This window comes from Streptomyces caelestis (genome assembly GCF_001279005.1).
In the GTDB taxonomy this organism is placed as follows: Bacteria; Actinomycetota; Actinomycetes; order Streptomycetales; family Streptomycetaceae; genus Streptomyces; species Streptomyces heliomycini.
Window position 1 is genome coordinate 1 of the sequence record NZ_LGCN01000222.1, and the last position, 57671, is coordinate 57671.

Below are 57671 nucleotides of genomic sequence, written 5' to 3' on the forward strand. Positions count from 1 at the left end.
TCCACGCGCACCTTCCGGTCCGCGCCGCTGCGCACCCGCGCCGACGACCCGTACACCCCGCGGAAATCCATCCCCGCCGAGTACGTCGGCACCCCGACCGTCCGGGCCTTCGCCGCGTTGTTCACCGCGACGACGTACTCGACCTGCTTCCTCAGGTCGGTGCGCGAGAACGCGTACACACCCGGACCGTCGTCGGCGTACCGCTCCTCCTGCACACCGTCACGCAACGCCGGATGACGCTTCGTCAGCTGTGAAAGGGAAGCGATCGCCTTGTACAGCGGATGTCTCGGGTCGTACGCGTCCGAGGCATGCGTACGCTCCGTGCCGATCTGGTCGTCGTCCAGGTACTCCGGGACCTTCGACGCGAACAGCGTCTGCCGGGCGTACACGTCGTCCGCCGATCCGGTGAAGCCCTGCTCGTCACCCGCGTAGATCACCGGATTGCCGCGCGACAGGAACATCAGCTCGTGCGCGAACCGGTCACGGCGCAGCAGCTCGGCATCGTCCGCGCCCGGGTTGTCCTGACTGATGAAGCTCCCGATGCGCCCCATGTCGTGACTGCCCAGGAAGGTCACCTCGCCGTAGGCGTTGGCCTTGTCCGTGGTGTAGCGGTGGTCCTGGGCCAGGACGTGCACGAGGTCGCGTGTGGGGCCGCCGCGCGACGCGTAGTTGCGGAGCGCGGCCTGCATCGGGAAGTCGAGGGTGGCGTCGAGTCTGCCCTCGGTCAGGTAGGGCGCCATGACGACGGGGTCGGCCGAGAAGGCCTCCGCGAAGATGAAGAAGTCCCGCTTCCCCTGCCGGGCCGCGTAGGCGTCCAGCGCCGTGGCCCACTGGGTCCAGAAGGCCATGTTGACGTTCTTCGCCGTGTCGACGCGGAAGCCGTCGATGCCGAAGTCCTTGACCCACGCCTCGTAGATCCGCCGCATGCCCTCGACGACCTCGGGCCGTTCGGTCCACAGGTCGTCGTTGCCCTTGAAGTCGCCGTACAGGGCGCTCTCGCCGGCGAAGGTGGAGTCTCCCCGGTTGTGGTACATCGTGGGGTCGTTGAGCCACGCCGGCACCTTGGTGTCGTGCTCGCCGGGGCGGGGGCGCGGCGTGTACGGGAAGCCGTCCTCGTCGACCTCGCGCATGCCGGAGCTGTCGTCGAAGGGGCGGCCCTCGGCGTCCAGGTAGGGGAACGCGCCCTTGGAGCGGTAGCCGTACGTCTTCTCCGCGTAGTCGACGGTGTCGGCGGTGTGGTTGGTGATGACGTCGAAGAAGACCTTCATGCCCTTGGCGTGGGCCTTGTCGACGAGTTCCGCCAGTTCGGCGTTGGTGCCGAAGTGCGGGTCGACCCGGGTGAAGTCGGTGATGGAGTAGCCGTGGTAGCTGGCCATCTCGGTGCCGCTCATGGTCTGCACGGGCCGGTTCTTGAAGACCGGGGCCATCCAGAGGGCGGTGGTGCCCAGGCCCTTGATGTAGTCGAGCTTCTCGATCAGGCCCCTCAGGTCACCGCCCTGGTAGAAGTGCTTGTCGGTCGGGTCGTGGCCGGTCCGCGAGCGGCCGCCGGTCAGGCCTCCCTCGTCGTTGGAGGTGGTCCCGTTGGCGAAGCGGTCGGGCAGCACCAGGTAGAACTGCTCGCGCGACGGGGCGGGGCGTGCCGGTGTGCGGGCGAGCGCGTGATCGGACGGCGGTCGCGGGGTCGCGGCGTCCGCGGACGGGGTGGTGGACGGGAGGGCCGGCAGCACGGACAGGATCAGTGCGACGGCCGACAATCGGGCGGTTCTGCGCCGGGACGGTAAACCGGTCATGGGGCCTTTCTTCTCCTCACCGGTCGAACGGGACGGGCCGCCCGGTACGCGGCGGCGAAAGCCGGCGCGGACAAGGCGGGCCGCCCGGTGCGCCTTGGGGGAGGCGGACCGGGCGGTCCTTCGGCGGCGAGACGGAGCGTTTGCCTGGTTCAGCTGCGCCAGGAGTCGCTCAGCAGCGTCTTGCCGCTGGTCGGGACGGTGGCGGTGCGGTTGCCGCCGCTCTCCCAGGTGACCTTGCCGGAGGCGTCCTTGCGCAGGTACTTGTACGCGAAGGAGGTGCCGGCCGGGAGGGCGACGTCGAGCTTCCACACGGGGTAGCTCGCCGGGTCGAGCTTGAGGGCGGCGGCGGGGTTCCAGCTGCCGAGCGCGGCGTTGTCGCCGGTGACGTAGATGTTCTCGCCCCAGGCGGTGGTGGCGTCGACGCTGAACGAGGCGCCGGCCTTGGCCTCGGGGTCCGGGTTCGGGCCGGGGCCGGTGTCGGAGCAGCTGGTCGCCCCCGTGTGCAGGGCGAGCGCCGTGTTGCCGCCGAGGGTCGCGGTGAACTGCCCGGAGCCGTTCACGGTGACGGGCTTGCCGCTCTGGACGTCGCAGTAGGTGCCGGCGGGCAGCGACGTCTGGAAGGTGCGGTTGAGCGAGCCGGACTCGTGGTTGATCGCGACGTAGGCCTTGTCGCCGCGGCCGAAGGCGATGGCGTTGTTGCCGTTGTCCCACCAGTTGGTGACGCCCGCGCTGCCGGCGGTGTTGCGGAACTTGACCATGCTCGCGATCTCGCGCCAGGCGTGCTGGCACTTCCACCCGTCGGTGTAACAGGCTTTGACCTGGCCGTTGTTGGGGCCGCCCGCGTCGTTGCTGAACTCGTAGCCGGAGTGGACGTCCGGTGAGCCGTACGGCCAGGCCAGCATGAAGACGTGGGCGAGGGTGTAGTTGGCCCCGTCCTTGTAGGTCAGCGTCGTGTTGTGGCGCTCGGTGTCGTGGTTGGTCACGAAGGTGGCGGCCTTGCCGCTGGGGACGTAGCCCCAGGCCTCCCCGAAGTTCTTCAGGTACGCCAGCTTCTCGCCGGAGAAGATGCGCTTCAGGTCCTTGGCGAAGGAGAACTCCTGGACGTCACCGATGCCGGTGTACTGGCCGGGCTGCACGGCCTCGCCGGGCGCCCCGATGGTCTCCTGCTTCCAGTAGACACCCGGGTTGCTGAGCCGGCCCTTGATGTTGGCGAGGTCACCCGGTGGAATGTGCTTGGCCGCGTCGACGCGGAAGCCGTCCGCCCCGAGGGACAGCAGGTCGTTCAGGTATCCGGCGATCGTCTTGCGGACGTACTCCTCGCCGGTGTCCAGGTCGGGCAGGCCGGACAGTTCGCAGTGGTGGACGTTCCAGCTGTCCCCGTAGTTGTCGATGTCCCTCGTGCAGTCGTCCAGGTCGGACGACGAGTACAGGCCGGGATAGTTGTACTTGCTGTAGGAGGAACCCGCGGTTCCGGTGCCGGCGCTGTTGGCCATGTGGTTGATGACCGTGTCGACGACGACCTTGACGCCGGCGGCGTGGCACGTGTCGATCATGTTCTTGAAGGCGGTCCGGTCGCCCAGCCTCGTGCCGATCTTGTAGCTGACGGGCTGGTACGCGGTCCACCACTGCGGCCCCTGGACCCGCTCGTTCGGCGGCGACACCTGCACGTACCCGTACCCGGCCGGCCCGAGGTCGTCGGTACAGGCCTTGGCGACGGAGTCGAAGTTCCACTCGAACATCACGGCGGTGACGTCCTTGTCGCCGGGCGGGTCCGCCTGCGCGGTCCCGGGTGCCGTGACGACCACAGCGGCTCCCGCCACGAGGGCGAGTGCAGTGGCCACGGTCTTGTTGGCCATAGTTCCTCCTGATCCACCTGATGCGGATGAGAGGCCTTCACGCAGCAACGCGCCTTGCCCGGCAGGCCTGTGGGGGGTCTTGCTGAAACACGTCAGCAAGTTGTTGCGATCGAGACCGTACGAGCCCCCTCATCATCGGTCAACCCTTCACGACGGGACTCTTGGTTCTCCCTCCGGAAACCTCAACATCACTGGAACAGAGGCACATTGATGTCCTGCAAAGTCTTTCGCAAGCGTTTCAGAGGTGTTACGTTCAATCACCGTCCGGTCCGGCGGTCCGGAGGCCTCGGCAGTTGTCCGGGCCCACGCGCCCGGCCCGCCGGACCGGACTCCAGCCGGGGCTCCGCAGCCTTCATGCCGCCCCGCAGCCCCGACCAGGGCCGGCTGCGGAGCCTCTCCCCGGGCCGGTGTGCTCATCCGCCGCGCCGCGCCGTGGAACCGCGCACGACCAGCTCCGGCTGGAAGACGAACTCGGTCCGCTGGACGGGTGTTCCGCCGACCTCCTCCAGCAGTGCCCCCACCGCCGCGGTCGCCATCGCCTGCACCGGCTGACGCACGGTGGTGAGCGGTGGGTCGGTGAACGGGATCAGCGGCGAGTCGTCGAACCCGATCACCGAGACGTCGTGCGGAACCGACAGGCCCCGTTCGCGCACCGCGCGGATCGCCCCCAGGGCCATCAGATCACTGCCGCAGACCAGGCCGGTGCACCCCCTGTCCAGCAGCGCCGCCGCGGCCGCGTGGCCTCCCTCCACCGTGAACAGGGTGCGCTCGATGTGCGCTTCGGCCTCTTCCGCCCGCATCCCGCAGAAGGAGCGCACGGCCGCGAGGAAGCCCTCGGCCTTGCGCCGCGACGGCACGAAACGGGTGGGGCCGACGGCCAGTCCGACCCTCGTGTGCCCCAGGTCGGCCAGGTGCCGCACCGCCATCCGTACCGCGGACCGGTCGTCGGACGACACGAAGGACGCCGTGATGCGCTCGTTGTAGCCGTTCACCAGGACGAACGGCAGTCCTCGGGAGGCGAGTTTGTGGTACCGGACCGGGTCGGCCGTCGTGTCCGCGTGCAGCCCGGACAGGAAGACGATGCCCGTGACGCCCCGGTCCTCCATCTGCTCCACCAGTTCGTCCTCGGTGGACCCGCCGGGCATCTGCGTGCACAGCACGGGCGTGTATCCGTGCCCGGCCAGCACCTGCTCGATGACCTGGGCGAAAGCCGGGAAGATCGGGTTCGTGAGCTCCGGGATCACCAGCCCGATCAGGCCGGCGCTGCGCTGGCGCAGCCGTACGGGCCGCTCGTAGCCGAGTACGTCGAGCGCGGCCACCACCCGCCGCCGGGTGGCGGGGGCGACGCCGGGTTTCCCGTTGAGCACGCGGCTCGCCGTGGCTTCGCTCACCCCGGCCTGCGCGGCGATGTCGGTGAGCCGCGGGGTGCCGTGCTCGGCACCCCGCGTCAGGGAGAGGGTCACACCGCCCACCAGACGGTGCTGTCCGCGGGGAGCCCGGCCGCGTCGCCCTCGGTCACCGGCTCGCAGCTGCTGAGCAGCGGCCGCCCCTGCGGGGTCCACCGCACCGGCGCACCGGTCAGGTTGACGGTGCAGACCAGGTCGCCGTCCCGGGCCTGGTCGCCCGGGCCCCGCGCGGTGCGGCGGAAGGCGAGGACGCCCTCGGGGGCCTCCAGCCACTCGACTCCGTCGCCGGCGCCCAGGGCGGGGTGCTCCCGGCGCAGTGCCAGGGCACTGCGGTAGAGCTCCAGCGTCGAGCCGGGGTCACCGGACTGCGCCTCGACCGACAGGTGCCTCCAGCTCTCCGGCTGCGGCAGCCAGCTCGGTCCGCCCGCGACGGGGCCGAAGCCGTACGGCGCCTCGGTCCCCGACCACGGGATCGGTACCCGGCAGCCGTCCCGCAGCCCGTCCTGCCCGTTGTCCCGGAAGAACGAGGGGTCCTGCCGCACCTCGTCCGGCAGGTCGGTCACCTCCGGCAGGCCGAGTTCCTCGCCCTGGTAGAGGTAGGCGGACCCGGGCAGGGCCAGCATCAGCAGCGTCGCCGCGCGGGCCCGGCGCGCCCCCTGCTCGGGACCGTCCACGGCGAGGCGGGTGGTGTGCCGGACGACGTCGTGGTTGGACAGCACCCAGGTGCTGGGCGCGCCCACCGGGCGCATGGCGTCGAGGCAGTCGTCGATGGCCCGGCGCAGGGCGCCGGCGTCCCAGCCGGCCCCCAGGTAGTGGAAGTTGAACGCCTGGTGCAGCTCGTCCGCCCGCAGGTAGTTGGCCGTGCGCTCGGCGCTCGGTGTCCACGCCTCGGCGACGCCGATGCGCTCTCCCGGGTACTCGTCCAGGATCCTGCGCCAGGACCGGTAGATCTCGTGCACGCCGTCCTGGTCGAAGAAGGGCAGGGACTGGGTGCCCAGCAGCTGCAGCTGTCCGGTGCGCCCCATGTCGGGCAGCCCCGCGGCCTTGACCAGGCCGTGGGCGACGTCGACGCGGAAGCCGTCGACGCCCATGTCGAGCCAGTAGCGCAGGACGGAGCGGAACTCGTCCCGCACGGCCGGGTTGTCCCAGTTGAAGTCGGGCTGCTCGGGAGCGAAGAGGTGGAGGTACCACTCCCCCGGTGTGCCGTCCGGGTTCTTCGTGCGCGTCCAGGCGGGGCCGCCGAAGATGGACTCCCAGTCGTTGGGCGGAGCCTCACCGGCGGTCCCGCGTCCCGGCCGGAAGTGGAAGCGTTCGCGCAGCGGGGAGCCGGGGCCCTCGCGCAAGGCGCGCTGGAACCAGTCGTGCTGGTCCGAACAGTGGTTGGGGACCACGTCCACGATCACGCGCAGCCCCAGGGCGTGCGCGTCGCGGATCAGTTCGTCCGCGTCGAGCAGCGTGCCGAACACGGGGTCGACGGCCCGGTAGTCGGCGACGTCGTAGCCGCCGTCGGCCTGGGGCGAGACGTAGAAGGGGCTGAGCCAGACGGCGTCGACGCCGAGGTCCCTCAGGTACGGCAGCCGGGAGCGGATGCCCTGGAGGTCGCCCACCCCGTCGCCGTCGCTGTCGGCGAAGCTGCGGGGATAGACCTGGTAGATCACGGCCTCCCGCCACCAGCCCGGACACTCGCCGGGACCGGAGGGTCGGGTACGGGTGCCGGGTTCGGCAAGGTACTGGGTCATGGTTCTCCTGCCTGCGTTGGGGACGGTCAGGACTTGGTGGCGCCTGCGGTCAGGCCGGAGACGAGATGCCGCTGGACGAGTCCGAAGACGACCGCGGCGGGGACCGCGATGATCACGGCGGCCGCGGTCAGCGCGCCCCAGTCGCTCGTGTACTGGTTGACGAACGTCTGGAGGCCCCCGGCGAGCGTGAGGTTCTCCTCGCCGGTCATGAAGGCGGACGCGTAGGCCACTTCGCCCCAGCCGGTGATGAAGGTGTAGAAGGCGGTGACGGCGAGCCCCGGCTTGGCCAGGGGCAGCACCAGCCGCCAGAACGTGCCGAACGGGCTGAGTCCGTCGACCCGGCCGGCTTCGTCGATCTCGACCGGGATGCCGTCGAAGTAGCCCTTCATCATCCAGGCGCAGAACGGCACGGCGACGGTGAGATAGGTGACGACCAGTCCGATCGGCTGGTTGAGCAGCCCGAGGCCGGCGAGCAGGTTGTACAGCGGCACGATGAGCACCGCGACCGGGAACATCTGGGTGAGCAGGAGCATCCACATCAGGGGGCGCATGCCGGGGAAGCGGAAACGGCTCACCGCGTAGCCGGTGGTGGCGGAGATGAAGACGCCGATCAGCGTGGTCAGTCCGACGACCACCAGCGAGTTCTGCAGCCAGGACAGGAAGTCGGTGTCGCGTACGACATGGCTGTAGTTGCCGAACGTGAAGTCCTTGACGAGCGAGGTGTCGAACGCGTCGGTCTTCGGTTTGAAGGAGGTGGCCAGCAGCCACAGCGGGGGGAAGACCGCGACGACGGAGGCGGCCAGCAGGGTCAGGTGCAGTCCGAGCGAGGCCAGCGGGCCGCGCTCGCCGCGCTTGCGCGCGGAGGCCGGCTGCTCGGTGCGTACGGGGGTGCGCGTGATCGTGTCGGTCACCAGGTGTCTCCCTGCTTGCGCAGTGCGCGGCGGTAGGCCGCGGTGACGAGTGCCAGCAGGAGCAGGATCAGCACGCCCCAGGCGGCGGACGTGGAGTAGTCCCGCGGGCTGATGACGAAGGACAGGCGGTAGGCGTACGTCACCAGGATCTCGGTGGCGTCGCCCGGGCCGCCCCGGGTCAGCAGGAAGATCACCGGGAACATGTTGAAGGTCCAGATGGTGCTGAGCAGGACGACCGTGCTCGAGACGGACCGCAGTCCGGGCAGGGTGATGTGGCGGAAGCGCTGCCAGGGACCGGCCCCGTCCATCTCCGCGGCCTCGTAGAGGTCTCCGGGGATGGACTGCAGGCCGCCGAGGAGGGCGATGAGCATGAACGGCACGCCCACCCAGACGTTCACCGCGATGACGGAGATCTTCGCCCAGGTGGGGTCGTTCAGCCAGGAGATCCGGTCGAACCCGGCGCCGGTGAGCAGTTCGTTGAACAGGCCGCTGCGCTCGTTGAACAGCAGGCGCCAGGTGAACACGGAGACGAACGCCGGTACCGCCCAGGGCAGGACCAGGGCCGTGCGGTACAGGGTGCGGCCCTTGAAGGTGCGGTTGAGCATGACGGCCAGGGCCAGCCCGAGGGCGAAGGAGAGCGCCACACAGCTGACCGTCCACACCACGGTCCAGCCGAGCCGGTCCCAGAAGACCCCGTCGCTGAGGATCGCCCGGTAGTTGGCGAGTCCGACGTGCTCGTACGTCGCGGGGATGTGGTTGACGCCGATGGTGCGCTCGACGTTGGCCTCGTTGGCGTCGGTGAAGGACAGCCAGACGCCGCGCGCGAGGGGGTATCCGATGATCACGCCGATCACGGCCACCACGGGGGCGACCATGCTCCAGGCGTACCAGTGGGTGGCCAGGGCCCTGCGCAGCCGCCCCGGGGTCCTGGGGTTCTTGCGGCCGGTGCGGTGGGCCCGGCCGCGGGCACCCTGGGTGCCCGCGGCCTTCGTCACCGGCCGGCCGGTCTCGACAGCCATGGGTCGTCGGTCCGCCTTCCCGTGGCCTACTTGTAGTCCTTGAGCAGCTTGCGGTAGGCGTCGCCGGTGCTCGACGCCGCCTTGTCCGGGCTGGTCTTGCCGGCCAGCACGTTGGCCATCTGCAGCCGGATGGGCTCGAAGAGGGCGTTGCCCTGGGCGATCCACGGCCGCTCCACGGCCTTGTCGACCGCCGGCTTGAAGAACTTCACCATCTCGTTGTCCGCGACGGCCGGCACCTCGTAGACGGAGGTGCGGGTGGGGAGCAGGCTCAGCTTCTCGGTGGTCTCCTGCTGCACCTCGGCGGAGCTCATGTACTTCACGAAGGCGTAGGAGGCGTCGAGGTTCTTCGAGCCGGCGTACACCGACAGGTTCCACCCGCCCTGGGGCGATCCCTGGCCGGCGCTGCCGGCCGGGACGGGGGCCACTCCGAGGTTGGCGGGATCCTTGAACCGGGCTCCCGCCCTGACGTCCTCGATGGCCCACGGGCCGTTGAGCATCATGGCGGCCTTGCCCGACTTGAAGGCGTTCTGCATGTTGTTCCAGCCGTCGGACGCGTCCGTGATGGCCGCCTTGCTGTCCAGGAGGTCCTTGAGGACCCGGTACGCCTTCACACCGGGCTCGTCGTCGATGGTGACGGTCTTGTTCTTCTCGTCGACCAGGTCGCCGCCCTCGCCGTAGAGGTAGGGCAGGAACCAGTACGGGTCGTCGCCTCTCAGGTAGAGGCCGGTCGCGCCGGTCTTCTCCTTGATCCTGGCGGCGGCCGTCTTCAGCTCGGCGACGGAGGCGGGTGCCTGGACGCCGGCCTTCTTCAGTAATTCCTTGTTGTAGAAGAGCGCCAGGGTGTCGATCACCTGCGGGACCGCGTAGGTCTTCCCCTCGTACTTCGTGCTGGCCGCGGCCTGCGGGAGGTAGTCCGACGCGTCGTCGAGGGCGGCCGTGCCGTCGAGCGGGGCGAGGTAGCCGATGCCGGCGAAGTCCGCGACCCAGGCCACCTCCGTGCGCATCACGTCCGGGGCGCCGGAGTTGCCGCCCGCCGCGTTCTTGAACTTGGCGTTCGCCTCGCCGAACGGCACGTTGACGTACTTGACGTCGACCTTCGGGTGTTCCTTCTCGAAACGTTCCGCGAGGGCCTGGTACGTCGCCTTCTCCGCCTCGTTGGAGGTGTCCCAGAAGGTGACGGTTCCCGACAGCTCCCCGCCGCCCCCGCCGGCACCGTTCCGGCCGTCGTCGTCCCCGCCACATGCCGAAGCCGTCATGGCCAGAGCCGCGACCAGCGCGGTGGCCGCAATGCCACGCCGCATTGTGAACTCCCCTGTTTCTTCCCGGAATTGGGCGGAGGCGTCAGGGCCTCACGCCAACCGCTCCTGCGCGGCGCCGGGGTTGCCAGGAACGTAACAGGGACGAAAGGACGCCGAAAGACGTTGCGGCAATTTGCTGCAAGCAGTTTCAGCCATTGTGCGGGCGACGGACGGGCGTACCGCGCAGTCCCGTCGTCTTCCCCACGCAGTGGGCACAGCGGCGGCCGGCGGGTAAAGTGCCCTGCCATGACCATGCGGCTCGCCGACATCGCAGCCCAGGCGGGCGTCAGCAAGGCCACGGTCAGCCGCGTGCTCAACGGCGCGCGCGGTGTGGCCACGGACACCCGCGACTCCGTGCTCGCCGCACTCGACACGCTGGGGTACGAGTACCCGTCACGGCAGCGCCGTGCCGAGCTGGTCGGCCTGATCACACCGGAGCTGGACAATCCCGTCTTCCCCGCGCTGGCCGAAGTGATGGGGCAGGCGCTCACGCGCCGGGGGTACACGCCCGTCCTGGCCACGCAGACGCCGGGGGGTTCGACCGAGGACGAACTCACCGAGATGCTCGTGGGCCGCGGGGTGGCCGGCATCGTCTTCGTCTCCGGGCTGCACGCCGACACCACCGCCGACACCGGACGCTACGACCGGCTGCGCCGGCAGCGAGTGCCCTTCGTGCTCGTCAACGGGTTCTCCCCCCGGATCGAGGCGCCCTTCGTCTCCCCGGACGACCGGGCCGCCATGCGTCTGGCCGTGGCGCATCTGGCCGAGCTGGGACACGAGCGCATCGGGCTCGCGCTCGGGCCGGAGCGCTTCGTGCCGGTCCAGCGCAAGATCGAGGGCTTCCGCGTCGGTCTGCACGAATACCTGGGTCTGCCTGCGCAGGAGGCCGGGGAACTGATCCAGCACTCGCTGTTCTCCCTGGAAGGCGGCCAGGCAGCGGCGTCCGCACTGATCGACAGAGGGTGCACGGCCGTCGTGTGCGCCAGCGACATGATGGCCCTCGGCGCCGTCCGGGCCGCGCGCCAGAGGGGCCTTGCGGTTCCCGGCGACCTCTCGGTCGTCGGCTTCGACGACTCGCCGCTCATCGCCTTCACCGACCCTCCGCTGACCACGATCAGACAGCCCGTCAAGGCGATGGGGCAGATCGCCGTGGACGCGCTGCTGGAGGAGATGTCCGGAACGCCGCCGCCGCGCACCGAGTTCGTCCTCATGCCGGAACTGGTGGTCCGGGGGTCCACCGCCGCCGGTCCGCGGGGCGGGCAGCGCCCGCCGGACCAGCGCTGACCCGCCGACCACCGCCCGGACGCGGCACGCCGGGGCGCCGGTCGAGCGCGGCGGACCGGCACGGCCGGCCGCCGCTCGGCCCCGGCGCACGCCGGGGCCGGGACCCCGTGGCCCGGGAATCCACCGCCGCCGGTCCGCGGGGCGGACAGCGGCCGCCGGACCAGCGCTGACCCGCCGACCACCACCCGGACGCGGCACGCCGGGGCGGCCGAGGTCCGGTGGTCCCGGTCCGGCCCGGCGTCACGCGGACGCGAGCAGCGGACGCCACCAGTCCGCGTGGCGCTCGTACCACTGGGCGGTCTCGGCCAGGGCCGCCGCGAAGTCGGTGCGGGGCCGGTATCCGAGTTCGGCGGTGATCTTGCTGTGGTCGACCGCGTAGCGCCGGTCGTGCCCCTTGCGGTCCTCGACGTGTTCGATCCGCTCCGGGCTCGCGCCGCACAGGGCGAGCAGCCGGTGCGTGAGCTCCAGGTTGGACAGCGAGGTGCCGCCCCCGATGTTGTAGACCTCCCCCGGCCGGCCCGACACGCGGACGAGTTCGACGGCCCGGACGTGGTCGTCGACGTACAGCCAGTCGCGCTCGTACCGTCCGTCGCCGTAGAGCGGGACGGTACCGCCGGACAGGATGCGGGCCAGGAAGCGCGGGATGAGCTTCTCCGGGTGCTGGTGGGGTCCGAAGTTGTTCGAGCAGCGGGTCACCCGGACGTCCAGTCCGTGCGTGCGGTGGTGGGCCAGGGCGATCAGGTCCGAGGCCGCCTTCGACGCCGCGTACGGCGAGGTGGGCCGCAGGGGATCGCTCTCCTCGGCGGCCCCCTGGGGGAGGGAGCCGTACACCTCGTCGGTGGAGACGTGCACGAAGGTGCGCACGCCGTGGCGGAGCGCGGCGTCGACCAGCACCTGGGTGCCCAGCACATTGGTGCGGGTGAAGGCGCCGCCGTCGGCGATGGAACGGTCGACGTGCGACTCGGCGGCGAAGTGCACGATCTGGTCGTGGCGTCGGGCCAGCGCGTCCACCAGGGACGCGTCGCACACGTCGCCCTGGACGAAGGCGAGGTCGGGGTGGTCGCGCACCGCGTGGAGGCGTGCGAGGCTGCCGGCGTAGGTGAGTTTGTCGAGGACGGTCACCGCCGTGCCCCCGGGTCCTCGGGGCGACAGGAGGTGGCGGACGTAGGCGGAGCCGATGAAACCCGCCCCGCCGGTGACGAGGATCGCTGCGTTCATGGGGTGAGGTACACCTTGCTGTGGTCGCCGATCACCAGACGGTGAGCTCGCGGAAGACGGGGGGCCGGGCCCACGACGGCGCCGCGGCCGATGAGGGACGCCTCGATGCGGGACGCCCCCTCGACCTGCGCGCCGCGCAGCAGGACGGAGTACTCGACGGCACTGTCCTCGACCCGGCAGTCCTCCCCGATGGAGGTGTACGGGCCGACGCTGGAGTTGCTGACGACGGCGCCCGCGCCGATGACCACCGGGCCGACGACGCGTGACCCGCGCACCACCGCACCCTCGGCCACCCGGACCCGGCCGATCAGCGTGCTGTGCGCGTCGACCTTGCCCTCGACGCTGCCCTCGATCCCGTCGAGCACATGGCGGTTGACCTCCAGCATGTCCTCCGCGCTGCCGGTGTCGCGCCAGGGCCGGGTGGTGGTCTCGGCGCGCACGCGCAGCCCTTGGTCGACCATCCACTGCACGGCGTGGGTGATCTCCAGTTCGCCGCGTGCCGAGGGGGCGATGGCGCGCACCGCCTCGTGCACGGCCGGGCTGAAGGCGTACACGCCGATGAGGGCGAGCGCGCTGCGCGGAGTGTCGGGCTTCTCCTCCAGGCGCAGCACGTTCCCTTCGGTGTCGACCTCCGCGACTCCGAACGCGGAGGGGTCCGCGACGGGGGTCAGCAGCAGCCGGGCCGCCGCGGCATCGGCGGCGGCGAGACGCACGAAGTCGGCGACCCCCTGCGGGAGGTAGTTGTCGCCCAGGTACAGCAGGAAGTCGTCGTCACCGAGGAAGTCGCGGGCGATGCGCACCGCGTGCGCGAGGCCGAGCGGGCGGGACTGTTGCAGGTAGGTGATGCGTAACCCGAACTCCGTTCCGTCACCGGTCAGTTCGCGGATCTCTCGGCCGTGTGCCCCCACGACGACGCCGACTTCCCGGATGCCCGCCGCGGCGAGGGAGTCCAGCGCGTGGAACAGCACGGGTCTGTTGGCGATGGGGAGCAGCTGCTTGGCGCCGGTGTGCGTGAACGGCCTCAGTCTGCTGCCGGTTCCACCTGCCAGGACCAGGGCCTTCACCTCGGCCTCCGCGGGGGCGGACCGGTCTGGGGGCGTTTTCTCACAGGTCTCTCCTCGCATGAGAGGCGTGGCGTCGCCGTGGGCACATCGACTCAAGCAGACTGCCGCGCCCCCTCGCAACAACTTTCTGAAACGATCCGCAAAGTCTTGCAGTCATCTGTGTTCAAGTGTTTGACTCAAGCCGAACCGCCAACCGTGGTGTGTCACACCGCAGTTCGCCGGTGATCGCGTACAGCCGGTCCGACGAGCAGGGACAGCGATGACAGGTTTACGGCAGACCCAGCACCTGGCACGGGAGGCCCGGCATCTGGCGCCGGGCGCTTCCGAGGAAGCCGTCCACGGACGCCGGGTGTTCGCCGAGGGGCACGGTCCCGTGCTGACCGACCTCGACGGCAACCAGTACCTCGACTTCGCCGCCGGCACCCTCACCCAGTCCCTGGGCCACGGGCACCCGGAGGTGGTCGAGGCGCTCACCGCCCAGGCCCGCCGTCTGTGGAACGTCCACGACAGCGCCACTCCGGACCGCGCCGGCCTGCTGGACCTGCTCGCCAGGCTGCTGCCCGAGCGGCTCGACACCTACGCGTTCTTCTCCACCGGCGCGGAGGTGGTCGAGGCCGCACTGCGGGTCGTCCAGGCGACCGCGCCGCCGGGACGCAACCGGATCGGCGCCCTGCGGCACGGCTTCCACGGCAAGACCATGGGCGCCCGGATGCTCGTGCACTGGGACATCGGCCACCAGGCGTTCAGCGGCAACAGCGTGCTGGGCTACAGCCCTTACTGCTACCGCTGCCCCCTGGGGCTGGAGTACCCGTCGTGCGACGTGCGCTGCGCGACGCTGGTGCGCCGGCACATCGCCGAGAAGCCCAACGTCTCCGCGCTGGTCTTCGAACCCGTCCTCGGCGCGGCGGGGGTCATCGTGCCGCCGCCGGGTTACTGGGAACGCATCGCGGACGCCTGCCGGGAGGGCGGCGTCCTGCTCGTCGCGGACGAGGTGCTCACCGGCGGCGGACGCACGGGGGCCTTCCTCGCCAGTGACCTCTTCGGCGTCGAACCGGACCTGGCGATGCTGTCCAAGGGCACCGCGAGCGGGTTCCCCTTCGCCGTGCTCGCCGGCCGTGCGGAGCTGCTGCGCAGGCCGGAAGCGGCCACCTCGGGGGCGTACGCCTCGACGTACGCGAGCAACCCGCTGGGCATCGCCGCCGCCCGCGCCACGCTCGAGGTCGTCGAGCGCGACCGGCTGATCGACCGCGTACGCGTCCTCGGCGAGATCATGGAGGACCGGCTGCGCCTCCTGGAGTCCCGCTTCGACCGGCTGGGCCAGGTGCGCGGCCTCGGACTGCTGTGGGGCCTGGAGTTCGTCGCCGATCCCGCCGCCCGCACCCCCGCGCCGGAGACGGCCCGGGCCGTCTACACCACGGCCCTGGACCTGGGACTGCGCACCTCCCTCGGAGGCCACATCCTGCGCCTGGCCCCGCCGTTCACACTCGACGAGGCCCTGCTCGAGGAGGGTCTGCGACTGTTGGAGAAGGCCCTCGAACGGGTGATCGCGTGATCGTGGCGGAGCGCCTCGTCAAGGAGTTCCGGCTGGCCGAACGCAAACCCGGCCTGCTCGGCAGCCTCTCCACCCTCCTCACCCGCCGCCACCGCGTGGTGCGCGCGGTCGACGACGTCTCCTTCGAGATACCGGCCGGCACCAAGACGGCCTACATCGGCGCCAACGGGGCCGGCAAGTCGACCACGATCAAGATGCTGACCGGCATCATGACCCCCACCTCCGGCCGCTGCACGGTCGCCGGCCTGGAGCCGTACCGGAACCGGCAGCGCAACGCCCGCACCATCGGCGTCGTCTTCGGCCAGCGCAGCCAGCTGTGGTGGGACCTGTCGGTGCCGGACTCCTTCCGCATCCTGCGCCGCGTCTACGACATCCCCGAGCCGGTCTACCGGCGCAACCTGGACCTGTTCCGGGAACTCCTCGACATCGACGCGCTGGGTTCGACCCCCGTACGGCAGCTGAGCCTCGGCCAGCGCATGCGCGCCGAGATCGCGGCGAGTCTGCTGCACGACCCCGCCGTCCTGTTCTGGGACGAGCCCACCATCGGCCTCGACATGGTGCTCAAGGACGCGGTGCGCCACCTGGTCAACCGCGCCCACCGGGAGCTGGGCACCACCGTGGTGCTCACCAGCCACGACATCGCCGACATCGCCGCGATCTGCGACAGCGCCCTGGTCGTCGACCACGGCCGGGTCGTCCACCAGGGGACCCTGAAGGACCTGCTGCGCACCGCCGACCACCGCTCGGTCGTCTTCGACCACCGGGACGGCACCGCGGCCGGTACCGTCCGCGCCCGCATCGAGACCGGTCTGCCGGGCGTGCGCGCCACACCGGACGACGGCGGCCGCATCCGCGTCGACTACCCGGCCGGCCGCTACACCTCCCGGCAGGTCCTCACCTTCCTCCTGGACCACTTCGACCTCGCCGACTGGTACGCCCCCGAACCCGGCCTGGAGGACGTGCTCCGCAGGATCTACGGCCGCGCACGCGTTCCCGGCGGCACACCCGACGGGACCGGCCGCACACCCGACGGTGCCGCATGACCGCCCGCCTGCGCCGCTACACGCCGTTCGCCACCAGCGGCCTGCAGTCCCTGCTGCAGTACCGCTCGATGTTCGCGATGACCGCGGTGACCGCGGCCGCCGGCGCGGCGGTGACCGTCTTCCTGTGGCGCGCCGTGTACGCGGGCACACCCGGCCGCGGACCCGGCGGCTTCACCGTGGAGGACATCACCACCTACCTGCTGGTGGCCCAGATCCTGCAGGTGCTGCACACCAACCGGGTGGACGACGAGGTCGCGGCCGAGGTGTACCGGGGTGACGTCGCGGTCATGCTGGTGCGCCCCGTCAGCTACCCGGTGATGCGGTTCTTCGCCTGCCTGCCCGTGGTGGGGGCCAACGCCGTCCTGGTCGGCCTGCCGGTCCTCGGCCTGTTCGCGCTGTTCGTCCCGCTCACCGAGCCCCGGCCGGCGGACCTGCTGCTGTTCGCCGTCTCCACCGCCCTGTCGGTGCTGCTGGCGTTCTGCGTGAACCTGCTGACCGGCATGACCGGCTTCCTCACCACCAACACCTGGGGCGTGCGGATGGTCAAGCAGAGCGTCGTCGCCTTCTTCGCCGGACAGCTCGTGCCGCTCGCGCTGATGCCGGGCCCGCTGGCCGCGCTCGCGAAGGCCCTTCCCTTCCGCGGCATGGTCGACGGTCCGCTGACCCTGCTGCTCGGCCGCTACGACGGCTGGACGGACGCCGCCGGGGTGCTCGTCCAGCAGGCGGCCTGGACGGCCGGGCTGACGCTGCTGTGCGCCGCGCTGTGGCGCACCGCCCTGGGACGGCTGGAGGTGCTCGGCGGATGACGCGCACCCTGACCCGGTACCTGCGGCTGGCCTGGTTCCTGGGCGGGGTGGGCCTGCACCGGCTGGCCGCGTACCGCACGGACTTCGTGCTCGGCGCGGGCGCCTTCCTGGTGCGGGTCGGCATCCAGACGGCGGTCGTCGGCCTCGTCTTCCGGCACGTCCCCGCCGTGGGCGGCTGGTCGTACCACGAGGTGCTGTTCCTGCTGGGGTTCTCCCTGCTGCCGCGCGGGCTCGATCACCTCTTCACCGACCAGTTGTGGGAACTGGGCCGCAAACTGGTCCAGCGCGGGGAGTTCTACCGCTACCTCGTCCGGCCGGTCGACCCGCTGTTCTCCCTGCTGTCGGAGCGCTTCTTCCACCCCGACGGACTCGGCGAACTCGTCGTCGGGGCCGTCCTGGTGGGATACGCGGGAAGCGAGCTCGGCCTGTCGCTCAGCCCCGTGCAGTGGGTGCTGGCGCCCGTGCTGGTGCTGTGCGGGGCGCTGCTGCACACCTCGGTGAAGCTGCTCTTCGCCTCCCTGTCCTTCTGGACGGTGACGAGCATGCCCGCGATGTACGCGGCCAACCAGGTGTCGGAGTTCTCCGCCTACCCCCTGGACATCTACCACCCCTCGCTGAAGGCCCTGCTCACCTGGGTCCTGCCCTTCGCCTTCACCGCCTACGTGCCCTGCGTCTACCTGCTGAGCGGCGGGACCGGCCTGCTCGGCTGGCTGCCCGTGGTGACCGCCGGCGCCCTGGCCCTCGCGCTGACCGTCTGGTGCCGAGGCGTCAACCGCTACGAGATGACCGGAAGTTGAGCCTGGCATGATGAGAAACGACGATCTGGGCCCCTTACTGCGCACCGCCCCGTGGATGCCCGAGGACGGCCGGCGGGCCGAGCGCTTCGAGTGCGTCGACCACGCGGACCTCGGCGCCACCGCCCGCCTGCTGGTCGTGGCCGCCGTCGGCGGGCCGGCGTCGGGACGGCGCTACTTCGTGCCGGTGCGGTCCGCACCCGCGGGGCACGGCGCCGAGGAGGCGCACGGCAGCGTCGAGTTCGACTCCGCCGTGCTGGACGCGGTCTGCGCCGGACGCCGGCTGCCCACCGCCCGCGGCGGCCGGGTGCTCTTCCGCGGCGCGGGACTCACCGCACGCTCGGTGCACCGGCTGCCGTTCGAGCGGGGCTGGTCCTCCAACGTGCTGTCCCTGGTGGAGAACGACGGGACGGCCTACGTCCACAAGACCTACCGGCGGCTGGACGAGACCGTCCGGGAGCCGGAACTCCTGCGGCTGATGAACGGGACCGGCCGCACCCCCGACTGGGCGGGCGACTACACCTACGTCGACCCCGCGGACGGCGCCCACCGCCCGCTGGGCGTGTTCTACCGGTACGCCCCCGGAGACGGGATCGACCTGCCGCTGCGGCACAGCATGCGGTCCCTGTGGCCGAAGGTGACCGGCGGACGGGCCCCCGGCTCCCTCGACGACGTCGTGCGGGCACACCTGCGCCCGCTCGCGGACAACCTGCGCGACGCCGGGCGCTTCCTGGCCGGCTTCCACCGCGACCTGGCCGGCCGGCTCGGCCGGGGTCCCGTGCCGCCGTACCCGGCACGGGAGATGCTGGCCCGGGCCACCGCCCGCACGGACGCACTGGCCCCGGCGGACATCGACCTGCCCGAGGCCCCGCGCACCGCCGCCTTCACGGCCCTGCGGCAGGAGACCGCCGCGCTGCGAAGCGCCTTCGACGCCGCCCCGGCGGGGTTCCCCTCGGGGCCGTGCCACGGCGACCTGCACCTGTCCCACCTGCTGTGCCGGCCGCGCGACGACGGAGGCTGGTCGATGAACGTCATCGACATGTCCACCCCCGCCCTCGGCCCCGACGAGGCGGGCTGGGCCGCGCAGTCGCCGGTCCAGGACCTGGTCGCCGTCCAGCGCGCCCTGGAGTACTTCACCGCCGACGAGGCGGCCTTCGAGAGCGCGCGGCGCCTCGGCGTCGACTCCATGGAGACGATGCGGGGCGCGCTGGACGGCGCCGGCGACCTGCCGCCCGGGCAGCGCTCCGTGCTGCGCCCGGTCTTCCACGCCGCCGACGTCTGGCGGGCGCACGTGCTGCGGCTGCTCCTCGGACGCACGGTGGACGACCCCCTGCGCCGGCTGCTGTACCTGGACCGGCTGCTGCACGAACTCGCCTACAACACCGACCACGCCCGTCCCTACCACGCCGCGATCGACCTGCGCCACGCCCTCGCGCTCGGCGCCCGCACCCCGGCCCCGACCCTTCCAGCAAGGACGTGAACGTGACCGAGCCCCCGATGCACATCATCGAGACCTACTTCGAATGCTGCGGCTTCGACCACACCTTCCTGCAGGGCGGCACCTCGGTGTACCTGTGGAACCTCTCCCGGGAGTTCGCCGCCCGCGGGCACCGGGTCTCCCTCGTCACCCCCGCGCACGGCAGACTCGACGACCTGCGCGGCAGGTACGAGGTGGAGGACCTCGGCTACTCGGACGAGTACGTGCTGCCGCTGGTCCTCGACCCGCAGGTGTGGCACGGCTTCCCCGCCGAGACCGGACTGCCCGTGCGCACCACCGCGCACCGCATCCGCCTCGACGGCGTGGACCTGTACTTCCTGTCCAACGAGCACCTCGACCGGCTCCCGGACACCTTCTACCCGCCGTACTCCGCCAAGGGCCGGGACCTGGTCTTCTTCAAGCCGCTGGTCTTCCAGGTGGACAGCGTGCGCTTCCTGCGCCACTGGTTCGGCGGGGAGCGGGCGATCGTCCACGCCCACGAGCCCTTCTACCACTACCTGCTGCCGGCCGCGCTGCGCGACGACCCGACGAAGCACGTCGTCAGCACGGTGCAGAGCAACATGCCGATCACCAAGAAGGTCTACGCGCCCGAGGTCCGGCGCCTGCTCGAGCTCCTGGGCACACCGGACGGCCTGCCGCGGGAGCACCCGCCGGCCGGGCCGGACCTCGAGGCGGTGCGCCAGTACCAGCAACTGACCCATCTGCACTACGAGTACCCGCCGGACCACGTGGCCGTCTACCAGCTGGTCCTGGAGAACGCCGACCTGATCGACTTCCTCTCGCCCGGCCAGCTCGACTTCTACGCCTCCTTCCGGGACACGCCCTTCGAGGCTCTCTTCGCTCAGCTGCCCCTGGCGCAGGCCGTGAAGGAGAACGCGCACAAGATGTTCGTCGGGGGCTGCGCCATATCCGACCAGTGGCTCGCCTGGGACCCGGGCGAGGTGGACCGGTCGGCGGTGCTCGAAGGGCTGGGACTGGACCCCGCGCTGCCGACGTTCTTCCACAACGCCCGCTACGCCCTGCACCACAAGGGCCAGCTGGAGCTGATGCGCGCCGTCGACCGGGTGCTGGGCGACGGCCTGGCCGCGAACTTCGTCGTGCGCTGCATCTCCGGCGCCCCGCTCGACGACCCCTACTTCCGCGAGGTCGCCGAACGGCACCGGGGCCGGCTGCACCTGGAGTCGGAGCGGGTGGACGAGCGGCGGGTGTTCGAGTACGCGTCGGCCGCCGACTTCTGCCTGTTCCCCTCCAAGTTCGAGATGGACACCTTCCTCATCGCCCAGGGCGAGGCGATGGTGTGCGGGGCGGTGCCCATCGCGACGGCGCAGGAGGGCATGGCGCACTTCCGGCACGCCCGGCCCGAGCCGGAGACCACCGGCCTCGCCGTCAACCGCTCCTTCGCCGAGGACGACCCGCTGCTCACCGCCGCGCTCGCCGCACGCATCCGGGAGGCGGTGGCGCTGTGGTCCGGCGACCCGGCCCGCCACCGCGAGCTGTCCCAGCGCGCGGCGGCGGTCGCCCGGCAGTTCACCTGGGAGCACTGCGCGGACCTGCATCTCGCCGCGTTCGGCCGCCTGTGGCGGGGCGAGCCGGCCGAGCTGCCCGCGGAACGCGCCCTGCGGCACGGCTGGTTCGACCTGCTGAAGGACGAGGAGATCACCGAGGAGGCGGCCCTCGCCCACGGCGACCCGGCGGCGTACGCGCGCCGCGCCCCCGTCGACGCCCCGGCCGCCCGGCGGTTCTTCCACGCGGCGTGGGAGCGGGCCGACTTCGGCACGTGCGAACGGATCGTGGACCGCTTCCCCGCCGCGGTGACCGCCGAGGAGGTGCGCGCCCTGCGGGAGCGGTGCTCGGCCGGCGGCGACGGCGGGCTGGTGTACCGGCTGCCGCACGCCGAGCGGGTGGAGCTGGTGACCCCGGCCCCGCGCGGCCCGGCGGCCCGGGCGCTGCCCGGGGTGCGGGAGCTGCGCCGCACCGCGCCCGGCGTGTTCGAGGGACCGCCGCCAAGGCCGGGGGCGCGGCTGCTGCTGACGCTGTCCTCCGGCCGGGTCACCTGGGACGAGGCCCGTCATGGCTGAGCGGGGAGGGGTGCGCGCGGTGCTGCTGGCGGGCGGCGAGGGGCGGCGCATGGGGCCGCTGGGCGAGGGGCGCCTGAAGCCGCTCGTCCCGTACGGAGGCGCCTGCCGCCTGATCGACTTCAGCCTCGCCAACGCACGCGACTCGGGGCTGGGGGAAGTACTGCTGCTGTCCCAGTACGAGGAACGCCGGCTGATGGACGACCTGCACCGGGTGTGGAACCGCGACCCGGGCTTCCGGGTGCACTTCGGTCCGTACGACGACGCCTACCGGGGCGCGGGCGCCGGGCTCCCCCGCGAGCTGCCCGCGCGTACCTGGCCGGCCGAGCGCGGTACCGCGGACGCCCTGATCCGCAAGGCCGGGCACGTCTTCGGTGGTGGCCGCGAGCAGGTCCTGGTGCTGCACGCGGACCACGTCTACCGCTTCGACTACCGGCCGCTGATCGCGGAGCACCGGGCCTCCGGCGCCGCCCTGACCGTCGCCTACCAGCGGATCGAGCGGCGCTGGGTCCACCTGTTCGGGATGGTCCGCTTCGACCGGGCGGGCCGGCTCACCGAGTTCACGGAGAAGCCGGCCGAACCGACCAGCGACCTGGTGTTCGCCGCGTTCTGCGTCTTCGACGCCGCGGTGCTGCACCGCTACCTGGAGAAGCTGGACGGCACCGGCTGGCAGCACGACATCAGCCGGGACGTCATCCCCGCGATGCTCGCGGGCGGCGAGGACATCCGCGGTCACGAGGTCGCCGGCCACTGGGAGGACATCGGCACCGTCGAGCGCTACCACCGGGCCCACCTGATGCTCGCGGCCGGCGGGCCGCGGGCCGGGCTCCCGGTCGAACGGATGCCCAGGACCGTCCGGCCCGGGGTGGACCGGGGCTGGGTGGCCGACTCCTCGGGCGTGGTCGCCTCGTTGGTCCCGGCGGACCTCGTCAACGACGGCCGGGTGGAGCACAGCGTGCTCTTCCCCGGCGTCACCGTCGGGGCGGGCGCCCGGGTCCGGCGCAGCGTGCTGCTGCCCGGTGCCACGGTCGGCCCCGGTCAGGACATCGACTCGGCGGTGGTCCTGGAGAACGGACAGGTGCAGCGGGTCGAGGACACCGCGGCCGTCACGGAAGGAACCCGTACATGAGCCCGTCCCCCTACGACGTCCTGGTGGTCGGCGGAGCCGGTGTGGACACCGTCGTCCGCGTCGAGAGACTGGAGGTACCCCCGGGCGACTCGCTGCACGTGCCGCCGGTGTACGACTACGTGGCGCACACCGGCAACGGCGTGGCGCTCGGCTGGCACGCCCTGGGCCTCACCACCAAGTTCATCGACTTCCTCGGCGACGATCCCCAGGGTCACGCCGTACTCGCCGCGTACGCCGGGCACGGTCTGGACTTCAGCCACGTGGTGTCCCCGCACGGCACCCCGCGCGGCGTCAACCTGGTCGACGCGCAGGGCCGCCGCTTCTCCTTCTACGACTCCCGGCACCCCGCGGACCTGCGGCTGCCGCGCGCCTTCTACCTGCCCCATCTGGAGCGGGCGCGCCATGTCCACCTCTCCATCGTGGGGCACAACCGCGACCTGTACGAGGACCTCCACCGGCTCGGGGTGACCAGCTCCACCGACCTGCACGACTGGGACGGCGTCAACCCCCACCACCGCACCTACGCCCTCGCCTCCGACTACGTCTTCATGAGCGCCGCGGCCGTCCACGACCGGCTTCCGGAGGTCCTGCACGGCATCGTCGACGAGGGCCGGGCCCGCTTCGTCGTGGCCACCGACGGAGCGGACGGCTGCCACGTGCTCGTGCGGGGCGAGGCCGAGGTGCGCCACTTCCCGGCCGTGCGGCCGGAGCGGCCCGTCGTCGACTCCAACGGGGCCGGCGACGCCTTCGTCACCGCGTTCCTCCACGCCCACTTCGAAGGGCGGCCGGTGGAGGAGTGCGTCCTGGCCGGATCGGTGTCCGGGGCCTTCGCCTGCGGTGCCGCCGGCACCCACACCGAGTTCATCGACCTGCCCGGTCTGCGCGCGGCCTGCGCCCGCGCGCAGACCGCGGCGGAGTGAAGGAGCCCTGCGCGTGCACATCGTCACCTTCTCCTTCGAGTGCGGCGGCTTCGACAACCGGCTGATGCGCGGCGGGCTGTCCCCGCTCGTGTGGAACCTGTCCCGCGAGTACGCCGCACGCGGCCACCGCGTCTCGCTGGTCACGCCCGCGCACGGTCACCTTCAGGCCCTGCGGGAGCGGTTCGACGTCCGGGAGCTCGACTACCGCGACGAGCACACGGTGCCGCTGGTGCTCGACCCCAAGGTGTGGCCCGGCCGGCCCGCCGAGACCGCTCTCGCCCTCGACACCCGCGCCCACCTGTTACGCCTGGACGGCGTGGACGTCTATCTGCTGTCCGACGCCTTCCTGGACCTGCTGCCGGACCGGCTCTACCCGCCTCCGGCCCTCGAGGGCCGGGACCTGGCGTACCTCAAGCCGCTGGTCTTCCAGGTCGGCGGTCTGCGCTTCGTCCAGCGCCACCTGGCGGACGGCCCGGCGGTCGTACACGGCTTCGAGCCCTACTACCACTACCTGCTGCCCGCGGTCCTCGCCGACGACGACCGGTACCGGACGGTGAGCACGGTCGCCGCGAACGCCCCCGTCACGCAGAAGGTGTACCGGCCGCAGGTGGAACGGCTGCTGGAGCTCTTCGGGGTCCGCGGGCCGGACCTCGACGCCCTGGACGGGCCACCGCCCGCCGAGGACTCCCCCCTGGCCACCATGGCCCGGGCGCTGGCCGGCACCCGTATGCACGTCGAGTACGGGCCGGACCACGTGGGTGTGTTCCCGCTGATCGCCGACCGCGCGGATCTGGTCGACTTCGTGTCCCCCGGTCAGCGCGACCACTACGTCACCTGGCAGGACACGCCGTTCGAAGCCCTGTTCCAGTCGCTGCCCGTGGCGCGGCGGCTGCGGGAACGGCCGGACCGGCTGCTGGCCGGCGGCTGCGGCATCGCGGACAGCTGGCTGGCACGCGATCCGCAGGCCGTGGACCGGGCCGCGGTGCGCCGGTCGCTCGGCCTGACGGGCACCGGTCCGGTCTTCTACCACGCCGCCCGCTACGCGGTGCACCACAAGGGCCAGCTGGAGCTGATGCGGGCCGTGGAGGAGGTGCTGGCCAAAGATCCGGAGGTGGGTTTCGTGATCCGCTGCTCGACCGGGGGCGGCGGTGACGCGCCGGCGACGGTCGCGAACGCCGCGTTCCAGCGGCTCGCCGACCGCTTTCCGGGACAACTCCACCTGGAATGGCGGCTCGCCGACGAGGACACGTTGTTCGAGCAGGCGGCGAGCGCCGACTTCTGCGTGTATCCGTCCAAGTTCGAACTGGACGGCTTCCTCATCGCCCAGGCCGAGGCGATGGCCTGCGGGGCGGTGCCGATCGCCACCGCCCAGCGGGTGACCTCCCACTTCGGGCACGGGCGGCCCCTCGACGCCCCGGACGCGACGGGGTTCTCCGTGCCCGGTTCCTTCCGCGACGACGACCCGGGGCTGGCCCGGGCCCTCGCCGAGCGAATACGCGAGGCCGTGACGGTCTTCCGCACGGCACCCGACACCTACGCCCGGCTCTCGGGCAACGCCCGGCGCCTGGGCCGCTCGTTCACCTGGGCCCGCAGCGCGGACCTGCGCCTGGCCGCCTACGAGCGTCTGCTGCGCGGCGAGCGCGCACAGCCGCCGGCCGGCGAACTGGTCGAGCGGGGCTGGCTGGAGGCGCTGCCGCCCGCCGCCCACACCGAGCATCGTGAGCTGATCGCGCGGGCGGCGACGGAACGCGGTGACGCCACCGCCCTCGCCCGCGCTCTCGGGTGCGGCGTCGACGACCTCGAAGCGGACGACTGGGAGCGGTTGTTCACCTCGGCCCACCGCCGGGGGGACTTCGCCCGCTGTGCCGAACTGGTCCGGCGGGCGGGCCTGCCGGACCTGCGGGCCCGGCAGGCGGACCGCTTCCGGCTCACCGCCGCTCCGGACGGCACGTGGCGCGTGCGGTACGCGCACGCCGAGGCGGAACGGGTCGAGCTGGTGGTCGAGGCGGCCGCGACGACGGGCGCGGCCCCCGGCCGGGCCCCGACGGCCACCACCCCCACCGCACCCGCTGCCCCGGGCACGAGCACGGCCACCGTGTCCGCGGCTGCCGCGGACACGACTGCCACCGGCACGGCCCGCTCGGACGTGGCCGCCCTGGACACGGACTCCACGGACATCCCCTCCGCAGACGCAGACGCAGACGCCGCGGTCACAACTGCCGCGGACGGTGGAACGCGGGAAGCCGGCGCCCCGCGCCCCCCGCTGGAGTCGGTCACCGAGGCCCTCGCCTCCGACGAGCCGGCTCCCGCCTCCGGCGGTGCCGTGCTGCGGCCGCTCGCCGGCGGTGACGGCGTGTTCACGGGGACACTGGACGGACCGCCCGTCGCAGGACACGCCGTCGCCATGGTGACCCTGCGCTCCGGCCGGGTGGTCTGGGACACCGTGCCGACCCGCGCACCCGCGTTCCGGCTGGTGGCGACCGATCTCGACGGCACGCTGCTGCGCAGCGACCTGACCGTGTCGGCGCGCACCCGCCGGGCGCTGGAACGGGTCGCCGCGTCCGGCGCCCACCACCTGGTGGTCACCGGACGCCCCGCGGTGGCCTGCAGGCAGCTCCTGAACGCCCTCGGCTACCGGGGGCTGGCCGTCTGCGGCCAGGGCGCGCAGCTGTACGACGCCGGTGCGGACCGCCTGCTGTCCTCGGTGTCCCTGGACCGTGATCTCGCCCGCGGCGTCGTCGAGAGGGTCGAGGCCGAACTGGGCCGGGTCGAGCTCGGCGTCGTCACCTCGCCGCCGGAGAGCCGGTTCAAGGTGACCCCCGGCTTCGGGGAGCGGGTCCGCCACGGCTGGGACGTGACCACCGACCCGGGCCGGCTGTGGGCGGCGCCCATCGACAAGCTGATCCTGCACCACCCGCACGTCGACGAGGACCGGCTGGCCGCCGTCGCGCAACGGCTGACGGACGGTGAGGTGACCGTCGTGCACTCGGTCAAGGGCATGGTGGAGGTCCTGCCCGCGGGCACCGACAAGGGCACCGGTGTGGCGCGGGCCGCCGAACTGCTGGGCTTCACCGGCGCCGACACCGTCGCCTTCGGCGACATGCCCAACGACATCCCGCTGCTGGCCTGGGCCGCTCACGGCGTGGCGGTCGCCAACGCCCACCACGACCTGCGGGCCATGGCCGACGAGGTCGCCCCGGGCAACGACGAGGACGGGGTCGCCGCCGTCCTCGAACGCCTCTTCGCGCCGGAAGGGGGACGTCCGTGACCCGCCCCACCGCGCCCGGCGCGTCCCTGCGGGACCTGGCCCGCGCGCACGGCGTGAGCACCGAGTACGTCACCGACCGCGGTGACCGCGTCACCGTGGCCGCGGACACCCTGGTCGCGGTCCTGGCCGCGTGCGGCGTGGACGCGAGCACCCCGGACGCCGCCCGGCGGGCCCTGGCCGCCCGGCGCGCGGCGGACGCGGACAGGCTGCTTCCGCCCTGCGTGGTCGTCCGTGCCGGATCGGCCGCGGGGCTGCGGCTGCCGCCCGGCGCCGAGGCCCGCGTCGCCCTGGAGGGCGGTGGCGAGAGCGGTACCGAGGACCCGCTGCCGCCGGGCGCGCACGTCCTGCACGCCGTCGCGGGCCGGCGGCGGGCGTCCGCTCCGCTGCTGTCGGTGCCCGAGCGCATCCCCGTGCCCGAGCGGCGCGGCTGGGGCTTCCTGGTCCAGCTGTACTCGGTGCTCTCCCGCAGGTCCTGGGGCATGGGCGACCTGGCCGACCTCGCGGAGCTGGCCTCCTGGTCCGGCCGCGCGCTGGGCGCCGGCTTCGTCCAGCTGGGGCCGCTGCACGCGGTGGAACCGGGCCCGCTGCCCGACCCGTCGCCGTACCGGCCGAGTTCGCGGCGGTTCGCGGACCCGATGCACGTCCGGGTGGAGGAGGTGCCGGAGTACCGGTACCTGGACCGGGAGGCCCGCCGCGCGGTGGACTCCTGCGCCGCCCGGGCGCGGGCCCTCAACGAGCGCGTGCTGAGCGGCGGGACGCTGATCGACCGGGAGGCGGTGCGCGCGCTCAAGTTCGAGGCGCTGCGCCATGTGTACCGGGTGCCGGCCCCGCCCGGCCGCCGTGCGGCTCTGGAGGCGTTCACCGCCCGCGAGGGCGGGGACCTGACGGACTTCGCCACCTGGTCCGCGCTGGCCGAGGCGCACGGCGGCGCCTGGCGGTCCTGGCCCGAGGGGCTGCGCGACCCGCGGTCGCCGCGGGTGGCCGAGGCGCGCGGGGAACTGGCGGAAGCCGTCGCGTTCCACCGCTGGCTGGCGTGGATCACCGACGAGCAGCTCGCCGCCGCGCAGCGCGCGGCGAAGGACGCGGGCATGGACATCGGCCTGGTGCACGACCTGGCGGTGGGCGTCGCCCCCGAGGGGGCCGACGCCTGGACGCTGCAGCACTGCCTGGCCGGCGGGATGAGCGTCGGGGCGCCACCGGACGACTTCAACCCGCTCGGTCAGGACTGGGGCCAGCCGCCCTGGCGGCCGGACGCGCTGGCCGCCGAGGGGTACCGGCCGCTGGCCGGGCTGCTGCGCGCCGGCATGCGGCACGCGGGGGCCCTGCGGGTCGACCACGTCATGGGGCTGTTCCGGCTGTGGTGGGTGCCCGAGGGCCGGCCCCCGTCCGAGGGGACCTACGTCCGCTACGACGCGGAGGCCATGCTCGGCGTGCTGCTCCTGGAGGCCCACCGGGCCGGGGTGGCGGTGATCGGCGAGGACCTCGGCACGGTGGAGCGCGGTGTCCGCGAGGAGCTGGCCGCGCGCGGCGTGCTCGGCACGTCGGTGCAGCGCTTCGAGTACCTGGGCGGTTCCGAGGGACGGCACGGTCCGCTGCCGCCGCGGCAGTGGCGCAGGAACTGCCTGGCCACGCTGACCACACACGACCTGCCGACGACCGCCGCGTGGCTGAGCGGCGAACACGTCGACCTGCGGGCCCGGCTGGGACTGCTGACCCGCCCGGAACCGGAGGAGAAGGCGCAGGCGGCGGCCGAACGGGACGGCTGGCTGGCGGAACTGCGCCGGCAGGGCCTGCTGCCCGACGCCGACGGCGAGCTGGTCGCCCTGCACCGTTTCCTGACCCGCACCCCGTCCACCCTGCTCGGGGTCTGGCTGCCGGACGCCACCGGCGACCGCAGACCCCAGAACCTGCCCGGTACCGCCGACGTGCACCCCAACTGGAGGCTGCCGGTGGCGGACGGGCACGGCCGGCCGGTGCCCTTGGAGGACCTGCCCGGCCATCCCCACGTACAGGCCGTCGCCCGCGTGTTCGCCGACGGTGAACCGCACGGAACGAAGACCGAGGAGAGAGATGTCAGGCCAGGCCCTTGATCGGCTCGAGGGGGTCCGTGAGGACTCCGGAGGCTTCGACCTGCTGGCGCCGGACGGCACGCGTTACCGTGTGGACGTCACCGACGGAGTGTTCGACCCCCACAACCCGCTCCTCGCGGGCTATGTGGCGGGACGGCGTGTGGTGGCCTTCGTCGGCCCCACGGTGGACCGTCTCTACGGCGACCGGCTGCGCGCCTACCTCGGCGCCCGGCTGGAGCCGGGCAGCTGGAGCGTCCACACCATCGACAGCGGTGAACGGAACAAGACCCTCGCGTCGGCGGAGCGGGTGTGCGCCGTCGCCAAGGCGTCCGGCCTGGACCGGCACGGGGTGATGCTCGCCGTGGGCGGCGGGATCGTCGCGGACGTCGTGGGCTTCGCGGCCTCGATGTACGCCCGCGGCATCCGCTACGTCAAGGTCAACACCACCCTGGTCGGACAGGTGGACGTGGGCGTCGGGGTGAAGACCGGCGTCAACGCCCTGGACTCCAAGAACATGTTCGGCGCCTACCACCCCGCGCACGCCTCGCTCAACGATCCCGCCCTGCTGGCCACGCTGCCGGCCCGGGAGATCCGCTGCGGCCTCGCGGAGATCGTGAAGATGGCCGTGATCCTCGACTCCGACCTCTTCCGGGCGCTGGAGGAGCGCCCGGACGCCTTCCTGGGTTCCTCCGACGGCGCGCTGGAGACGTACGTGCTGCGCACCTCGATGCGGCTGATGATGGAGGAACTCTGCCCCAACCTCCGCGAGCACGACCTCGCCCGGCTCGTCGACTTCGGGCACACCTTCAGCCCGGTGATCGAGACGGCCGGCGGCCACCGCCTGGAACACGGCGAGGCGGTCGCCGTCGACATGGCCCTGTCGGCGCATGTGGCCCGGCTGCTGGGGCTCCTCGACGCGGAGAGCTGCGCGCGCGTGGTGACGCTGCTGCGCCGCATCGGCCTCCCCGTGTTCGATCCGGCCACCTGCACGCCGGAGCTGATGACGCGGGCCCTGCACGCCTCCTGGCAGCGACGGGGACGCAAACTGCACCTCGTCGTGCCGACCGGCATCGGCAAGGCGGACTTCGTGGAGCGGCTGGAGGACCTGCCCGCCGACGTGCTGCGGGCCGCCCTGGACGCGCTGGCGCGCGACGGGGGCACGGAGTGACCGCCCGCGACGTGGTGAACCTCGACACGCTCCTGCGCGGCAAGGAGCACGACCACGGCGGGCTGGGCACGATCCTCGCGCACCGCCTGTTCGCCCGCGCCGAAGGCGGCGTGGGAGCGGAGTTCGTCGACATCGCCGTGCTGCCGCCCGGCACGTCCATAGGGCGCCACCGGCACGCCCGGGACCGTGAGACGTACGTCGTGCTCAGCGGCAGCGGGCTGATGTACCGGGACGGAACCGAGTTCCGCGTCGGCGCCGGGGACGTCGTCGTCAACCGCCCGTACGGCGAGCACGGCCTCGTCAACGACTCGGCCGCCGATCTGTGGCTTCTGGTCTTCGAGGAGGAGCTCCGTGACCATCCCGCGGTCTGACCGTCTCACCGCCGGTCCGGCGCACCGCGCGGACTCCTGGCGGCCCCACGACGTCTTCACCGTGCTCGACGTGGGGGGCACGACGCTGCGGACCGGGAGCTACGACCCGGTGACGGCGGCCGTCTCCCGCGTGCGCCGGGTGCCGGTCGAGGGCATGGCCCGTCATCCGGGGGACCCGGTGGCCGGTCTGCAGCGCCGCGTCGTGGACCAGATCGTCGACGAGGTCGGCCGGCACACCGCGGGGACGGCGCCGCGCGCCGTCGGCGTGGCCTTCGCCGGGCCGATCTCCGCCGGCGGCCTGGTGCTGGCCGCTCCCACGGTGTGGGGGCGGCGCGGTGACCCGCTGCCGCTGGGGCAGCTCCTGACGGAGCGGACCGGCGTGCCGGTCGTGGTGGTCAACGACCTGACCGCCGCCGCCTGGCGCTACGCGGCGACCGAGACCGAGCCGTTCTGTCTGATCACCGTCAGTTCCGGCATCGGCAACAAGGTCTTCCGGGGCGGGGAGGTGCTGCTGGACGCGGACGGGCACGGGGGTGAACTCGGGCACTGGGTGTGCGATCCGTCCCCGGGGGCGCCGCTGTGCGACTGCGGTGCGCGCGGTCATCTCGGTGCCGTCGCCTCCGGGCGGGGGGTGCTCGCCGCGGTCCGCCGTGCGGCGGACGCCGACCCGGCCGGTTTCGCCCGGTCCCGGCTGGCCGCGCGCTGCGGCGGCCGCGTGCCCGGCATCGACAACCCGGCCGTCGCGGCCGCGGTGCGGGAGGGCGACGTGTTCACCACGCGGGTGCTGCGCGGCACCCTCACACATCTCGCGCAGGCGATCGGGGCCGTCTTCACCTCCGTCGGGGTGTGCCGGTACATCGTGATGGGCGGCTTCGCCCTGGCGGTCGGCGAACGCTACCGGGAGCTGCTGGTGGGCGAGTTGGTGAGACTGGGGTGCTTCGGCCTGGACGCGGACGCGGTCGACGCCATGGTGTCGCTCGGCGAACCGGACGACGACCACGGCCTGATCGGCGCCGGCAGACTGCTGGCCGACCGGATGTCCCGGCCGTCCCCGGCGGGCGCCCGATGAGCGCCGGGGGCACCCTCGTCGTCGGCAGCGGTTTCGTCGGCACGGGCATCGCGCGCCGGCTGGCGGCGGCCGGTGAGCCGGTCACCGTCACCTCGCGCCACCGCCCAAAGCGCCTTCCGGCCCTCCCGGGGATCCGGTGGCACGCCCTGGACGCCACCGATTCCGCGGCGTGCGGCCGGCTCGTGGCCCGGCTGAGCCCGCGGCGCATCGTCCTCGTGCACGGCCCGTCCGACGTCACGTGGTGCGAGGAGCACCCGGACCCGGCCGTCGCGGCGCACACCGCCGCGGCGGCCCACTTCGCCGCGTCGGCCGGGGACGCGAGGCTGCTGATGATCTCCACCGACAACGTCTTCGACGGGTCCCGGCCCGACAACCCCGAGGACGCCCCGGTCTCCCCGGCCAACGCCTACGGCCGCGCGAAGCTGCGGGCGGAACGGACCGTGCTCGACGCGGCGGCGGACGCGGTGGTGCTGCGGGTCAGCCTGGTCTACGGGCACGAGCCCGCGGACGCCGGCAAATGGCTCAACTTCTTCGCCGCGTGCGCGCACCGGCTGCGGCGCGGCGAGCAGGTCAGGGTGCCGCGGGACCAGTGGACGACCCCGGTGCTGGTGGACGACGTCGCGGAGGTGACGGCGGCCCTGCTGGGCGCCGACGCGCCCCTCCCGCCGGTCCTCCATCTGGGCGGGCCGGACCGCGTGAGCCGTGCCGCCTGGGCCTCGGTCGTCGCCGAGGCGCTGGGGGCGCCCGCGCACCTGGTCGTGCCGGTGCCGCGGGCGGCCACGCGGTACGCCTCCCGGCCGGAGAACGCGTGCCTGACCGGCTCCCTTCTCGCCCGGCTGCCGGCCACCGGGGCGATCACCGTCCGGGGCGTGCGGGAGGGCGCCCGGTACCTGGCCCCGGCGTTCACGGCGGCACGCTGAGCCCCGGTGGCCTTCCCCGCTCGTGGTCGGGGGCGGGGCGGTGCGCGCACCCTTTACGGGTCTGTCATGTACGAGTAACCTCCGGATGACTGCAAGGTGTTGCTGCAAGTTTCCGAGATGCGGCGCATCACAGGCGCGGGCGCAGGAGACCTCGAGGCGCGTCAAGGTCTCCGGGGCGTCCGCACGGCAGCCGGCCCTCCCCCACCGCATCCTGGAGACGCGCATGAGACGCCGCCGCTCCCTCGCCCGCCCCTGGGCGGCCGGAGCTCTCGCCGCAGGCATCCTCGTCCTGCCCCTGACCACTCCCACCGCACCCGAGGCCGCCGCCACGCCGGCCTCCGCGACCGCCGCCTCGGCCACCGTCTTCTTCCACACGAAGACGAAGAACTGGACGGACCACTACCTCCACTACGCCCCCGACGGCGGAAGCTGGACGACCGCCCCCGGCACGCGCATGACGGCCGCCTGCACGGACTGGGTGAAGCTCACCGTCGACCTGGGATCCGCCGCCGGGCTGAAGGCCACCTTCAACGACGGCAAGGGCGTCTGGGACAACAACGGCGGGCAGAACTACGCCCTGGGCACCGGGAACATCACGGTCAAGGACGGCGTGGTGGCGCACAGCGACCCGTGCGCCGGCTCCGAGGGCCCCGGCACCGAGGCGACCGTCTACTACTCGACCCAGACGCTCGGCTGGACCACCGCCAACCTGCACTACCAGCCCGCCGGAGGCTCCTGGACCACCGCGCCCGGCGTGGGCATGGAGGCCGCCTGCGCCGGCTGGTGGAAGCGGACGGTCGGCCTGGGCTCCGCGACCTCGCTGAAGGCGGCCTTCAACAACGGCAACGGGATCTGGGACAACAACAACGGCTCGGACTACACCCTGAAGTCCGGGACGAGCACGGTGAAGAACAACACCGTCACCGCGAACGCGAAGGACCCGTGCGCCGCCGAGGAGCCCGACACCGAGGCGCCCACCGTCCCGACCGGCGTCCGGGCGAGCGCGACCGACACCTCCGTGGTCCTGTCCTGGAACCCCGCCACCGACGACACCGGCGTGACCAAGTACCAGGTCACCCGCACCGGCGGAACCAAGGGCAGCACGGTCACCGACGTGACCTCCACCGTGCACTCGGACACCGGCCTGGAGGAGGACACCACCTACACCTACACGGTCAAGGCCCTGGACGCGACCGGCAACGCCTCAGCCGCCTCCACCCCGGCCTCGGCCACCACCGGGAAGAAGCCGCCCACACCCCCCACGGGCGCTCCGCTGGGCACGGACCCGCGCAAGGACCCGATCTATTTCGTCATGACCGCCCGCTTCAACGACGGCGACAGCTCCAACAACCGCGGCGGCAACCAGCACGCCAAGTCCGGCAACGCGGCGAACGACGACCCCATGTTCCGCGGTGACTTCAAGGGCCTGGTCGAGCGGCTCGACTACATCAAGGCCCTCGGCTTCTCCGCGGTCTGGATCACCCCGGTCGTCCTCAACCGCTCCGACTACGACTACCACGGCTACCACGGCTACGACTTCTACAAGGTCGACGCCCGCCTGGAGTCGGCCGGCGCGACCTACCAGGACCTGATCAACGCGGCCCACGCCAAGGGCATGAAGATCTACCAGGACGTCGTCTACAACCACAGCTCCCGCTGGGGCGCCAAGGGCCTGTTCACGCCGACCGTGTACGGCGTGCGGGACAACCAGTGGAGCTGGTTCTACGACGAGAAGAACGCGGGCTTCGAGTACGACGGGCTCACCGTCGAGACCAAGTCCGGCAAGTCGTACTACAACGGCGACCTCTGGTCGACCGCCGAGCCGACCGGCAACACCTGTCTGAACTGGGGCAAAACCACCGGAGCCAAGAGCCCGGAGGGTTACACGATCTACAACTGCCAGTGGCCGAACCCCACATCGGGCATGTTCCCCAAGGCCTACTACCACAACTGCTGGATCGGCAACTGGGAGGGCGAGGACTCCCGCTCCTGCTGGCTGCACGACGACCTCGCCGACTTCGACACCGAGTCGGCACCCGTGCAGAACTACCTCATCGGCGCCTACGACAAGTACATCGACATGGGCGTCGACGGCTTCCGCGTCGACACGGCCGTCCACATCCCCCGCGTCACCTGGAACCGCCACTTCCTGCCGGCTATCCAGGAGCGCGTCACCCGGAAGTTCGGAGCCGCGGCCGCGAAGAACTTCTTCGTCTTCGGCGAGGTCGCCGCCTTCGTCAACGACAAGTGGAACCGGGGCTCGGTCAACCACTCCGCGCAGTTCTACACCTGGAAGGAACGCAAGGAGTACAGCGCCGACGACACGAAGGCGGCCCTCGAACAGTACGACTACGAGAACGGCCAGGGCACGGGCAACCAGCCGACCTCGAACAACGCCTTCCTGAACGGCAACAGTTACCACGCGCCCGACCACAGCAAGTTCTCCGGCATGAACATCATCGACATGCGCATGCACATGAACTTCGGTGACGCGTACAACGCCTTCGGCAACGGCAAGGACTCCGACGACAGCGTCAACGACGCCACCTACAACGTCGTCTACGTCGACAGCCACGACTACGGCCCCAACAAGAGCAACGAACGCTACACCGGCGGCACCGACGCCTGGGCCGAGAACATGTCCCTGATGTGGACCTTCCGCGGCATCCCCACGCTCTACTACGGCTCGGAGATCGAGTTCCAGAAGGGCAGGAAGATCGACTGCGGCCCCACCTGCCCCCTCGCCACGACGGGACGCGCCTACTACGGCGACCATCTGGCCGGCTCCGTCACGGCCTCCGGCTTCGGCACGGTGGCGTCCGCGAGCGGCAAGGTCGCCACCACCCTGGACCAGCCGCTGGTCAAGCACCTGCAGCGGCTGAACCAGATCCGCCGGGCCGTGCCGGCCCTCCAGACGGGCCAGTACTCCACGGAGGGCATCTCGGGCGGCATGGCCTTCAAACGCCGGTACACCGACGGCGGCACCGACAGCTTCGCGCTGGTCGCCGTGACCGACGGCGCCACCTACACCGGCATCCCCAACGGCACCTACCGGGACGCGGTCACCGGCGACACCCGCACCGTCTCCGACGGCAGGCTCACCGTCGGGGCGCCCGGAAAGGGCAATCTCCGCGTCTACGTCCTCAACGGCCCCGGGAAGATCGGGACGGACGGCCCCTATCTGAAGTAGCGCACGTCGTCGCAGAGGTGCCCACCGTGATCCGGCGGCGGGCACCTCGCCCGTATCGTCCCGAGTGACATCTCATGCCCCTGCCTCCGGGGGCCACCCGGGAGGACCGAAGAGACACCCCGCTCTGTCACGCCATCGCCGTGCCGCGCGTACGTCGCGCCAGGCGGGTCCGTACGGTGAGTGGCTCTGTCGCACCTTCGGCGGTGGCGGTACGTCATGACGGCGACGGACAGGTCATCGGTCGCGAACCCGCAGGCCGGTGCCTCGCACCAGGCCTTCCCGGGGATCCGGCCGATCACTCGGCGCCCGGGCTTCCGACGGCGGCGCTCGGCCGGCCTTGCCCGGAACGGCGCAGCGGATCCCGCGGCGGCGCAGGCAGGCGCGGGGTCTTGCGGGGAGACGGACGCCGGTCACTCGCTCCTTCTTGTGGCCGTGGGGATGTCCGTGCCTTCGCCGGCAGGCGGCGATCCGCCCGTGGTGTGCGGATTCGGACGCAGACCGTCGAGCAGGATGCGGGTCAGGGCGCCGGGGAAGTCCGGGCCGTTGTCGATGCCGGCGAGCGCGACGAGGCCGTCGAGGATCTGCCCGAGAGAGATGTCGTCGCGTACTTCTCCGCTGCGTTGCGCGGCGCGGAAAAGGGATTCGCCGGCCGCGATCGTGCGGGAGCGGCCGGCGCGGAGGATGGGGGTGCCCTGGGCGGATTCGGAGAGGAGGACGGAGGCGAGAGGTCCTTTGCGGGCGCCGATGGCGTGGAAGCGCATGAGCCAGGCGAAGAAGGCCTCGCCAGGCGTGTCACCACTGACGGATGCGGCGGCTTGGCACATGTCGTCGACGGTGTGACGGAAGAGTTCCTCGACCAGTTCGAGTCTGCCGGGGAAGTTGCGGTAGAGCGTGGCCATGCCGACGCCGGCACGTCGGGCGATCTCGGCCATCGACGGTGCGGCACCGGGTTCGGCGAAGGCCTCACGGGCGACCGCGATGATCTTCGACCGGTTGCGCTCGGCGTCGGCACGTCGGGCGGGGGCGGGCTCAGCGCTCACGGCGGATGCTTCCTTCCTTTGGCGTCCAGAACCCCAGCGTACCGGATAGCCTTCTCACTTCCCCTTGTAAACGGACAGCCTGTCCGTTACGTTAAGTGGACAGGGAATCCGTTTAGGACGGATCCGCTGATCAGGGCACCAGGAGAGGAACAACCATGACCGCACCCGTGAGCGTCCCGCCCGTCGCCGACACCGCCCGCCGTGACATCCCCGCGTTCGTACGGGCCGGGGAGCGGATGATGTGGATCGGAGGCCGACAGGTCGCCGCGGTTTCCGGACGAACGCTGCCGAACACCGACCCGGCCACCGAGGAGGCGCTGGCCGGTGTGCCCCGCGGCGAGGCGGCCGACGTCGACGCCGCGGTGAACGCCGCGCGCGCGGCGTTCACCGACCCCGCCTGGGCGGACATGAGCCCCGACCGGCGCGGCCGGATCCTGAACCGGATCGCCGACGTCATCGAGGAGCACGCCGACGAACTTGCCACCATCGACTCGGTCAACATGGGCGCACCCCGCATGCTGACCGCACACATGCTGGCCGAGGCGAGTGAGGTCTTCCGCTACTACGCGGGCTGGCCCACCAAGCTGTCCGGCGTGAGCGTTCCCGCGGGCAAGGACCGCATGGCCTACACCCGCAAGGAGCCCCTCGGTGTCGTCGGCGTCATCTGGGGCTGGAACGGCCCGATGGGCCAACTGCCCGGCAAGCTCGCCCCGGCCCTGGCCGCCGGTAACACCGTCGTGCTCAAGCCGGCCGAGACCGCCTCGCTGAGCACACTGCGCCTGGCCGAGCTGCTGGCCGGCACCGACCTGCCGGCCGGTGTCGTGAACGTCGTCACCGGCCTGGGCGCCGAGGCGGGCCAGGCGCTGGTCGCGCACCCCGGTGTCGCGAAGATCGCCTTCACCGGGTCGACCGCGACCGGCAAGCTGGTCCAGCGCCAGGCCGCCGACACGCTCAAGCGCACAACGCTCGAACTGGGCGGCAAGTCGCCGTCGGTCGTCTTCGCCGACGCCGACCTCGACGTCGCGGTCCGCGGCGTGGCGGCCGGCTTCCTGGGTAACGCGGGACAGGTCTGCGTCGCCGGATCACGGGTGTTCGTCGAGGAGAGCATCCGCGAGGAGTTCGTCGAGAAGTTGCTGAAGACGATGGAGGCATTCACCCCGGGCGACCCGCTGGCCCAGGGCACGCTGGTGGGACCGCTCTCCACCAAGGCGCAGTTCGACCGCGTCAGCTCCTGCCTCGACATCGCCCGCGAGGAGGGCGCGAACGTGGTGACCGGCGGCGGGCGCTTCGGTGACCACGGATACTTCTTCGCCCCCACCCTCCTCGACGACGTCCGCCCCGACATGCGCGTCGTCCGCGAGGAGATCTTCGGCCCCGTCGGCGTGATCACCACCTTCACCGACATCGACGACGCCATCGCCCAGGCCAACGACACCGACTACGGACTGGCCGCCTCCGTGTGGACCACCGACCTCGCCACGGCACACCGCATGGCCGCGGCCATCGAGGCCGGCACCGTCTGGGTCAACACCTGGGCCGAGATGAGCACCGGCAACCTCCCCTTCGGCGGTTACAAGCAGTCCGGCCTGGGCCGCGAAGGCGGTCTGGAAGGACTCGACACCTACACCCAGGTCAAGACCGTCCGCATCGCGCTGTGACCACGTCACCCCACGTCACCCCACGCCTGAGCGGCCTGGCCGTCCTCGAGCGCGACACCGGCATGCGCGGCCGTTTCGGACGGTCCCGCGTGGGCTTGTCCGGGTCCTGATCGACCCAACGGGGAACGCCTCCGAACCGGGACGACAGGGCTTGTCCAGGGTCCAGTCGCCGCAGAGGAAGAAGCACTCCCCGGGCGAGGAAGCGTAGTGGGTTCTCTCCGCGCGTCCGTGTCCGCGTCCGGGGCGGTGGGGCTGATGCCGTCTCGCAGGCCGGCGCGGTGCCGATGGTGAAGACCGTCCGCCGGACCGGCCTGGACGCCACGTCGTCGACGGCGCTGGAGCCGTGGCGCAGGCCGCGGGCGGTGCACGATCCCGGCAAGGCCGTGCTCGACCTCGCCCTGGCCGTCGCACTGGCCGGGAAGTGCCTGTTCGGCCCGGCCGCCTCCGACCCGACGGTGTCCCGGCCGGTCGACGCCCTCGCCGCGGCCGGTCCCCGCGCCCTCACGGCGATCCGGCAGGCACGCTCCGAAGTCCGGCAGCGGGTCTGGAAGTCGGCCGGTGGCGTGGCGCCGAATGCGGCCGGCGAGGTGGTCGTGGACATCGTCGGCGTGCTGGTCCAGGCCCCCCTGTCCAAGGCGCATGACAGAGCCTCGGACGACGACGGCACAACCGGTCATCCGCGGCCGGGCAAGGGGGAGAAGCTCCTCTCGTACGCGGTGCGCCACCAGAGGGGCCGGAGGGCCGGCTCGCGGTCGTCCTCCAGGGTCAGGGGGCGCCGAGCTCGGCGGGGAGCCACCGGCCCGCTGTGAGCGTGAGGTCGGGCGGCCCCGGAGCACGGCGGCGTCCCCGGCCTCGACCATGTCGCGGTCGGCACCGAGCAGTGGGAAGCCGACCTGCGGAAATCCCCGAGGTGGCTTCGCCGGCCGCTCAGGACGCCCGCTTCCGCCGGAGGCCGCACGGAGACGGTCTCCGCGGTGACGCCGGCCGTTGAATCGGCCGGACCGTCCGGACCCGGAGGGATCCGAAGGCCGGGGCGCGGCCGGCGCGCCGCCTCGAAGGCCCGGGGAAGCATCGGGCCGTCCGTCAGCGCGGTGGCCGGGCCGCCCCGGGATGGTCGCCCACCCGGGCAGTACACGACAGGGCCGCGCCCGACCGCCGCGCACCCGCGCACGGCGTCCGCCCGCCGGTCGGCCTTCGCCGGGGCGCCGCTGCGACACGCCGCCGGACCGACCGCCGAGACGGTGGCCACGACATGGCCGTGCCACGCCCGCCGGGGCCCACTGGGCCGCACCCGGCGCCGGCCCGGCAACGCGGTCCCGACGACCGGCCGGAAACCCCGCCGCCGGTGTCCGGAAATCTCCTTTCCACCTGACCGTTGACTATGGACATCCCTGTACATACGATCTCGCTTGTTCATGGTTGTCCATACACAAAGTGGTGTGCCGATGAAGATCGCGGTTGTTGGAAGCTATGGAGCCGGTCTCACCATGCGGGTGCCGAAGGCCCCTGCCGCGGGTGAGACGGTCTCGGGTGGTCTGTTCGACTCGGGTGCGGGCGGGAAGGGCAGCAATCAGGCCATCGGCGCCGCCCGGTTGGGTGCCGAGGTCTCGCTGCTCACCGCCGTGGGTGACGACGAGTTCGGCCGCTCCGCTCGGGAGCTGTGGCAACGCGAGGGTGTCGGCGCCGAGCACGTGGTGACCACCCGGGCCCCCACCATGGTCGGCTTCATCCTGGTCGAGCCGTCCGGCGAGAACCGCATCGCCATCGCCCCGGGCGCCCTGGACGAACTGGACACCGCAGCCGTCGAGTCCTTCCGTGGCGAGATCGCCTCCGCCGACATCCTGGTCGTCTCCATGGAGATCCCCGAGGAGGCCGTGGTCGCCGCACTCCGCGCCGGCCGCGAGACCGGCACCCTCACCCTCCTCAACCCCGCTCCCGCCCGGCCGCTCCCCGAGGAGTGCTGGCCGCTCATCGACGTCCTCACGCCCAACCAGACCGAGGCGCCCGCACTCCTCGGCCTCGGTGAGGGGCACGGGCTGGGCGACGAGGAACTGGCTGACGCGCTGCGCGAGCGCACCGAGGGCGTCGTCGTCCTCACCCGCGGCGGCGAGGGCGCGCTGGTCGCCCAGCCCTCGGGCATCGGCACGGTGCCCCCGCACCCGGCCCCGGACGTCGTCGACACCACGGGCGCCGGCGACTCCTTCACCGCTGCCCTCGCCGTCGCCCTGGCCGAGGGACAGCCCGTCGAACGGGCCGTGGAGTTCGCCGCGGTCGCGGGCTCCCACACCGTGACGATCGCGGGCGTCGTCCCCGCCCTCCCCACCAGAGCCCAGCTGAACGCCCTGATTGGAAAAGCCTCGTGACCTCGACCCTCTCCACGCCCCCGGCCGCCGCCCCGCCGTCGTCCGACGAGAACTCCCGGCGGGTCCCCCTCGCGCTGCGCCGCCTGCTGCACGCCCGGGAGTCCGGCGTCTTCGCCGCGCTCGTCGCGCTCTTCCTGCTGGGCACCGTGCTCTCGCCGACCTTCGCCCAGTCCGACAACCTGCTCTCGGTGGGCCAGCAGATCGCGCAGATCGGCATCATGGCCGTCGGGGTGACCTTCGTCATCCTCAACGGCGAGATCGACCTCTCGGTCGGCTCCATCTACGCGCTGTCCGCGATCTCCACCGGAATGCTCATATCGGACGGCTGGAGCTGGCCCCCGGCCATGCTCGTGGGGCTGGCCGTCGGCGTCGTCGCCGGGCTCCTCAACGGGCTGGCCGTGGTCATGCTGGGCGTGCCGTCCTTCATCGTCACCCTGGGCTCGCTCAGCGTCTTCCGCGGCGTGGCCCTGCTCGTCTCCGACGGCGCCCCGATCTCCCTCAGCTCCTCCCAGCCCGGCGTCGCGGAGTTCAACCTCCTCGGCCAGGGACGGCTGTTCGGCCTGGTGCCCATGCAGTTCGTCCTCTTCGCCGTCGTGGCCGCCATCGGCGTGATCCTGCTGGCCCGTTCCCGCTTCGGCTTCAACACCTATGCGGTCGGGGGCAACCAGGAGGCGGCCAGGCTGGTCGGCGTCAACGTCAAGCGGGTCAAGCTCACCGCCTTCGTCCTGTCCGGCTTCACCGCGGGTCTGGCCGGCGTACTCGGCCTGTCCTTCCTCTCCTACGTGCAGGGCGTGACCGGCCAGGGCCTGGAACTCACCGTCATCTCGGCCGTCATCATCGGCGGCGCCGCCCTCTTCGGCGGCTCGGGCACGATGTGGGGCACCGTCATCGGCGTCGCCTTCATCGGCCTGCTCCAGAACATCCTCAACATCAAGGGCATCTCGTCCTTCTGGCAGACCGTCGTCACCGGTCTGGTCATCGTCGCCGCCGTCGCGGCCGACACCTGGCAGCGCAAGCGCAAGTCCCGCGCCTGACCGCCGCTCCCCGCAGCCTCCGGCCCGCGCGCGTTCCCCACACCACTCCCCTCGCCCCACTCCTCCCAGGCAGCGCTTCCGCCGCCGCCCTCCCCTCCTCGCACGCGCACTTCGCACACCCAAGGAGCCCCGATGTCCTCGCGTACCCTCCGCAGATGCCTCACCGCGGCGACGGCCGCCGCCGCGGCCGTCTCCCTCACCGCGTGCGGCGCCGTCACCGCCGCCGACTCCGGCGGCTCCGACGACGGCTCCTTCAAGCTCGCCTCCCACATCCAGCAGCGGATCGACGACGACAAGCCGATGCGCATCAAGCTGAGCTACCACGACCCGTCCCTCGCCTTCGCCACACCGATCGGCGCGGGTATGGAGCGGGCGGGCAAGGAGCTCGGCGCCGACGTCTCCCTCATCGGCCCGACCGGCGGTGACGCCGCCAAGCAGGTCTCCGAGATCCAGACGCTCATCCAGCAGAAGGCCGTGGACGGGCTCGCCGTCTCCTCCGCCTCCAGCGACGCCCTCAAGCCGGTCATCAGCCAGGCCTACAAGGCCGGCATACCGATCATCTCCTTCAACACCGACAACCCCGACTCCGAGCAGATGGGCTTCGTCGGCCAGGACCTCAAGGGCTCCGGCAAGGCCCAGGCCGAGGAGCTCCGCAAGAACCTCAACGGCGACCTCGCGGGCAAGTCCGTCGTCGTCTTCTCCGTCGACACCGGAGCCGGCTGGTCGCACGACCGCTTCAGCGGCTTCAAGGAGGGCCTGGACGGCAGCGGCCTGAAGATCGTCGGGCCGGTCAACGTCGGCAACGAGCCGAGCAGCGCCTACAACACCGTCGAGTCCAGCATGTCCGGCCAGTCCGGTGTGGTCGCCGTCGCGGGCCTGGACTGCTGCTCGACCACGGCCGCCGCCAAGTGGGTGGCCCAGTCCGGAAAGGCGGACGACATCACGATGGGCGGCTTCGACCTGCTCACCCAGACGTCCGAGTACATCGAGCGCGGGGTCCTGGACTTCACCATCAGCCAGAACCCGGCCGAGCAGGGCTACCAGGCGGTCAAGGTGCTGCACGACTTCCTGACCGAGGGCACCGAGATCACCGGCGTGGACACCGGAGCGCAGTTCATCACCCGTGACAACCTCGCCGACGCGACCGTGGAGGACTGATGACCGCCGCACCCCGCGACGCCTCCCCGGGAGGCCCGGACCGCCCGGCGGACCCGGGCGCCACCGGCCCGGCCGTCCGCATCCGGGGCCTGTCCCGCAACTTCGGCCCGGTCCGCGCCCTGCGCGACGTCTCCTTCGACGTTCCCGCGGGCGAGGTCACGGCGCTGCTGGGAGAGAACGGCGCCGGAAAGTCGACCCTGCTGAAAATCCTGGCCGGCCTGCAGCCGCCCAGCGAGGGCGGTGTCACCGTCTTCGGCGAGGAGGTCACCTCCTTCGAGCCCAGTACGATGCTCAGCCGCCACGGCGTGGCGATCGTCCCCCAGGAACTGTCGCTGCTGCTCGACCGCACCGTGGCGGAGAACGTGCTCAGCGGGGTCGAACCCGGCCACCGCTGGTTCCCCTCCCGGCGCCGGATGCTGGACCGCACCACCGAACTGCTCACCGAACTCGACCTCGACCTCGATCCGAACGCCTCCGTACGGACCCTGGACCTGGCCACCCAGCAGCTCATCGTGGTGGCCCGCTCCATCGCCCGGGGCTGCCGCGTCCTGATCCTGGACGAGCCGACGGCGATGCTCACCCCCGCCGAGGCCGACCGGCTGTTCGCCCTCATGGACAAGCTCAAGGCGGCCGGGACGACCATGCTGTACGTCTCCCACCGCATGCCCGAGGTCTTCCACCTGGCCGACCACATCCAGGTGCTCCGCGACGGCGCCCATGTCGCGTCCTGGCGCAGCACGGAAACCGACCCCGACCGGGCGGTCGCCGCCATGGTCGGCCGCGAGCTGGGAGACTTCACCCGCCGCTCCGGCAAGGGGGGCGAGCCGGACGCGTCCGTCGCCCCGGCGCTCCGGGTACGGGAGCTGAGCGGCCGGCGGCACCACGGCGTCTCCTTCGAACTGCGTCCGGGTGAGATCCTCGGAGTCGCCGGGCTGCCCGACTCCGGCCGGGTGGAACTGCTGCACAACCTCTTCGGCGGGGCCCCGGGCACCGGCGGCTCCGTCGAACTGCTGGGCCGGTCCTACGACCGGCGCAACCCGATCGCCAGCGTCGAACGCCGGCTGGCGTTCGTCCCCGGAGAGCGCCGCGCCCAGGGTCTGCTCACCACCATGAGCGTCGGCGAGAACATCGGCGCCCTCACCACGGGGACGTTCAGCCGGCTGGGCCTCATCCGCCGCCGCGCCTTCGACGCGGCCGCGACCGGGCAGGCGCAACGGCTGCGGGTGAAGACGGCCACCATCGGCCAGTCCATCACCAGTCTGTCCGGGGGCAACCAGCAGAAGGCCGTGCTGGGCCGCTGGCTGGCGATCGACCCCGGGGTGCTGATCCTCGACGAGCCCACCCGCGGCGTGGACATCGGTGCCAAGGCCGAGATCTACGCGCAGCTGTCCGCGCTCGCGGACAAGGGCCTGGCGATCCTCTGCTCCTCCTCCGACCTGCCCGAACTGCTCACTCTGACCGACCGCATCGCGGTGATGAGCCAGGGCCGCCTGGTGGCCGTCGTGGACACCGCCGAAGCCACCGAGGAGTCCGTGATGACCCTCGCCACCGGAGCGGCCGCGGCGTGAGCCCTCGCCCGTCCCCGCGTCCGAACCCGAATCCGAACCCGTACCGGGACCCAACCGCGGCCCACGCCGGCCTCGGGGCGGCCCGTATCCGAGAGGCAGACACACCATGAAGCGCTCCGGCATCCTCAACGCCGAACTGAGCGGAGTCCTGGCCACCCTCGGCCACACCGACCTCCTGCTCGTCGTGGACGCGGGCTTCCCCGTGCCGCGCGACGCCCACCGGATCGACCTCGCCCTCGCCGAGAACCTGCCCGACCTGCGGACCGTGCTCGGCCTGATCGCCGACGAACTGGTCGTCGAGGGCGTGGTCCGCGCGGAGAACGTCCCGACCCACAACCCCCGCCTCGACGCATGGCTGCACGAGCGCTTCACCGGCGCCGAGTTCACCACCCGCCCGCACGCCGAGGTGCTCGGCGGCCTGGCCCGGCAGGCCAAGGCGGTCGTCCGCACCGGAGCCTTCGAGCCCTGGGGCAACGTCGGCCTGTACTGCGGTGTCGACGCCCCCCGGTGGTTCGGCGGAGAGGGCGTCGTCGTGCCGGAGGAGTACGCGTCCAGGATCTGAGCCGTACCGACCCGTCCCCGGAGCCGGGCACCCGCGCCCGGCCGCCCCGCCCGGCGGCGCCCTCCACGGAGAACATCCGGCGGCCGATCCGCCGGACTTCCGCCGCCCACCACCACCCAGGGAGAACCCCGTGTCCCACACCACCGTCACCGCCGCCGAACTCGACCTCACCCCGGCCGAGATGGCGTCCTACATCCAGCACACCAAGATCGACCCCGACGCGACGCGCGACGAGATGATCGCCCACGCCCGCGAGGCCGTCACCCACGGCTTCAACGCGGCGATGGTGCCCGCCTCCTGGCTGCCCGTCGTGGTCGCCGAACTCGAGGGCACCGGAGTCGAGGTCGCCACCGCCCTCGACTTCCCGACCGTCGGCGTCATGACCAGCGCCGGAAAGGCCGCCGAGGCCGCCGAGATCGCCCGGCTCGGCGCGGACCAGCTCGACATCGGCGTCCAGGTCGGCTGGCTCAAGAGCGGCCGCTACGACGACTTCCGCGAGGACATCGCGGGGGTCGTCCGGGCCTGCGGCCTGCCCGTCAAGGTCATGCTGGAACTTCCGCTGCTCACCGACGCCGAGAAGGAGGCCGCGGTCGAACTCGCCATGGAGGCGGGCGCCTCCTTCCTGAAGAACGCCAGCAGCGGACAGATCGAGACTGCGAATCCGGCCAGCGTTCGTTACCTTGTTGACCGGGCGCGGGAGGGAGTCCGGGTCAAGGCGTCCGGTTCGATCAAGAGCTACCGGCAGGGTCTTGAACTGCTCCGCGCGGGCGCCTCCCTGCTCGGGACCAGCGCCGGCCTGGCCATCATCAGCGACAGCGGTGACGAGTCCACCGTCAGCTACTGACCGGCCACCACCGCCGTGCCCCGGCCGCGCCCACCGCGGCCGGGGCACGGCATCGACGTCCGGAGCGACGCACGTCCTCCGGTGAGAGCGGAGAAGGAGATGCGACCACGGTGACGGCCGACGAGCGGAGACCCCCGGGCATCAAACGGGACGTCCCCACGGCGATTCACGTCCAGATCTCGGAACACATCCGACTGCGTATCGCCAGCGGTGAGTGGCCGGCGCACTACCGGCTCAAGAGCGAGCCGGAACTGGCCCAGGAGTTCGGAGTCAGCCGCGGCACCCTGCGGCGGGCCCTGACCACGCTCATCGAGGAAGGCCTGCTGCGGCAGGTGCGCGGGCGGGGCACCTTCGTCACCTCCACGACGATCGAGCCCGCGATCGCCCAGAAGCTGAGCACCCTGTCCGAGGACTTCGCCAGCCAGGGGATCGTCACCACGACCTCGGTGCGCGAGTGCTCACTGATCGTTCCGCCGAGGCCCGTGGCCGCCCTGCTGGACGTCACCCCCGGCACCAGCGTGCTGCGCCTGGTGCGTGTCCGCAGGACCGATCAGGGGCCGGTCGCGCTTCTCTTCAACTTCGTCCGCACCGACCTCGCGCCCGGGATCGAGGGGGTGGACTTCACGTCCTCCAGCCTCTTCGGCGTCCTGGAGGGCACCTACGGACTGAAGATCGCCACGGCCCGGCGGACCTTCGGCGCCGAGGCCGCCGGCCCCGATGTCGCCGCCGCCCTCGAACTGGACGAGGGCGCCCCGGTCCAGTACCTCCAGCAGGTCACCTACCTCGCCGACGACCGGCCGGTGGAGTACTCGGACGTGTGGATCCACAGCGGCCGCCTGCGGGTCACCTCCCTGCTGCTGCGCCGCTGAAAGCCGGCGGCGCCGACGTCGGACCGGACGTGGTCCCAGGCTCCCGTGACCGGGTCCCGGCCCGGCAGGCCGACGGTGCGCAGCGCCGAGCGGATCCTCTCCGGATCGGTGGAGCGCGCCTCGCCGACCGCCACGGCCAGGGGCGTCACGGCGGTGAAGGCGCGCGCGGACCTCTCGGTCATGGGTGCGCCGAAGTCCGCCGCGAACATCCGGGCGGCCTTCCCGGCCGTCGGATCGCGTTCGGCCGGCTCGGCCGACCACGCGGTGCGGCGGATGAAGCCCCGGGCGTCGGCTGCCGGGCCGGGCCGGCCACGGACTCGGGGTCGGAAGAAGCCGCCGCCGAACCCGGCTCCCCGGACACCGACGGGAGCGTCCACCGGCCACGGGGCGGGGCGGAACCCGGCCGGCACCGGCTCGCCCGACGCCCGGGCTCGGGGACCCGGTGCCCGTGGAGCCGGAGACGGTGGACAGCCCGAGCACGTCGCACCGGCTCCCGCGCTTCCGCGGGGGCCGGACCGTGGTGACGCCGCCCACGGGGCCGTGCGGAGGGCGAGGGCCGCCACCACGGCGGCGGCCCTCGCGAGCATCAGCGATCTCTTCGCGGCGGAACCTGTCAGGTGCGGGTCCAGCGCTGGTTGCTGCCGTTCGTGCAGGAGTAGAGCTGGATCAGGGTGCCGTTGGCGGTGCCGGCTCCGGCGGCGTCGAGGCAGAGCCCGGACTGGACGCCGACGATGGATCCGTCGGAGTTCAGGCGCCACTTCTGGTTGTCGCCGCCCCAGCAGCTGTAGATCTGGACCTTGGCGCCGTTGCCGGTGCCGGCGGCGTCCAGGCACTTGTTGCCGTAGACCCGGAGTTCACCGGCGTCGGTGTACGCCCACTGCTGGTTGCTGTTGCTGTGACAGTCCCACAGCTGGAGCTGGGTGCCGTCGGTGGTGCTGGCGCTGGGCACGTCCAGGCAGCGGCCCGAGCCGACGCCCTTGATCTGTCCGCCGTCGGTCGGAGGAGGCGTGGTGGTGCCGCCGTTGAGCGCGTTGAGGACTGCGGTGTAGGCGGGCTTCTTGCTGCCGTCGTTGTTGAACAGCAGCGGCGTGTCCCCCGATCGCCAGGAGTCGCTGTCGCGCACGCCCCAGACGGTGATACCGAGGCAGCGCGAGACGGCGAGGCAGTCGTTGACCACGTTGGCGTAGGTCGTGGACGAGGCGCCCTGGATGTCGAGTTCGGTGACGGCCACGTCGACGCCGAGGGCGGCGAAGTTCTGCAGGGTGGTGCGGAAGTTGCTGTTGTAGGGGCTGCCGCTGTTGAAGTGCGACTGGAAGCCGACGCAGTCGATCGGCACGCCGCGCTGCTTGAAGTCCCGCACCATGTTGTACATGGCCTGGGTCTTGGCCCAGGTCCAGTTCTCGACGTTGTAGTCGTTGTAGCAGAGCTTGGCGGACGGGTCGGCGGCGCGCGCGGTGCGGAAGGCGACCTCGATCCAGTCGTTGCCGGTGCGCTGCAGGTTGGAGTCGCGCCGGGCTCCCGAACTGCCGTCGGCGAAGGCCTCGTTCACGACGTCCCACTGGGCGATCTTGCCCTTGTAGTGGGCCATCACGCCGTTGATGTGGTTGATCATCGCCTGGCGCAGTGTGCTGCCGCTGAGGCTCTGCATCCAGCCGGGCTGCTGGGAGTGCCAGGCCAGGGTGTGGCCGCGCACCTCCTTGCCGTTCTGCACCGCCCAGTTGTAGACGCGGTCGGCGGCGGTGAAGTTGAACTGGCCCCGCTGCGGTTCGGTGGCGTCGATCTTCATCTCGTTCTCGGCCGTCACCGAGTTGAACTCACGGTTCGCGATCGACGTGTAGGTCGAGTCGCCCAGCCTGCCCGAGGCGATGGCGACGCCGAAGTAGCGGCCGCTCTGCGCCGCCGCGGCGCCGAGCGTGCTCTCGGCGGCCTGAGCCGGCGGCGCGACCAGTGCGCCGGCCATGCCGAGGGCGCCGACGAGCAGCGTCGGCAGCAGAACGCGGATCTTCCGCCGGACGGCGGCTCTGGAAAGGGCATGAGAGCCCATGGATGTGCCTCCAAGGTAGGAATGACGGGCTCACCGGACACCGCTGTCATGGGGACCCGGAAGACCTCGACCGGCACGGACGAGCCCGGCCGGCCGCCGATTGACGCAGGTGCCGTGGTGCGTGAATCCGTCGTGCAGCCGTGTGCGGCTCTGTGGTGCGGCACCGTCTGCACAGGACGAACAGCGTTCGACATTTCGTACGGGGGTCGGTTTGCCACACAGGATGGTGCGGGGTTGACAGAGACTCGTCAACCCTCGCGACGAAAAAAGTTTCCGCTTCCAGTTCGAAACTTTCGAAGCCATAGGGGAGCGGCCGGATTCTTGAGCCGATCAGCCGTACCGCGCACCACCTGGGGCTTCCCTGCCAGTGCGTGGGCCCGTCCCGCCCGGAAGCGGGGCCTGTTTGCAGACAGGTCGGCGAAAGACCTTGACCGGAGGGCCTCGCCTTCCTAGCTTGTGGCGTCACAGAACCGGAATCACTTCGAAATTTTCGAACCCGTCCCCACCTCGGCGCGACTGCCGCTCCGCGGTGCATCGGCGTCACCCCACCCCGCCCCCAAGGAGGCCCTCTGATGCGGTTTCGCCACCCGTCCCCGGTCCGTCCCAGACGCTTACTCGGCGTCCTCGCGCCTTTGCTGCTGGTGGCCGCCTTCCTCGGCGCCCAGCCCGCCCAGCCCGCCGAGGCCGCGACCGTGGACCCCAACGCCTCGTACGTGCTGGTCAACCGCAACAGCGGCAAGGCCCTGGACGTCTACAACATGGCGACCGACGACGGCGCCCGCATCACCCAGTGGACCAGGAACGACCAGAACCAGCAGCAGTGGCAGTTCGTCGATTCCGGGAACGGCTACTACCGCATCAAGTCCCGCCACTCGGGCAAGGTGCTGGACGTCTACAACTGGTCCACCGCGAACGGCGGCTCGATCGCCCAGTGGTCCGACCTGAACGGCGCCAACCAGCAGTGGCGGCTGGCCGACAGCTCGGACGGCTACGTGCGGCTCATCTCGCGCCACAGCGACAAGGCCCTCGAAGTGCAGGGCGCCTCCACCGCCGACAACGCGAACATCGTCCAGTACGACGACTGGGGCGGCACCAACCAGCAGTGGCGGCTGGTCAAGGTCGGCGCCGACACCCCCGGCTCGTGCGAGCTTCCGTCGAGCTACCGCTGGACGTCGACGGGCGCGCTGGCGCAGCCCAAGCAGGGGTGGGTCTCGCTCAAGGACTTCACCGTCGCCCCCTACAACGGCAGGCAACTCGTCTACGCGACCACGCACGACACGGGGACGCGGTGGGGCTCGATGAACTTCGGCCTGTTCACCAACTGGTCCGAGATGGCCTCGGCCGGTCAGAACACGATGTCGAACTCCACCGTCGCCCCCACGCTCTTCTACTTCGCGCCGAAGAACATCTGGGTGCTCGCGTACCAGTGGGGCAGGACCGCCTTCTCCTACCGGACGTCGACCGACCCCACCAACCCGAACGGCTGGTCGTCCGAGCAGGTGCTCTTCTCCGGAAGCATCTCCGGCTCCGGGACGGGACCCATCGACCAGACACTCATCGGTGACGGCACGAACATGTACCTGTTCTTCGCCGGCGACAACGGCAAGATCTACCGTGCGAGCATGCCGATCGGGAACTTCCCGGGCAACTTCGGCTCCTCGTACACGACCGTCATGAGCGACACGACGAACAACCTGTTCGAAGCCCCGCAGGTCTACAAGCTGCAGGGCCAGAACCGCTACCTCATGATCGTCGAGGCGATCGGCTCGCAGGGCCGCTACTTCCGCTCGTTCACGGCCACCAGTCTGAACGGCTCATGGACGCCGCAGGCCACGACCGAGAGCAATCCCTTCGCCGGCAAGGCCAACAGTGGCGCCACCTGGACCAACGACATCAGCCACGGCGAACTGATCCGCACCAGTGCCGATCAGACCATGACCGTCGACCCCTGCCACCTGCAGCTGCTCTACCAGGGTCGCAGCCCCAACTCCGGCGGTGACTACGGCCTCCTGCCCTACCGTCCGGGTCTGCTGACCCTGCAGCGCTGACGGTACGACGGAAGACCTGCTCCGAGGGGGAGCCGGCGTGGCGGGCCCCGCGGGAAGCCGGGGCCCCCCCCCCCTGGTTCCAGCGGCCCCGGGCGCCCCGCCCCCCCCCGCGGGGGGGGGGGGCCCGGGGCCCCGCTCCGCTCCCGGGCCCGGCGTCCTTGCCGGTTCCCGGTTCCGCCATTCTCCGGTGCGCCGCCGCCTTGACGCCGTCCGGCAGCACCTTCCCCGCCGCACCCATCGCCTTGGCTTTCAGCGACCCGGTGACGGACTTCCTCTCGCCCTTCACGATCGCCGTGAACGCCTGCTCGGCGACCTGTGCGGGATCGTCCTTCTTCGAGGCGCCCATCCGGGTGTCGTGCGCCATCCCCGCCCTTCGGAAGAAGTCCGTCTCCGTCGCGCCCGGCATGAACGACGTGATCGTCACGCCGGTGTCCCGGACCTCCTCGCCGAGCGCCTCCGCGAAGGACTGCACGAACGACTTCGAGGCGTTGTAGACGGGCTGGAAGGGGCCGGGCATCATCGAGGCGACGGACGAGGTGAAGGCGATCCTGCCCGCGCCGCGCGCCACCATGGCGCGCAGCAGCGGCTTGGCCAGCCGGACGGTCGCGGTGACGTTCAGATCGATGACGGCCTGGTCGTCGGCGGGGTCGGTGTCCACGAAGGCGCCGCCCTGGCCGACTCCCGCGTTGAGGGCGGCGACGTCGACCGTGAGCCCCTCGACCGCGGCGAGCAGCCGTTCCACTCCCTCACGGGTCCGCAGGTCGGCGCGCACGGGACGTACCTGCGCACCCGTCTCCCGCAGGCTGCGCGCGGCGGACTCCAGCCGTTCGTCCTCGGCGTTGACGACGAGGTCGTAGCCGTGCTCGGCGAACTGCCGGGCCAGTTCATATCCGATCCCGGCGGAAGCGCCGGTGATCAGGGCGAGAGGCCGTGTGTCAGTCATGCCGGCCGGGTAACCCGCGGGCGGATCGCCAAGCCCCGGTGACGGAAAAGCGTCCCCGGCGCCCCGCGGGGGGCGGTGCCCCGTGCCCGGACAGCCGGGCCCGGGCGGTCTCCTTCATGTACGGGCTTCCGACCGGGGTACCTGACACCGATCACGGCATTCACGACCTCTCATGCGAAAGGTGACATACCGGTGGACACGCGACGTGACACGGCCCTGGTGACGGGGGCGTCCTCCGGCATCGGCGCGGCCTACGCCGAACGACTGGCCTCCCTCGGATGGGACACCGTCCTCGTGGCCAGAAGGGCGCAGCGACTCGACGACCTCGCGCGGCGACTGCGCGAGGGGACGGGGACCGCGGTGGAGACCCTCGTGGCCGACCTGTCCGATCCCGGCGACCTGGCAGGGGTGGCGCGGCGGGCGGCGGGCGACGACATCGGATTCCTCCTCAACAACGCGGGGATCAACGGCTACGGCCCGTTCGCCGGACTCGAACCGGAACTCATGACGAAGATCCTCGACGTCAACGTCCTCGCCGTCACCGCACTCACGCGGGCCGCGGTCCCGGCCATGCTGGAACGCGGGCGCGGCACCCTGGTCAACGTGGCCTCGCAGCTGGCCTTCGCGGGCGCGCTGCCGCCCGGTCCGCTGCCCGAGCGCGCGGTGTACGGCGGCACCAAGGGCTACGTGGTCACCTTCACCCGCACGCTCGCCGCCGAACTGGCCGGCACACCGCTGCGGATCCAGGTGCTGTGCCCCGGACTGACCGCCACCGAGTTCCATCGGTCGCGCGGCGACGCTCCCGTCCCGGGACGGGAGCAGGCCGTGCACGAGGACGGCGGCATGCCCGTGGACCAGGTCGTCGACGCCTCCCTGGCCGCGCTGGACACCGGCGAGGTGGTGTGCGTACCGGGGCTTGAGGACCCGGCCCCGGTCGACGGCCTGGCGGAGGCCGAGCTGGCGATCCGCACGGCGGCCCGCCGGGGCGGGAGCTGACCCGGCGCCACGGTGTCGGCGGTCCCGGTCACCGGCCGGCCGTTGGTGAGGCGGTGGTCGCGGCACGATCGTCGGCGTTCGCGGCGCGCCGCCCGAGCCGCTCCGTGACAGGGTCCGGGCAGCGACGCGTGAGCGTCCACCCCCCTGCCGGGAAGCCGAGAAGACGGCGGAGGAACGGGGCGAGGGAGTCGGTGTCCACCTCACCGCCGACGGTGGAGGACACGGCGCCGACGACTGCCCGGCGCGTCCCGGACCGGCCGGGATCGGCCGTGCCGGGTCCTGGCCGACGGCGCCCCGATGTGACGATGCACCCGGCTCCGCCGAGCGTCGGCATCTCGGCACCGGGTACAAGCGGTGCCATGCCCACGCCCGTACCCCCCACCGTCGATTTCGAGGCCGTCTTCCTCGGTTCGCCCGCCCCCATGGTGATCCTGCACACCGATCTGCGGATCCAGAACGTGAATCACGCCTACGAGCGGGCCACACGGCGGGAACGGGACGAGTTGACAGGCCTGCACATGTTCGAGGCGTTCCCGGACAACCCGCACGACCCCCGCGCGGACGGTGTGGCGAGACTCGGCGTGTCGCTGCGGCGCGTCATGCGGGACGGCGCGCCCGACACCATGCACATCCAGAAGTACGACATACCGTGGAAGAACTCTCCCACCGGTTTCACGGAGAAGTTCTGGAGCCCGGTCAACAGCCCGCTCCTCGACCCCGAGGGTGCCCTGGTGGGGATCGTGCACCACGTGGAGGACGTGACCGCCGTCCACAGGGAGCTGCGGAGGATCCGCCGGGCCTACGAACGCACCGAGACGCCCACGGCCCACGACGCCGAGGCCCAGAGCCTGTTCGTGCGCTACCTCGCCCACGCCGACGAGGAACGCGACCGGCTGGAACGCCTGGAGAACGAGGTCGATCAGCTGCGCCGGGCGCTCACGTCGCGCGCGGTCATCGACCAGGCCATCGGGATCGTCCAGGCCGAGCGCCGGTGCGCTCCGGACGACGCCTTCCAGATCCTGGTCGGGATCTCCCAGCGCACCAATGTCAAACTCCGCGAGATCGCGGCCGCACTCGTGCACCACGCGACCGCCGGGGACTCCGCTCCACTGCTGCCGACGACGTGGTGACGTCGCCGCCCGGTCCACCAGCGCGCGGGCCCCGGGCCCCGGCGGTCGCCGGGAACCTGTCACACGCCCGGTTCGCCCACCATGTCGGTGCGGATCCGCGCGAGGTCGCGCAGGTCACGGTCGGTCGGCGCCGCGCCCGGCCGGTCCGGCGGTTCCCGCTCCCCGAGCGCCACGAGGGCTCCCTGCGGGCCGCCCTCCTCGCCTGAGGGACGACCGCCGGCCACCCGGGCCCTGCCCTCCGGCAGCGCGAGCGTGACGCCGCCGCCCCCCGGCGTCCCGGAGTTTCCTGCCACGGGCTTCGTCGATCGTCTGCCGCCTCCGGCGGCGGTCCGGCACATGGGCGCGGACGGCGAGCGCCCCTGACCGGCGATCGAAACCGCTCGGCGACTCGAACCGGACGGGAAGGGGACTCGTGCAGCGGGCCGACGGCGAACCGCTCGCGCGTCGCACCGCCCCGGTCCACACCGGCGGACGGCGTGCGTTCGGCGTGGTGTCCGGCGGTCCTGGTACGACGCACGGCGCAGGAAGGAACCTCATGACCCGCGTGAAGCAGTACGCCGTAGCCGCCACCGGGCAGTGGACGGACCGGGAGGAGGGCCGCCGCCGGCTGCCCGCGGGCGAGGTGCACGCCTGGGAACCGGGCCTGAACCAGACCGTGTGCGGGCTGTCCCTGAGCCGCTCGGAACTGATCCGCTTCTCGCACGTGGTCTGGCAGGACACCTTTCCCGAATCCGGCGGCGCGGCGGACCGCGTCCGGCGCGTGTGCCCCCGCTGCGCCTCCGTGGCAGGACGCCGCGGCAGCGACGCCCGTCCCCGGTGGCACCGCACGAACCCCCGACCGTGAGCGGCCGGGCGGGAGAGCCGTCCGGCCGCGGCACCGCACGGGCAGGAGCCCGGGGCCGATCCGTCGGCCACGCCCCCTGCGTCCGAAGCCGTGCCTCCGCCGGAGCCGTCGGCCGTGTGTGACGTCCTCCGTTCCCCGCCGCGGCCGGGACCGGCCCATGACCTGCATGGAAGACGCCGGACGGGGCAACTGGTCTGCCTGGGACTTGGAGGATGCGGATGACCATGACGGAGCAGCCGGTCAAGACGGCGGGGGACGACACCGCCTGCTGCGCGCGCCACGACGGCCACGGTCCGGGACCCGGTGCCGAAGCGCCGGAAACAGCGCGTGAGCGGGTCAACCGACGCTGGAACGAGATCCTGCAGGAGACGCGGGTCACTCAGACGGGCGTGCAGATCCTCTTCGGGTTCCTGCTCAGCGTGGCCTTCACCCCGCTGTTCCGGGAGCTGGAGACGTTCGACCGCGTCGTCTACGTCATCACCGTGGTGCTCGGCGCGGCCGCCACGGGATCGCTCATAGCCCCCGTCTCCATCCACCGGCTCCTGTCCGGCCAGCGTATGAAGGACGAGGTGGTGGAGGCCGCCGGCCGCCTGATGATGTGCGGCATGGTCCTCCTCGCGCTGACCATCGGCTGCACGCTCCTGCTGATCCTCCGTGTCGTGGTCCCCGGCGTCCTCGCCGAAGCGCTCGCCGTCGGGGTCATGCTGTGGTTCGGCCTCTGCTGGTACGTGCTGCCGCTGCGGCTACGGCGTCGCGCCGCCCGGCGTTCCGTCGCCGACGACGCGTAGCGCGCCCGGACGCCATCGCCGTGGCCGGCTGCGACGGGCGGGGCGCCGGAGTCCGCCTCACGCCGGCGGCGCCCACCGTCCTGAAGGGCGGGTGAGGCGCGCCCACGAAGCCGACCGCGCCACCGCCGCACCCGGCCGGGAACCGGCCCGGTCACGCGGGTCCGGGGCCCGTGCGGGCCTGCGGCGACGCCTCCCGGCCCCGGCCCGACGCCGGTTCGGGCGGTCCCGGCAGCCCGGCGAGACCGGCTGCCGGTGGATCGTCGCCGGGGGCCGGGCCGGCGCTCTCGCCGAGGAAGCCGCCCGACTGGTGCCGCCACAGCTTGGCGTAGGCGCCGTCCGCGGCGAGCAGTTCCCCGTGGGCGCCCTGCTCGACGACGCGTCCCCGGTCGAGGACGACGAGCCGGTCCATGCCGGCGACGGTGCTCAGGCGGTGGGCGACGACGAGGGCCGTACGTCCGTCCATCAGCCGCCACAGGGCGTCCTGGACGAGGATCTCGCTCTCCGAGTCCAGCGCGCTGGTCGCCTCGTCGAGCAACAGGATCGGGGCGTCGCGGAGGACCGCCCTGGCGAGGGCGACCCGTTGGCGCTGACCGCCCGACAGCTTCACTCCCCTCTCCCCCACCAGGGTGGCGAAGCCCTCGGGGAGCTGCTCGGCGAACTCCGTGACGTGTGCGGCCTCGGCCGCCGCGCGGATCTCCGCGTCGGTGGCGCCGGGCCGGGCGAAGGCGATGTTGTCCCGCAGGCTGCGGTGGAACATCGCGGGTTCCTGCGGAACGTAGGCGATCAGTGAGCGCAGGTCGGCCTGGCGCAGCCGGCTGATGTCCTGACCGCCGATCAGGATGCGTCCGCCGTCGACGTCCGACATCCGCAGCAGGAGTCGGGTGAGGGTGGTCTTGCCGCCGCCGGACCTGCCGACCAGGCCGATCCGCGCGCCGCCGGGCACGTCCAGGTCGAGGCCCTCGAAGATCGGCTTCGCGCCCTCGTGCGCGAAGGTCACCGCCTCGAACCGGACGCCGGTGTCCTGCGGCGCGAGCGGTTCGGGTTCCGGCGGATCGAGCACGGTGGGCGGGTCCAGCAGCAGCTCCGTGAACTGCGCGGCTTCGGTCATCGAGCTCTCCAGACGCCGGTAGATCTGGTTGAACTCGAACATGATCTGGGTCGCGTTGGAGTAGTAGGTGAAGGCGACGACGATCTCCTCCACTCCCTGGCCCGGGCCGCCGAAGGCGACGGCGACCAACAGGCCCAGCACGTTGGTCAGCACGGACATGGGGGCGACCAGGGTGTCGACGCGCAGGTTGCCGTAGTCCCACGACCTCAGCGTCAGGCGCCGGGAGTCCGCGACCCGGCTGCGGTGCTCGTCGGCCTCCCGCCGCTCGGCCGCGAACGCCCGGATGGTCTCCATGTTCGTGAGGCTGTCGGCGACGTGGCCGGAGACCCGGGCGATCGCCGCCTCACGGTCGTGGACGAGCGCCTGACGGCGACGGATGAGGGGTGCGGCGCCCAGCACGGTCAGCGCGATCATCAGGAGGAGACCGGCGACGAGCAGCGGTTCGTAGTGCCAGAGGACGACGGCGCCGAAGGCCAGCGGCACGAGGCTGCCCACGATCCGGTACGTCATCGTGTCGACGAAGTCCTCGAAGCGCCTGCCGAAGCTCAGCACCCGTTTGGTCAGGGAGCCGGAGAAGTTGTCGTGGAAGAACGCGGCGTCCTTGGCGAGGAGTTCGTCCATGCCGAGCACGTACAGGTGCTCCATGCCGAGGGCGCCCACTCGGTTCAGGCAGTGCTGCCCGATCCGCCACACGGCCTCGGCGAGCAGCAGCGCCGCGCCGAAGCCCAGCACGTAGGGCAGCGCCGGGGCGAGGGCGAGACCGTCGTCGTCGGCGGCCTGCCCCGCCAGTTTCGCGACCAGCAGGGGGGCGACGTAGCGGATGCCGATGTTGCCCACGGCCGGCAGCAGCATGGCGGGCAGGGCCAGCCGTCGCAGTCGTGACAGTTCCCGGCCGTAGAGGCGCAGCGCGAGAACGACCGCGCTCCTGCCCGGCGCCTGCGCCCGCGTATCTGTTGTCGCCATCACACTCCCGGAGGTCGGCACTCGGAAGTCTTCCGTCGAACGAGGGCGCCGGTCCAGGCATTTACCACGTACGGGCGACAACCGGACACCGGGAGCGGGGCCGTCGGGTGGGCCGGGAGGAGTCGGCGAACACGGTGCGCGCCCTCTTCGGCGACGACGCCCGCACCGTCGAGCCGCAGACCGCCGGCGAGGGCATGAGCGGGGTCCCCCGGGCGTCCGGGGCGCCGTTCACGTACGGGGCGATCGGCGGCGCC

At 72.0% G+C, this 57671-nt stretch carries 41 protein-coding genes and 3 pseudogenes; 30 read left to right on the forward strand and 14 right to left on the reverse strand.

All coding sequences use genetic code 11. The annotated features are described in order from the left end of the window. From ADK41_RS27450 to ADK41_RS27480, 7 genes and pseudogenes are all read right to left on the reverse strand, one after another. A partial coding sequence (locus ADK41_RS27450) for an alpha-amylase family glycosyl hydrolase (RefSeq protein ID WP_245174642.1) occupies positions 1-1790 on the reverse strand: 1790 nt, incomplete at its 3' end. 236 nt (positions 1791-2026) lie between these two features. After that, positions 2027-3646: pseudogene (locus ADK41_RS27455) on the reverse strand (carbohydrate-binding module family 20 domain-containing protein); the annotation flags it as partial. Between the two features lie 413 nt (positions 3647-4059). After that, entirely contained in the window at positions 4060-5118 is a 1059-nt protein-coding gene (locus ADK41_RS27460; RefSeq protein WP_106979538.1) for a LacI family DNA-binding transcriptional regulator, read from the reverse strand. Continuing rightward, complete coding sequence (locus ADK41_RS27465) at positions 5106-6791, reverse strand: glycoside hydrolase family 13 protein (protein ID WP_030831760.1); 1686 nt, start codon at positions 6789-6791, stop codon at positions 5106-5108. Before ADK41_RS27465 ends, ADK41_RS27460 begins: the two co-directional genes overlap by 13 nt. A 26-nt stretch (positions 6792-6817) precedes the next feature. Then, positions 6818-7690, reverse strand: a complete 873-nt coding sequence (locus ADK41_RS27470) for a sugar ABC transporter permease (protein ID WP_051843422.1) — start codon at positions 7688-7690, stop codon at positions 6818-6820. Positions 7691-7698: 8 nt separating this feature from the next. Then, on the reverse strand, positions 7699-8721 hold the full coding sequence (locus ADK41_RS27475; protein WP_030831769.1) for a carbohydrate ABC transporter permease: 1023 nt from the start codon (positions 8719-8721) through the stop codon (positions 7699-7701). Between the two features lie 26 nt (positions 8722-8747). After that, positions 8748-10022 carry an extracellular solute-binding protein gene (locus ADK41_RS27480; protein WP_030831771.1) on the reverse strand — a complete coding sequence of 425 codons (1275 nt, stop codon included), beginning with the start codon at positions 10020-10022 and terminating at the stop codon, positions 8748-8750. A 243-nt stretch (positions 10023-10265) separates the two neighbouring features. Between ADK41_RS27480 and ADK41_RS27485 the strand changes: the two genes are divergently transcribed. Next, complete coding sequence (locus ADK41_RS27485) at positions 10266-11303, forward strand: LacI family DNA-binding transcriptional regulator (protein ID WP_030831772.1); 1038 nt, start codon at positions 10266-10268, stop codon at positions 11301-11303. 240 nt (positions 11304-11543) lie between these two features. Here ADK41_RS27485 and rfbB read toward each other — a convergent pair whose 3' ends face one another. Together rfbB and ADK41_RS27495 are read right to left on the reverse strand one after the other, a co-directional pair. After that, complete coding sequence (gene rfbB, locus ADK41_RS27490; RefSeq protein ID WP_030831773.1) at positions 11544-12521, reverse strand: dTDP-glucose 4,6-dehydratase; 978 nt, start codon at positions 12519-12521, stop codon at positions 11544-11546. Next, positions 12518-13585, reverse strand: coding sequence for a glucose-1-phosphate thymidylyltransferase (locus tag ADK41_RS27495; RefSeq protein WP_030831774.1), 1068 nt, complete (start codon positions 13583-13585; stop codon positions 12518-12520). Before ADK41_RS27495 ends, rfbB begins: the two co-directional genes overlap by 4 nt. 259 nt (positions 13586-13844) lie before the next feature. Between ADK41_RS27495 and ADK41_RS27500 the strand changes: the two genes are divergently transcribed. The 15 genes from ADK41_RS27500 to ADK41_RS27570 all read left to right on the forward strand — a co-directional run bounded on the left by ADK41_RS27500 (position 13845) and on the right by ADK41_RS27570 (position 35457). Next, positions 13845-15137: an aspartate aminotransferase family protein gene (locus ADK41_RS27500; RefSeq protein ID WP_037804832.1), complete on the forward strand. Its 1293-nt coding sequence runs from the start codon at positions 13845-13847 to the stop codon at positions 15135-15137. Next, positions 15134-16180 (forward strand): ABC transporter ATP-binding protein, encoded by a 1047-nt coding sequence (locus tag ADK41_RS27505; protein WP_051843401.1) that lies wholly within the window; start codon positions 15134-15136, stop codon positions 16178-16180. The genes ADK41_RS27500 and ADK41_RS27505 overlap by 4 nt, the downstream gene beginning before the upstream one ends. Beyond that, positions 16177-16986 (forward strand): ABC transporter permease, encoded by an 810-nt coding sequence (locus tag ADK41_RS27510; protein ID WP_030831779.1) that lies wholly within the window; start codon positions 16177-16179, stop codon positions 16984-16986. The genes ADK41_RS27505 and ADK41_RS27510 overlap by 4 nt, the downstream gene beginning before the upstream one ends. Further along, positions 16983-17783 (forward strand): ABC transporter permease, encoded by an 801-nt coding sequence (locus tag ADK41_RS27515; RefSeq protein ID WP_051843403.1) that lies wholly within the window; start codon positions 16983-16985, stop codon positions 17781-17783. Before ADK41_RS27510 ends, ADK41_RS27515 begins: the two co-directional genes overlap by 4 nt. 10 nt (positions 17784-17793) lie before the next feature. Further along, a complete protein-coding gene (locus tag ADK41_RS27520) occupies positions 17794-19260 on the forward strand; it encodes a phosphotransferase (protein ID WP_158717699.1) in 1467 nt (488 codons plus the stop codon). A gap of 2 nt (positions 19261-19262) precedes the next feature. Then, entirely contained in the window at positions 19263-21356 is a 2094-nt protein-coding gene (locus tag ADK41_RS27525; RefSeq protein ID WP_234318948.1) for a glycosyltransferase, read from the forward strand. After that, complete coding sequence (locus tag ADK41_RS27530) at positions 21349-22482, forward strand: sugar phosphate nucleotidyltransferase (protein WP_037804834.1); 1134 nt, start codon at positions 21349-21351, stop codon at positions 22480-22482. The genes ADK41_RS27525 and ADK41_RS27530 overlap by 8 nt, the downstream gene beginning before the upstream one ends. Continuing rightward, complete coding sequence (locus tag ADK41_RS27535) at positions 22479-23402, forward strand: carbohydrate kinase family protein (RefSeq protein ID WP_030831792.1); 924 nt, start codon at positions 22479-22481, stop codon at positions 23400-23402. The genes ADK41_RS27530 and ADK41_RS27535 overlap by 4 nt, the downstream gene beginning before the upstream one ends. Positions 23403-23415: 13 nt before the next feature. Continuing rightward, complete coding sequence (locus ADK41_RS44115; protein WP_158717700.1) at positions 23416-26670, forward strand: Cof-type HAD-IIB family hydrolase; 3255 nt, start codon at positions 23416-23418, stop codon at positions 26668-26670. After that, positions 26667-28760 (forward strand): 4-alpha-glucanotransferase, encoded by a 2094-nt coding sequence (malQ, locus tag ADK41_RS27545; protein ID WP_037804836.1) that lies wholly within the window; start codon positions 26667-26669, stop codon positions 28758-28760. Before ADK41_RS44115 ends, malQ begins: the two co-directional genes overlap by 4 nt. After that, positions 28741-29907 (forward strand): sedoheptulose 7-phosphate cyclase, encoded by a 1167-nt coding sequence (locus ADK41_RS27550; RefSeq protein ID WP_030831798.1) that lies wholly within the window; start codon positions 28741-28743, stop codon positions 29905-29907. The genes malQ and ADK41_RS27550 overlap by 20 nt, the downstream gene beginning before the upstream one ends. Continuing rightward, positions 29904-30278, forward strand: a complete 375-nt coding sequence (locus ADK41_RS27555; RefSeq protein WP_051843405.1) for a cupin domain-containing protein — start codon at positions 29904-29906, stop codon at positions 30276-30278. Before ADK41_RS27550 ends, ADK41_RS27555 begins: the two co-directional genes overlap by 4 nt. Beyond that, positions 30259-31347 (forward strand): ROK family protein, encoded by a 1089-nt coding sequence (locus tag ADK41_RS27560; protein WP_234318949.1) that lies wholly within the window; start codon positions 30259-30261, stop codon positions 31345-31347. Before ADK41_RS27555 ends, ADK41_RS27560 begins: the two co-directional genes overlap by 20 nt. Beyond that, the gene (locus tag ADK41_RS27565) at positions 31344-32267 is read left to right on the forward strand and encodes an SDR family oxidoreductase (RefSeq protein ID WP_030831807.1); all 924 of its coding nucleotides are present in this window, start codon (positions 31344-31346) and stop codon (positions 32265-32267) included. Before ADK41_RS27560 ends, ADK41_RS27565 begins: the two co-directional genes overlap by 4 nt. Before the next feature lie 223 nt (positions 32268-32490). Then, entirely contained in the window at positions 32491-35457 is a 2967-nt protein-coding gene (locus ADK41_RS27570) for a carbohydrate binding domain-containing protein (RefSeq protein WP_030831810.1), read from the forward strand. 410 nt (positions 35458-35867) lie between these two features. Here the strand turns inward: ADK41_RS27570 and ADK41_RS27575 are convergent, their stop codons facing one another. Continuing rightward, positions 35868-36497 (reverse strand): TetR/AcrR family transcriptional regulator, encoded by a 630-nt coding sequence (locus tag ADK41_RS27575; protein WP_063756579.1) that lies wholly within the window; start codon positions 36495-36497, stop codon positions 35868-35870. 155 nt (positions 36498-36652) lie between these two features. Here ADK41_RS27575 and ADK41_RS27580 point away from each other — a divergent pair, with 155 nt between their 5' ends. The 9 genes and pseudogenes from ADK41_RS27580 (at position 36653) to ADK41_RS27620 (ending at position 46553) form a co-directional block, all read left to right on the forward strand. Next, positions 36653-38155, forward strand: coding sequence for an aldehyde dehydrogenase family protein (locus ADK41_RS27580; protein WP_030831816.1), 1503 nt, complete (start codon positions 36653-36655; stop codon positions 38153-38155). Positions 38156-38382: 227 nt separating this feature from the next. Continuing rightward, a pseudogene (locus tag ADK41_RS41205) lies at positions 38383-38832 on the forward strand (IS1380 family transposase); the annotation flags it as partial. Between the two features lie 768 nt (positions 38833-39600). Next, positions 39601-40518 carry a ribokinase gene (locus tag ADK41_RS27590; RefSeq protein WP_030831821.1) on the forward strand — a complete coding sequence of 306 codons (918 nt, stop codon included), beginning with the start codon at positions 39601-39603 and terminating at the stop codon, positions 40516-40518. Beyond that, positions 40515-41552 carry an ABC transporter permease gene (locus tag ADK41_RS27595; RefSeq protein WP_030831823.1) on the forward strand — a complete coding sequence of 346 codons (1038 nt, stop codon included), beginning with the start codon at positions 40515-40517 and terminating at the stop codon, positions 41550-41552. Before ADK41_RS27590 ends, ADK41_RS27595 begins: the two co-directional genes overlap by 4 nt. 132 nt (positions 41553-41684) lie before the next feature. Further along, a complete protein-coding gene (locus ADK41_RS27600) occupies positions 41685-42710 on the forward strand; it encodes a sugar ABC transporter substrate-binding protein (RefSeq protein ID WP_030831824.1) in 1026 nt (341 codons plus the stop codon). Further along, positions 42710-44278 carry a sugar ABC transporter ATP-binding protein gene (locus ADK41_RS27605; protein ID WP_030831826.1) on the forward strand — a complete coding sequence of 523 codons (1569 nt, stop codon included), beginning with the start codon at positions 42710-42712 and terminating at the stop codon, positions 44276-44278. Before ADK41_RS27600 ends, ADK41_RS27605 begins: the two co-directional genes overlap by 1 nt. Positions 44279-44384: 106 nt before the next feature. Further along, a complete protein-coding gene (gene rbsD / locus ADK41_RS27610; protein WP_030831828.1) occupies positions 44385-44840 on the forward strand; it encodes a D-ribose pyranase in 456 nt (151 codons plus the stop codon). A gap of 130 nt (positions 44841-44970) precedes the next feature. Next, positions 44971-45684 carry a deoxyribose-phosphate aldolase gene (gene deoC / locus ADK41_RS27615; RefSeq protein WP_030831832.1) on the forward strand — a complete coding sequence of 238 codons (714 nt, stop codon included), beginning with the start codon at positions 44971-44973 and terminating at the stop codon, positions 45682-45684. Positions 45685-45794: 110 nt separating this feature from the next. Then, positions 45795-46553: a GntR family transcriptional regulator gene (locus tag ADK41_RS27620; protein WP_030831834.1), complete on the forward strand. Its 759-nt coding sequence runs from the start codon at positions 45795-45797 to the stop codon at positions 46551-46553. A 613-nt stretch (positions 46554-47166) separates the two neighbouring features. On the opposite strand, the gene ADK41_RS27630 is transcribed toward ADK41_RS27620, so the two are convergent. Next, a complete protein-coding gene (locus ADK41_RS27630; RefSeq protein ID WP_030831838.1) occupies positions 47167-48597 on the reverse strand; it encodes an endo-1,4-beta-xylanase in 1431 nt (476 codons plus the stop codon). 572 nt (positions 48598-49169) lie between these two features. On the opposite strand from ADK41_RS27630, the gene ADK41_RS27635 reads away from it, so the two are divergent. Beyond that, the gene (locus tag ADK41_RS27635; RefSeq protein WP_030831839.1) at positions 49170-50645 is read left to right on the forward strand and encodes a non-reducing end alpha-L-arabinofuranosidase family hydrolase; all 1476 of its coding nucleotides are present in this window, start codon (positions 49170-49172) and stop codon (positions 50643-50645) included. Between the two features lie 148 nt (positions 50646-50793). Here ADK41_RS27635 and ADK41_RS39905 read toward each other — a convergent pair. Next, positions 50794-51588: pseudogene (locus ADK41_RS39905) on the reverse strand (SDR family NAD(P)-dependent oxidoreductase); the annotation flags it as partial. A gap of 192 nt (positions 51589-51780) precedes the next feature. Between ADK41_RS39905 and ADK41_RS27645 the strand changes: the two are divergent. Beyond that, on the forward strand, positions 51781-52584 hold the full coding sequence (locus ADK41_RS27645; protein WP_030831846.1) for an SDR family NAD(P)-dependent oxidoreductase: 804 nt from the start codon (positions 51781-51783) through the stop codon (positions 52582-52584). A 359-nt stretch (positions 52585-52943) separates the two neighbouring features. Beyond that, entirely contained in the window at positions 52944-53714 is a 771-nt protein-coding gene (locus ADK41_RS27650) for an ANTAR domain-containing protein (protein ID WP_051843410.1), read from the forward strand. A gap of 59 nt (positions 53715-53773) precedes the next feature. Here ADK41_RS27650 and ADK41_RS27655 read toward each other — a convergent pair whose 3' ends face one another. Continuing rightward, positions 53774-54007: a hypothetical protein gene (locus ADK41_RS27655; RefSeq protein ID WP_030831852.1), complete on the reverse strand. Its 234-nt coding sequence runs from the start codon at positions 54005-54007 to the stop codon at positions 53774-53776. Between the two features lie 242 nt (positions 54008-54249). On the opposite strand from ADK41_RS27655, the gene ADK41_RS27660 reads away from it, so the two are divergent. Both ADK41_RS27660 and ADK41_RS27665 read left to right on the forward strand, forming a co-directional pair. Next, positions 54250-54558 carry a hypothetical protein gene (locus ADK41_RS27660; RefSeq protein ID WP_030831855.1) on the forward strand — a complete coding sequence of 103 codons (309 nt, stop codon included), beginning with the start codon at positions 54250-54252 and terminating at the stop codon, positions 54556-54558. 218 nt (positions 54559-54776) lie between these two features. Then, the gene (locus ADK41_RS27665) at positions 54777-55346 is read left to right on the forward strand and encodes a DUF6328 family protein (protein ID WP_030831856.1); all 570 of its coding nucleotides are present in this window, start codon (positions 54777-54779) and stop codon (positions 55344-55346) included. A gap of 151 nt (positions 55347-55497) precedes the next feature. Here ADK41_RS27665 and ADK41_RS27670 read toward each other — a convergent pair whose 3' ends face one another. Then, complete coding sequence (locus ADK41_RS27670) at positions 55498-57417, reverse strand: ABC transporter ATP-binding protein (protein WP_051843412.1); 1920 nt, start codon at positions 57415-57417, stop codon at positions 55498-55500. Positions 57418-57671 lie beyond the last annotated feature (254 nt).

What these genes read in the sequence shown, in the direction of transcription:
- ADK41_RS27465 (WP_030831760.1), bottom strand. Translation starts at nt 6,791, where the DNA reads ATGACCCAGTACCTTGCCGAACCCGGCACCCGTACCCGACCCTCCGGT.
- ADK41_RS27475 (WP_030831769.1), bottom strand. Translation starts at nt 8,721, where the DNA reads ATGGCTGTCGAGACCGGCCGGCCGGTGACGAAGGCCGCGGGCACCCAG.
- ADK41_RS27480 (WP_030831771.1), bottom strand. Translation starts at nt 10,022, where the DNA reads ATGCGGCGTGGCATTGCGGCCACCGCGCTGGTCGCGGCTCTGGCCATG.
- ADK41_RS27485 (WP_030831772.1), top strand. Translation starts at nt 10,266, where the DNA reads ATGACCATGCGGCTCGCCGACATCGCAGCCCAGGCGGGCGTCAGCAAG.
- rfbB (WP_030831773.1), bottom strand. Translation starts at nt 12,521, where the DNA reads ATGAACGCAGCGATCCTCGTCACCGGCGGGGCGGGTTTCATCGGCTCC.
- ADK41_RS27500 (WP_037804832.1), top strand. Translation starts at nt 13,845, where the DNA reads ATGACAGGTTTACGGCAGACCCAGCACCTGGCACGGGAGGCCCGGCAT.
- ADK41_RS27510 (WP_030831779.1), top strand. Translation starts at nt 16,177, where the DNA reads ATGACCGCCCGCCTGCGCCGCTACACGCCGTTCGCCACCAGCGGCCTG.
- ADK41_RS27515 (WP_051843403.1), top strand. Translation starts at nt 16,983, where the DNA reads ATGACGCGCACCCTGACCCGGTACCTGCGGCTGGCCTGGTTCCTGGGC.
- ADK41_RS27520 (WP_158717699.1), top strand. Translation starts at nt 17,794, where the DNA reads ATGAGAAACGACGATCTGGGCCCCTTACTGCGCACCGCCCCGTGGATG.
- ADK41_RS27530 (WP_037804834.1), top strand. Translation starts at nt 21,349, where the DNA reads ATGGCTGAGCGGGGAGGGGTGCGCGCGGTGCTGCTGGCGGGCGGCGAG.
- ADK41_RS27535 (WP_030831792.1), top strand. Translation starts at nt 22,479, where the DNA reads ATGAGCCCGTCCCCCTACGACGTCCTGGTGGTCGGCGGAGCCGGTGTG.
- ADK41_RS27550 (WP_030831798.1), top strand. Translation starts at nt 28,741, where the DNA reads ATGTCAGGCCAGGCCCTTGATCGGCTCGAGGGGGTCCGTGAGGACTCC.
- ADK41_RS27565 (WP_030831807.1), top strand. Translation starts at nt 31,344, where the DNA reads ATGAGCGCCGGGGGCACCCTCGTCGTCGGCAGCGGTTTCGTCGGCACG.
- ADK41_RS27570 (WP_030831810.1), top strand. Translation starts at nt 32,491, where the DNA reads ATGAGACGCCGCCGCTCCCTCGCCCGCCCCTGGGCGGCCGGAGCTCTC.
- ADK41_RS27580 (WP_030831816.1), top strand. Translation starts at nt 36,653, where the DNA reads ATGACCGCACCCGTGAGCGTCCCGCCCGTCGCCGACACCGCCCGCCGT.
- ADK41_RS27590 (WP_030831821.1), top strand. Translation starts at nt 39,601, where the DNA reads ATGAAGATCGCGGTTGTTGGAAGCTATGGAGCCGGTCTCACCATGCGG.
- ADK41_RS27600 (WP_030831824.1), top strand. Translation starts at nt 41,685, where the DNA reads ATGTCCTCGCGTACCCTCCGCAGATGCCTCACCGCGGCGACGGCCGCC.
- ADK41_RS27605 (WP_030831826.1), top strand. Translation starts at nt 42,710, where the DNA reads ATGACCGCCGCACCCCGCGACGCCTCCCCGGGAGGCCCGGACCGCCCG.
- rbsD (WP_030831828.1), top strand. Translation starts at nt 44,385, where the DNA reads ATGAAGCGCTCCGGCATCCTCAACGCCGAACTGAGCGGAGTCCTGGCC.
- ADK41_RS27630 (WP_030831838.1), bottom strand. Translation starts at nt 48,597, where the DNA reads ATGGGCTCTCATGCCCTTTCCAGAGCCGCCGTCCGGCGGAAGATCCGC.
- ADK41_RS27635 (WP_030831839.1), top strand. Translation starts at nt 49,170, where the DNA reads ATGCGGTTTCGCCACCCGTCCCCGGTCCGTCCCAGACGCTTACTCGGC.
- ADK41_RS27650 (WP_051843410.1), top strand. Translation starts at nt 52,944, where the DNA reads ATGCCCACGCCCGTACCCCCCACCGTCGATTTCGAGGCCGTCTTCCTC.
- ADK41_RS27660 (WP_030831855.1), top strand. Translation starts at nt 54,250, where the DNA reads ATGACCCGCGTGAAGCAGTACGCCGTAGCCGCCACCGGGCAGTGGACG.
- ADK41_RS27665 (WP_030831856.1), top strand. Translation starts at nt 54,777, where the DNA reads ATGACCATGACGGAGCAGCCGGTCAAGACGGCGGGGGACGACACCGCC.
- ADK41_RS27670 (WP_051843412.1), bottom strand. Translation starts at nt 57,417, where the DNA reads ATGGCGACAACAGATACGCGGGCGCAGGCGCCGGGCAGGAGCGCGGTC.